Annotated in this window: 54 protein-coding genes (1 of these 54 only partly in view); 31 read left to right on the top strand and 23 right to left on the bottom strand. The window is 67.2% G+C overall.

What is annotated here, in order from left to right; genetic code table 11:
• Positions 1-145: 145 nt before the first annotated feature.
• The gene (locus ACWEFV_RS02555) at positions 146-1081 is read left to right on the top strand and encodes an alpha/beta hydrolase (protein WP_450068959.1); all 936 of its coding nucleotides are present in this window, start codon (positions 146-148) and stop codon (positions 1079-1081) included.
• Positions 1082-1138: 57 nt separating this feature from the next.
• Here ACWEFV_RS02555 and ACWEFV_RS02550 read toward each other — a convergent pair whose 3' ends face one another.
• Positions 1139-2785, bottom strand: coding sequence for a flavin-containing monooxygenase (locus ACWEFV_RS02550; RefSeq protein WP_450068958.1), 1647 nt, complete (start codon positions 2783-2785; stop codon positions 1139-1141).
• A gap of 442 nt (positions 2786-3227) precedes the next feature.
• On the opposite strand from ACWEFV_RS02550, the gene ACWEFV_RS02545 reads away from it, so the two are divergent.
• The gene (locus ACWEFV_RS02545) at positions 3228-4004 is read left to right on the top strand and encodes a glucose 1-dehydrogenase (RefSeq protein WP_450068957.1); all 777 of its coding nucleotides are present in this window, start codon (positions 3228-3230) and stop codon (positions 4002-4004) included.
• Positions 4005-4009: 5 nt separating this feature from the next.
• On the top strand, positions 4010-4801 hold the full coding sequence (locus ACWEFV_RS02540; protein WP_135453866.1) for an SDR family NAD(P)-dependent oxidoreductase: 792 nt from the start codon (positions 4010-4012) through the stop codon (positions 4799-4801).
• Positions 4802-4864: 63 nt separating this feature from the next.
• Here the strand turns inward: ACWEFV_RS02540 and ACWEFV_RS02535 are convergent, their stop codons facing one another.
• The gene (locus tag ACWEFV_RS02535) at positions 4865-5932 is read right to left on the bottom strand and encodes an acyl-CoA dehydrogenase family protein (RefSeq protein WP_167857817.1); all 1068 of its coding nucleotides are present in this window, start codon (positions 5930-5932) and stop codon (positions 4865-4867) included.
• A 210-nt stretch (positions 5933-6142) separates the two neighbouring features.
• On the opposite strand from ACWEFV_RS02535, the gene ACWEFV_RS02530 reads away from it, so the two are divergent.
• Positions 6143-6967 (top strand): IclR family transcriptional regulator, encoded by an 825-nt coding sequence (locus ACWEFV_RS02530; RefSeq protein WP_083671353.1) that lies wholly within the window; start codon positions 6143-6145, stop codon positions 6965-6967.
• Positions 6968-6977: 10 nt separating this feature from the next.
• Here the strand turns inward: ACWEFV_RS02530 and ACWEFV_RS02525 are convergent, their stop codons facing one another.
• The gene (locus ACWEFV_RS02525; RefSeq protein ID WP_450068956.1) at positions 6978-8075 is read right to left on the bottom strand and encodes an acyl-CoA dehydrogenase family protein; all 1098 of its coding nucleotides are present in this window, start codon (positions 8073-8075) and stop codon (positions 6978-6980) included.
• Positions 8076-8149: 74 nt separating this feature from the next.
• On the opposite strand from ACWEFV_RS02525, the gene ACWEFV_RS02520 reads away from it, so the two are divergent.
• Complete coding sequence (locus ACWEFV_RS02520) at positions 8150-9169, top strand: hypothetical protein (protein ID WP_450068955.1); 1020 nt, start codon at positions 8150-8152, stop codon at positions 9167-9169.
• Here the strand turns inward: ACWEFV_RS02520 and ACWEFV_RS02515 are convergent.
• Positions 9113-10561, bottom strand: coding sequence for a wax ester/triacylglycerol synthase family O-acyltransferase (locus tag ACWEFV_RS02515; protein ID WP_450068954.1), 1449 nt, complete (start codon positions 10559-10561; stop codon positions 9113-9115). The genes ACWEFV_RS02520 and ACWEFV_RS02515 overlap by 57 nt on opposite strands.
• A 147-nt stretch (positions 10562-10708) precedes the next feature.
• On the opposite strand from ACWEFV_RS02515, the gene ACWEFV_RS02510 reads away from it, so the two are divergent.
• From ACWEFV_RS02510 to ACWEFV_RS02495, 4 genes are read left to right on the top strand one after another with little or no spacing between them, the layout of a single operon-like run.
• Entirely contained in the window at positions 10709-12355 is a 1647-nt protein-coding gene (locus ACWEFV_RS02510) for an AMP-binding protein (protein WP_450068953.1), read from the top strand.
• Positions 12352-13341 (top strand): alpha/beta hydrolase, encoded by a 990-nt coding sequence (locus tag ACWEFV_RS02505; protein ID WP_450068952.1) that lies wholly within the window; start codon positions 12352-12354, stop codon positions 13339-13341. The genes ACWEFV_RS02510 and ACWEFV_RS02505 overlap by 4 nt, the downstream gene beginning before the upstream one ends.
• 10 nt (positions 13342-13351) lie before the next feature.
• The gene (locus ACWEFV_RS02500; protein ID WP_450068951.1) at positions 13352-14149 is read left to right on the top strand and encodes an SDR family NAD(P)-dependent oxidoreductase; all 798 of its coding nucleotides are present in this window, start codon (positions 13352-13354) and stop codon (positions 14147-14149) included.
• Positions 14150-14154: 5 nt separating this feature from the next.
• Positions 14155-14934 (top strand): glucose 1-dehydrogenase, encoded by a 780-nt coding sequence (locus ACWEFV_RS02495; RefSeq protein ID WP_450069255.1) that lies wholly within the window; start codon positions 14155-14157, stop codon positions 14932-14934.
• 53 nt (positions 14935-14987) lie between these two features.
• Here the strand turns inward: ACWEFV_RS02495 and ACWEFV_RS02490 are convergent, their stop codons facing one another.
• The 4 genes from ACWEFV_RS02490 to ACWEFV_RS02475 all read right to left on the bottom strand — a co-directional run bounded on the left by ACWEFV_RS02490 (position 14988) and on the right by ACWEFV_RS02475 (position 18379).
• Positions 14988-16040, bottom strand: coding sequence for an alcohol dehydrogenase catalytic domain-containing protein (locus ACWEFV_RS02490; protein ID WP_450068950.1), 1053 nt, complete (start codon positions 16038-16040; stop codon positions 14988-14990).
• A complete protein-coding gene (locus tag ACWEFV_RS02485) occupies positions 16040-17236 on the bottom strand; it encodes an LLM class flavin-dependent oxidoreductase (RefSeq protein ID WP_450068949.1) in 1197 nt (398 codons plus the stop codon). Before ACWEFV_RS02485 ends, ACWEFV_RS02490 begins: the two co-directional genes overlap by 1 nt.
• 87 nt (positions 17237-17323) lie before the next feature.
• Complete coding sequence (locus tag ACWEFV_RS02480) at positions 17324-17962, bottom strand: TetR/AcrR family transcriptional regulator (protein WP_135453857.1); 639 nt, start codon at positions 17960-17962, stop codon at positions 17324-17326.
• A gap of 42 nt (positions 17963-18004) precedes the next feature.
• Positions 18005-18379 carry a DUF952 domain-containing protein gene (locus ACWEFV_RS02475; protein ID WP_450068948.1) on the bottom strand — a complete coding sequence of 125 codons (375 nt, stop codon included), beginning with the start codon at positions 18377-18379 and terminating at the stop codon, positions 18005-18007.
• 159 nt (positions 18380-18538) lie between these two features.
• On the opposite strand from ACWEFV_RS02475, the gene ACWEFV_RS02470 reads away from it, so the two are divergent.
• A complete protein-coding gene (locus ACWEFV_RS02470) occupies positions 18539-18730 on the top strand; it encodes a DUF7455 domain-containing protein (protein WP_003880579.1) in 192 nt (63 codons plus the stop codon).
• 85 nt (positions 18731-18815) lie between these two features.
• Positions 18816-19820 (top strand): YihY/virulence factor BrkB family protein, encoded by a 1005-nt coding sequence (locus ACWEFV_RS02465; protein WP_135453855.1) that lies wholly within the window; start codon positions 18816-18818, stop codon positions 19818-19820.
• Here the strand turns inward: ACWEFV_RS02465 and ACWEFV_RS02460 are convergent.
• On the bottom strand, positions 19810-20046 hold the full coding sequence (locus tag ACWEFV_RS02460; RefSeq protein WP_044517849.1) for a DUF3039 domain-containing protein: 237 nt from the start codon (positions 20044-20046) through the stop codon (positions 19810-19812). The two genes, ACWEFV_RS02465 and ACWEFV_RS02460, sit on opposite strands and share 11 nt — an antisense overlap.
• Before the next feature lie 77 nt (positions 20047-20123).
• On the opposite strand from ACWEFV_RS02460, the gene ACWEFV_RS02455 reads away from it, so the two are divergent.
• The 3 genes from ACWEFV_RS02455 to ACWEFV_RS02445 all read left to right on the top strand — a co-directional run bounded on the left by ACWEFV_RS02455 (position 20124) and on the right by ACWEFV_RS02445 (position 22530).
• Positions 20124-20552 (top strand): DUF3099 domain-containing protein, encoded by a 429-nt coding sequence (locus ACWEFV_RS02455; protein ID WP_450068947.1) that lies wholly within the window; start codon positions 20124-20126, stop codon positions 20550-20552.
• Positions 20553-20669: 117 nt separating this feature from the next.
• Positions 20670-21659, top strand: coding sequence for a sigma-70 family RNA polymerase sigma factor (locus ACWEFV_RS02450; protein WP_286174847.1), 990 nt, complete (start codon positions 20670-20672; stop codon positions 21657-21659).
• Between the two features lie 181 nt (positions 21660-21840).
• Positions 21841-22530 carry a metal-dependent transcriptional regulator gene (locus ACWEFV_RS02445; RefSeq protein ID WP_036444961.1) on the top strand — a complete coding sequence of 230 codons (690 nt, stop codon included), beginning with the start codon at positions 21841-21843 and terminating at the stop codon, positions 22528-22530.
• A 4-nt stretch (positions 22531-22534) separates the two neighbouring features.
• On the opposite strand, the gene ACWEFV_RS02440 is transcribed toward ACWEFV_RS02445, so the two are convergent.
• Positions 22535-23602 (bottom strand): DUF4192 domain-containing protein, encoded by a 1068-nt coding sequence (locus ACWEFV_RS02440; protein WP_450068946.1) that lies wholly within the window; start codon positions 23600-23602, stop codon positions 22535-22537.
• A 174-nt stretch (positions 23603-23776) separates the two neighbouring features.
• Between ACWEFV_RS02440 and sthA the strand changes: the two genes are divergently transcribed.
• Positions 23777-25183: a Si-specific NAD(P)(+) transhydrogenase gene (sthA, locus tag ACWEFV_RS02435; RefSeq protein WP_450069254.1), complete on the top strand. Its 1407-nt coding sequence runs from the start codon at positions 23777-23779 to the stop codon at positions 25181-25183.
• Here the strand turns inward: sthA and ACWEFV_RS02430 are convergent.
• Complete coding sequence (locus ACWEFV_RS02430) at positions 25180-25995, bottom strand: trypsin-like peptidase domain-containing protein (protein ID WP_167857816.1); 816 nt, start codon at positions 25993-25995, stop codon at positions 25180-25182. The genes sthA and ACWEFV_RS02430 overlap by 4 nt on opposite strands.
• Positions 25996-26166: 171 nt before the next feature.
• Between ACWEFV_RS02430 and ACWEFV_RS02425 the strand changes: the two genes are divergently transcribed.
• The 3 genes from ACWEFV_RS02425 (at position 26167) to ACWEFV_RS02415 (ending at position 29006) form a co-directional block, all read left to right on the top strand.
• Positions 26167-27192 carry a proteasome assembly chaperone family protein gene (locus ACWEFV_RS02425; RefSeq protein WP_135453849.1) on the top strand — a complete coding sequence of 342 codons (1026 nt, stop codon included), beginning with the start codon at positions 26167-26169 and terminating at the stop codon, positions 27190-27192.
• Positions 27193-27228: 36 nt separating this feature from the next.
• Entirely contained in the window at positions 27229-28251 is a 1023-nt protein-coding gene (locus ACWEFV_RS02420; protein WP_135453848.1) for an alpha/beta fold hydrolase, read from the top strand.
• 68 nt (positions 28252-28319) lie between these two features.
• Positions 28320-29006: a PhzF family phenazine biosynthesis protein gene (locus tag ACWEFV_RS02415; protein ID WP_135453847.1), complete on the top strand. Its 687-nt coding sequence runs from the start codon at positions 28320-28322 to the stop codon at positions 29004-29006.
• A gap of 12 nt (positions 29007-29018) precedes the next feature.
• Here ACWEFV_RS02415 and nrdR read toward each other — a convergent pair whose 3' ends face one another.
• Together nrdR and ACWEFV_RS02405 are read right to left on the bottom strand one after the other, a co-directional pair.
• Complete coding sequence (gene nrdR, locus ACWEFV_RS02410) at positions 29019-29474, bottom strand: transcriptional regulator NrdR (RefSeq protein WP_450068945.1); 456 nt, start codon at positions 29472-29474, stop codon at positions 29019-29021.
• A gap of 164 nt (positions 29475-29638) precedes the next feature.
• The gene (locus tag ACWEFV_RS02405) at positions 29639-30130 is read right to left on the bottom strand and encodes a LysM peptidoglycan-binding domain-containing protein (RefSeq protein WP_450068944.1); all 492 of its coding nucleotides are present in this window, start codon (positions 30128-30130) and stop codon (positions 29639-29641) included.
• A gap of 243 nt (positions 30131-30373) precedes the next feature.
• Here ACWEFV_RS02405 and lexA point away from each other — a divergent pair, with 243 nt between their 5' ends.
• Positions 30374-31093: a transcriptional repressor LexA gene (gene lexA / locus ACWEFV_RS02400; protein ID WP_450068943.1), complete on the top strand. Its 720-nt coding sequence runs from the start codon at positions 30374-30376 to the stop codon at positions 31091-31093.
• A gap of 52 nt (positions 31094-31145) precedes the next feature.
• On the opposite strand, the gene ACWEFV_RS02395 is transcribed toward lexA, so the two are convergent.
• Both ACWEFV_RS02395 and ACWEFV_RS02390 read right to left on the bottom strand, forming a co-directional pair.
• Positions 31146-33464: an LGFP repeat-containing protein gene (locus ACWEFV_RS02395; RefSeq protein ID WP_450068942.1), complete on the bottom strand. Its 2319-nt coding sequence runs from the start codon at positions 33462-33464 to the stop codon at positions 31146-31148.
• A 179-nt stretch (positions 33465-33643) separates the two neighbouring features.
• Positions 33644-34804, bottom strand: coding sequence for an acyl-CoA dehydrogenase family protein (locus ACWEFV_RS02390; protein WP_450068941.1), 1161 nt, complete (start codon positions 34802-34804; stop codon positions 33644-33646).
• A 102-nt stretch (positions 34805-34906) separates the two neighbouring features.
• Here ACWEFV_RS02390 and ACWEFV_RS02385 point away from each other — a divergent pair, with 102 nt between their 5' ends.
• On the top strand, positions 34907-37195 hold the full coding sequence (locus ACWEFV_RS02385; protein ID WP_450068940.1) for a molybdopterin-dependent oxidoreductase: 2289 nt from the start codon (positions 34907-34909) through the stop codon (positions 37193-37195).
• Positions 37196-37303: 108 nt separating this feature from the next.
• Positions 37304-38833, top strand: a complete 1530-nt coding sequence (locus ACWEFV_RS02380) for a PE-PPE domain-containing protein (RefSeq protein WP_450068939.1) — start codon at positions 37304-37306, stop codon at positions 38831-38833.
• Between the two features lie 19 nt (positions 38834-38852).
• On the opposite strand, the gene hflX is transcribed toward ACWEFV_RS02380, so the two are convergent.
• Genes hflX through ACWEFV_RS02360 form a run of 4 tightly spaced genes read right to left on the bottom strand, consistent with a single transcriptional unit; the run spans position 38853 to position 42770 of the window.
• Positions 38853-40262 (bottom strand): GTPase HflX, encoded by a 1410-nt coding sequence (gene hflX, locus ACWEFV_RS02375; protein ID WP_450068938.1) that lies wholly within the window; start codon positions 40260-40262, stop codon positions 38853-38855.
• Positions 40263-40307: 45 nt separating this feature from the next.
• Positions 40308-41174, bottom strand: coding sequence for a diaminopimelate epimerase (gene dapF, locus ACWEFV_RS02370; protein ID WP_135453839.1), 867 nt, complete (start codon positions 41172-41174; stop codon positions 40308-40310).
• 4 nt (positions 41175-41178) lie between these two features.
• A complete protein-coding gene (gene miaA / locus ACWEFV_RS02365) occupies positions 41179-42087 on the bottom strand; it encodes a tRNA (adenosine(37)-N6)-dimethylallyltransferase MiaA (protein WP_450068937.1) in 909 nt (302 codons plus the stop codon).
• Positions 42084-42770 (bottom strand): hypothetical protein, encoded by a 687-nt coding sequence (locus ACWEFV_RS02360; protein WP_450068936.1) that lies wholly within the window; start codon positions 42768-42770, stop codon positions 42084-42086. The genes miaA and ACWEFV_RS02360 overlap by 4 nt, the downstream gene beginning before the upstream one ends.
• 237 nt (positions 42771-43007) lie before the next feature.
• Here ACWEFV_RS02360 and ACWEFV_RS02355 point away from each other — a divergent pair, with 237 nt between their 5' ends.
• A complete protein-coding gene (locus ACWEFV_RS02355) occupies positions 43008-44363 on the top strand; it encodes a DUF349 domain-containing protein (RefSeq protein WP_135453836.1) in 1356 nt (451 codons plus the stop codon).
• Here the strand turns inward: ACWEFV_RS02355 and ACWEFV_RS02350 are convergent.
• A complete protein-coding gene (locus ACWEFV_RS02350) occupies positions 44360-45037 on the bottom strand; it encodes an Rv2732c family membrane protein (RefSeq protein WP_450068935.1) in 678 nt (225 codons plus the stop codon). The genes ACWEFV_RS02355 and ACWEFV_RS02350 overlap by 4 nt on opposite strands.
• Positions 45025-46578 carry a tRNA (N6-isopentenyl adenosine(37)-C2)-methylthiotransferase MiaB gene (miaB, locus tag ACWEFV_RS02345; protein ID WP_450069253.1) on the bottom strand — a complete coding sequence of 518 codons (1554 nt, stop codon included), beginning with the start codon at positions 46576-46578 and terminating at the stop codon, positions 45025-45027. The genes ACWEFV_RS02350 and miaB overlap by 13 nt, the downstream gene beginning before the upstream one ends.
• 158 nt (positions 46579-46736) lie before the next feature.
• Here miaB and ACWEFV_RS02340 point away from each other — a divergent pair, with 158 nt between their 5' ends.
• From ACWEFV_RS02340 to ACWEFV_RS02325, 4 genes are read left to right on the top strand one after another with little or no spacing between them, the layout of a single operon-like run.
• Complete coding sequence (locus ACWEFV_RS02340; RefSeq protein ID WP_167858105.1) at positions 46737-47465, top strand: amino acid ABC transporter ATP-binding protein; 729 nt, start codon at positions 46737-46739, stop codon at positions 47463-47465.
• Between the two features lie 24 nt (positions 47466-47489).
• Positions 47490-48302: a glutamate ABC transporter substrate-binding protein gene (locus ACWEFV_RS02335; RefSeq protein ID WP_135453833.1), complete on the top strand. Its 813-nt coding sequence runs from the start codon at positions 47490-47492 to the stop codon at positions 48300-48302.
• 21 nt (positions 48303-48323) lie between these two features.
• The gene (locus tag ACWEFV_RS02330) at positions 48324-49004 is read left to right on the top strand and encodes an amino acid ABC transporter permease (protein ID WP_135453832.1); all 681 of its coding nucleotides are present in this window, start codon (positions 48324-48326) and stop codon (positions 49002-49004) included.
• Entirely contained in the window at positions 49004-49897 is an 894-nt protein-coding gene (locus ACWEFV_RS02325) for an amino acid ABC transporter permease (protein WP_135453831.1), read from the top strand. The genes ACWEFV_RS02330 and ACWEFV_RS02325 overlap by 1 nt, the downstream gene beginning before the upstream one ends.
• Before the next feature lie 27 nt (positions 49898-49924).
• On the opposite strand, the gene recX is transcribed toward ACWEFV_RS02325, so the two are convergent.
• Positions 49925-50488 (bottom strand): recombination regulator RecX, encoded by a 564-nt coding sequence (gene recX, locus ACWEFV_RS02320; protein ID WP_135453830.1) that lies wholly within the window; start codon positions 50486-50488, stop codon positions 49925-49927.
• Entirely contained in the window at positions 50457-51512 is a 1056-nt protein-coding gene (gene recA / locus ACWEFV_RS02315; protein WP_135453829.1) for a recombinase RecA, read from the bottom strand. Before recA ends, recX begins: the two co-directional genes overlap by 32 nt.
• Positions 51513-51721: 209 nt before the next feature.
• Here recA and ACWEFV_RS02310 point away from each other — a divergent pair, with 209 nt between their 5' ends.
• From ACWEFV_RS02310 to ACWEFV_RS02290, 5 genes are all read left to right on the top strand, one after another.
• Positions 51722-52051 (top strand): hydrogenase maturation nickel metallochaperone HypA/HybF, encoded by a 330-nt coding sequence (locus ACWEFV_RS02310; RefSeq protein WP_450068934.1) that lies wholly within the window; start codon positions 51722-51724, stop codon positions 52049-52051.
• 1 nt (position 52052) lies between these two features.
• The gene (gene hypB / locus ACWEFV_RS02305) at positions 52053-52853 is read left to right on the top strand and encodes a hydrogenase nickel incorporation protein HypB (RefSeq protein ID WP_450068933.1); all 801 of its coding nucleotides are present in this window, start codon (positions 52053-52055) and stop codon (positions 52851-52853) included.
• A gap of 86 nt (positions 52854-52939) precedes the next feature.
• On the top strand, positions 52940-53995 hold the full coding sequence (locus ACWEFV_RS02300) for an NADH-quinone oxidoreductase subunit B family protein (protein WP_450068932.1): 1056 nt from the start codon (positions 52940-52942) through the stop codon (positions 53993-53995).
• A gap of 103 nt (positions 53996-54098) precedes the next feature.
• A complete protein-coding gene (locus ACWEFV_RS02295) occupies positions 54099-55895 on the top strand; it encodes a nickel-dependent hydrogenase large subunit (RefSeq protein WP_450068931.1) in 1797 nt (598 codons plus the stop codon).
• Between the two features lie 3 nt (positions 55896-55898).
• Positions 55899-56032: the beginning of a NifU family protein gene (locus ACWEFV_RS02290; RefSeq protein ID WP_135453824.1), read on the top strand. It continues 781 nt past the right edge of the window; the window shows 134 of its 915 coding nt (coding positions 1-134); it begins with the start codon at positions 55899-55901; its stop codon lies beyond the right edge, outside the window.

Here is a 56032-nt window from a genome sequence, read left to right as displayed (position 1 = left end):
CCCGCTCGGGCCTCAATCGTGCTGGCCGAGAGCCGGACTCGTTGATCCCGCTGCGCGGAACACACACCCCGGGGCCGGCGCCGATGTGGTTTGGTGGGATGCAGGACCGGTTGCCGGGTACGGACAACCCGACGAAAAGGCGGAAATGAAAGTCGATCCGGAGATCGCGGAACTACTGCCCGTACTGAATGCCGGCTTTCCTGCTGTCGAGACGATGAGCGGGGCCGAAGCCAGGGCCGCCGTGCGGTCCCGGTATCGACCGACAGAACGACCACAGCCCATCGGGTCAGCCGAGGACCGGACGATACCGGGGCCTGGGGGCGATATTCCCGTCCGGATCTATTGGCCGGAAACGTCTTCCGATGCCCTGGCACCGCTGGTGGTGTTCGCGCACGGCGGCGGATTCGTGTTCTGCGACCTCGACACGCACGACGACCTGTGCCGGTCGCTGTCCAACGGCATCGGCGCGGCGGTGGTGTCCGTCGACTACCGGCTGGCGCCGGAGTCACGTTGGCCGGCAGCCGCCGACGACGTGTACGCCGCATTGTGTTGGGTTGCGCGCAACGCCGACGAGCTCGGCGGCGACGCCTCGAAGATCGTCGTCGCCGGCGACAGCGCCGGCGGCAACCTCGCCGCCGTCACCACGATCCTCGCCCGCGATCGCGGCGGTCCGGACATCGCGTGTCAGGCGCTGCTGTATCCGGTGACTGCCGCGGACTTCGACACCGAGTCCTACCGCCGGTTCGAGACGGGGTTCTACAACACCCGTGCCGCCATGGCGTGGTACTGGGACCAGTACGTTCCGGACGCGGACGACCGCGCCCACCCCCATGCGTCGCCACTACGCGCGGATCTGTCCGGACTGCCACCGGCAGTGGTGATCACCGCGGGTTTCGACCCGCTGCACTCCGAAGGCGAAGGCTATGCCGAAGCGCTTGCAGCCCAGGGTGTTCCGGTCGCGCACCGGAGTTTCTCCGGCGCCATCCACGGGTTCATGACCATGCCGGCACTCACCCTGGCCGGCACCGCCAGGCGGCAGGTGTGCGCCGACATCCGAGCGGTGCTGGACCGCAACGGCTGACCGATCCCTGTGCCGGAGGCCGGCGCCCGAAGCAGCCGGCCCCCGCAGGGACCGCCGCTAGACGGTCAGATCCTGGTGGATGTCGAAGCCCTTGTAGCCGGCCGCTGCGACGTCGGCGATGATCTCGCCGTACACGCCGAAGCCGCCGACGAACGGCATGAACACCCGCGGCCGGCCCGGGATGTTCGCCCCGAGGTACCACGAATTGGCCTGCGGCATAAGCGTTCCAGCGGCACGGCGGGTGCACTCGGCCACCCACTCGGCCGCAGCGTCCTCACGCGCCTCGATCGCCGGAGCGCCCTGGGCCTCGAGATAGGCGATCGCGTCGGCCACCCAGTTCAGGTGCAACTCCGAATGCAGCACCATGTTGGCCAGCACCGAAGGGGCGCCTGGACCGGCGATGTTGAACAGGTTCGGGAAGCCCGGGACACCGAGGCCGAGGTAGGTCGCCGGCCCCTCGGCCCACGCCTCATTGAGGGTCCGGCCGCCCCGGCCCACCACGTTGAGCTTCTGGACCGATCCGGTCATCGCGTCGAATCCGGTGGCAAGCACCAGTGCGTCGAGCTCGTAGTGCTCCTCGGTGGTGTCGAGACCGGAGGCGTCGATCCGCTCGATCGGCGTGGCCCGCAGATTCACCAACGAGACGTTGCCCCGGTTGAAGGTCTGGAAGTAGTTGTCGTCGGTACAGATTCGCTTGGCGCCGATCGGATGATCCTTCGGGATCAACACGTCGGCCACGGCGGGATCGTCGATCACGGCCCGCACCTTCTGCTCCCAGAACAGGCGCGCGGTGTCGTTGGCCTCGATGGTGAGCAGCTGATCCGGGAAGGCCTTGGAGAACAACACACCGCCCAGTTCCCAGCGCCGCTCGTAGGCCTGCTGCAGTTCCTCGGCGGAGACCTCCAGGGCGGACTTGGGATGAGGCTGGTGCGGTGAGCCGCCACCGCTGAGCATCGAGAGCCTGCGCCGCTCGGTGTAACCGGCCTTCTGCGCGGCCCGCGTCTCTTCGTCGAGCGGAATGTTGCCGGCCGGCACGCTGTAGTTCGGGGTGCGCTGGAAGACGTAGAGCTGTGCGGCTTCTTTGGCGATGTACGGGATCGCCTGGATGCCCGAGGATCCGGTGCCGATCACGCCGACCCGCTTGCCCGTGAAATCAACACCTTCGTGCGGCCAGTGCGCGGTGTGGTAGACCTCGCCGGCGAACGAATCGAGGCCCTCGATCGCCGGGATGTTCGCGTTCGACAGGGGCCCGACCGCCAGGATGCAGAACCGCGCGGACACCACGTCGCCGCGGTCGGTGCGGACCTGCCAGCGCAGCGTCTTCTCGTCGAGCACCATGTCGGTCACGCGGGTCCCGAAGGAGATGTCGCGCCGCAGGTCGAACCGGTCGGCCACGTGGTTGAGGTAGGCCAGGATCTCCGGCTGGGTGGCGTACTTCTCGGTCCAGTTCCACTCCTGCTCAAGGTCGGAATCGAACGAGTAGGAGTAGTCGACGCTCTCGACGTCGCAGCGGGCGCCCGGATAGCGGTTCCAGTACCAGACGCCGCCCACCCCGTCGGCGGCCTCGAACACTCGCACCGAAAGGCCCTGCTCGCGAAAGCGGTGCAGTGCGTACAGCCCGGCGAAACCGGCTCCCACGACAACGACATCCACCTCCGCGGAGGTGCGTTCGGCGGTACCTGACGGAGCTGGCTGGGCTGTCACTGTGTTGCCTTTCACTTCAAGATTCGGCTTGTCACGTTACGAACCAGGGTGTGCGGCGGACACCCGTTGTCTCACTCACCGGTACCAGGGGTCTCCGGGCTCCGCAGCAAACGGCGTGGGGTCGGGCCGCCGTTGCCGTCCGCAGGAAACCGAAGTCTCGCCGAACGTTAATTTCGCACCGGTCCATGCGCTGATTCCGAATAGGTCCGGGCCTCCGCATCTGGGGGCTGGCGAACGAGGGAAGCATGAAGCGGTTGCCGGGCATGGATGCCATGTTCGTGTCGATGGAGGGCACGGAGTGGCCCTCCACCCATTCCCGCTGAATGGGACTTTCCGGCACGCCAACACCGCGACGAATATCGTGGCTTTCATACCCGACGGTGCTGCGGCCAGGATCGACACTGAATCCAGCCGACATTCACCCTGAAAGGAAGTTGTTGGGATGCAAGCAGATTCGGATAGCTTGTCGGACGTCGTGGCGATCGTCACCGGCGGCGCACGCGGCCTCGGCGCGGCGTTCGCTCAGCACATCGTCGCGCGTGGCGGCAAGGTGGTGATCTCCGACGTCCTCGATGATGACGGCGCCGCGCTGGCCGCCGAGCTGGGGGCCAATGCCCGTTACGTCCACCTCGACGTGACCGATGCGGCACAGTGGAAATCCGCGGTCGAGCTGACCCTGGCCGAGTTCGGCAAACTGAACGGCCTGGTGAACAACGCAGGCATCTCGACCGGACAGTTCATCGAGCACGAGCCACTCGACCACTTCCGCACCGTGCTCGAGATCAACCTGGTCGGCGTCTTCAACGGCCTTCAGGCGGTCATCGCCCCGATGCGCGCGGCCGGCGGAGGTTCCATCGTCAACATCTCCTCGGCCGCCGGCCTGATGGGCCTGGCGCTGACCGCCGGGTACGGCGCGTCCAAATGGGGCGTGCGCGGGCTGAGCAAGATCGCCGCGGTCGAACTGGGTCCGGACCGCATCCGGGTGAATTCGGTGCATCCCGGCATGACCTACACGCCGATGACCGCACAGATCGGCATCGAACGGGGTGAGGGCAACTATCCCAACACCCCGATGGGCCGCGTCGGCGAGGCCGACGAGATCGCCGGCGCCGTCGGCTACCTGCTGTCCGGCGGCTCCACCTACGTCACCGGCGCCGAGATCGCCGTCGACGGCGGCTGGACCACCGGTCCGACCGTGAAATACGTGATGGGACAGTGATAGTGATGAATCGACTTGAGGGCCGCCGGATCCTGGTGACCGGCGCAGGATCCGGCATCGGACAGGCCACCGCGCTGCGACTGCTCGACGAGGGCGCCGCGGTGGTGGGCGCCGACATCTCGGCCGACGGGCTGGAGGCCACCCGGCAGAGCGCGCAGCAGGCCGGCACCTCTGACCGGTTCACGGTGCTGACGATGGACATCGGCGACGAGGCCTCGGTGATCGAGGGCGCGCGAACCGCGGTCGAGGCGCTCGGCGGCCTCGACTCGGTGGTCAACGCCGCGGGCATGCTGCGCGCGGTGCACACCCATGAGATGAGCCTGCAGGCCTGGAACCAGATCATCGCCGTCAATCTCACCGGGACATTCCTGGTGATCCGTGAAACCCTGCCGGCGCTGCTGGAGAATCCGCGGAGCGCGATCGTGAACTTCAGCTCGACCTCGGCGGCGTTCGCGCATCCGTACATGGCGGCCTACGCGGCCAGCAAGGGCGGAATCCAGGCGATGACGCACTCACTCGCGCTGGAGTACGGCAAGCAGGGGCTGCGAGCCGTCAGTGTGGCGCCGGGCAGCATCAAGTCCGGAATCACCGACGCCACACCGGGACTCGTTCCCGCCGACAGCGACTGGTCGTTGTTCGCCAAGCTGTCGCCCATCATGCCGACCACCTTGGCCTCCGGCGGCGCCGGGATGGGTGACCCGTCCGCGGTCGCCGGCGTGATCGCGATGCTGGTCTCCGACGACGGCGCGTTCATCAGCGGCACCGAGATCCGGATCGACGGCGGAACCCACGCCTGATCACCGGCAACGAAAACGGTGGGCGGCGCTGACAATCAGCGCCGCCCACCGCTTTTCCGTCAGTTACGGGGCTACCGCCCTTGACTCGCCGACCACGGTCGCAAGCCCGACGTGCGCATCCCGCCACCACCGCTGCACCGGGCTGGTTCGGCGCAGCGCGTCAACGCTTGAGTGACAGACGATCTCATCGATCGCACGCACCGCCCTGCGGGCTGCGGCGATCTGATCACGGCGCGCGCGTGCCCGCATACCGGGGTCGATGGGCCCGTCCAATACCCGGTTGAACGAGGCCGTCAGCGTGTCGAGCAACGCCAGCCGCGACGCCCGGATCTCGGCGGCCGCGTGTTCGGAGACCGGGCCGTCGGAGTCCACTGTCCCGACATGCTGGGCCAGGGCGCCCTCGGCCATGCCGATCACCGCGGCCGTGATGCCCAGCGGCGCAATGGTGCTCAGCGGAATGTGGTAGATCGGATTGCGCAGACCCGCGTGTCCCGCCGCGGTGCCGTCGACGATGCTGTTGTGATTCAACAGCCGATGCCCGGGAATGAACACGTCGGCGATCGTGATGCTCTTGCTTCCGGTGCCGATCAACCCGATCGCATCCCAGGATTCCTCGACGATGCACAGATCTGACCGCGGGACGAGCGAGTAGCCGAGCCCGTTGCTATCGCCCGTGCCGACCACACGGGCCCCGACGACAACCCACTCGCAGTGGTCGATCGCCGCGACCGACCGCCACTCGCCAGAGAGCCGATAGCCGCCGTCGACAGGCAGGAGCAGTCCGGCCGGCGTGTGCGCCGAGGCGATCCAGATATCGGAGTCCGCCTCCCACACCTCGTCGCGCAGACGCCGGTCGGCCGAGGCCAATGCCCATGGCGGCACGCCGACCGAACCGGCGACCCAACCCGCTGACCCGTCGAGCCGGGCGATCTCGAGAACGGCCTCGGCGAAGTCGCCGGGATGGGTCTCGATACCGCCGAACTCCGCGGGCTGCAGCATGTGCATCACCCCGGACTCGCGCAGCGCATCGACCGTCCGGTTGTCGAGCCGGCCGAGCGTCTCGTTGACGGGCCCGAGTGCCTGTATCCGATCGGCATTCTCATTGATGCCGTCCAGAACGTCCCTGGTCATTTCAACACCACGCATCCAAAACTCCCTTGTCGCGCGTACCGCGTGCTGACCACCATGGTCGGGTACCGCAATCAGGTGGTTGCGGCAGCATCCCGCTGAGTGAGATCGTGAGTGACTCACTGTTCGACGTCCTAGGGGGCGCAGGTGCCGGCATCCACCAGCAACGCGACATCACGACCACGCGCCGAACAACGGGAGACGGCCGTGTCGATGGTGGATCGCGTGGCCCTGATCCTCAACGTCTTCGACGAGCCCGGCAAGCACCTGCGGCTGGACCAGATCGCGGGCCGCACGGGCCTTCCCCGGTCCTCGGTGCACCGGATTCTCAAGCAGTTGCACAGCGCCGGCCTCCTGCAACACCGCCCCGACGGCTATGCGCTGGCCGCCTCCCCGCTGCCCGTGACCAGGATGGTCGACCACTCGCAGTTGCGCAGCGTGGCATCGCCGACCCTGTCGCGCCTGCATGCCGACACCGGACTGGTGGTTCACCTCGGCGTGCTGTTCGGCGGTGACGTGGTCTACCTCGACAAGGTGGCCGGCCGCAACAGTGCTGTGGTGCCGACCCGCGTCGCCGGGCACTCGCCCGCGCACGCCAGCGCATTGGGGAAGACCATGCTGGCCCAGCTTCCCGCCGAGGAGGTGGACGCCGTCCTGGGGCCACGGCTGACCCGGTCCACCCGATCTACCATCAGCGATCTGGAGACCCTGCACCGGGAACTGGCCCGGATCCGGTCCCGGCACGGGCTCGCCTACGACAACGAGGAGTTGGCGATCGGACTGACCAGCGTGGCGGCCCCACTTCGCTCGGCCGACGGCGAGGTGGCGGGCCTGTCGCTGACCGGCGCGGTGCCGTTGCACCGTCTGCAGCGAACCGCCCCGTTCGTGATCCGTGCGGCCCGGCACATCTCCCAGCAACTGGGCTCCCGAGAAACCGGCGCACGGGATTCCGCATCGATTGCCCCGTCGCACGCGCAGGCCACCGACAACCTGTTGTCCCGCGTGCTGCGGACGTTGACCTCTGACGCGTGGGTCTGAAGGCGGCTGGCTACCAGAGGATCTCGTCGACCTCCATGCCGAACGAGTGACGGCCGACGAGGGCCAACACCTGCTCCACGTTGCTGGCCACGTGGGTCTGCGCCGTCTGGACGTCGCGCCACACCCGTTCCACCAATGGGTCCTCGATATCACGACCGCCCGAGTGCGCGATGAACGTCCGGATCGCCGCGACGGCACGCTCGGAGGCCAGCACCTGGTCGCGCCGCGACCGCAGCACCAGGTCGCTGTCCGGGGTGAGGTCGGCACGGACACAGTCCATGAGATCGCCGAGGTTGCGTTCGATCTGCCGGACCGACAACTCGAGATCGCTGCACGCCATCGCCACCGGATCGACCGACGAGCCGGCCCGGGGCCGCAGCGCCGAAAGGATGTTCTCGGCGGCGCCCAGCAGAGGAGCCGTGCCGGTGTGGGTGTACATGGTCGGTTGCGGCAATCGGTACAGCGGAGCCAGCCTGCCGAGCTGCTCGCCGCTGACCCAGCCGAACGTGCGGTACCGCGGCACCACCGCACCCGAGACGACGACATCGTGCGCACCGATACCGCGCAATCCCACGCTGTTCCAACTCGATTCCACGACGTAGTCGGCTCGTGGCACCAGGGCCACCAGGAAATCCTGGGCCGCACCGTCGTCGCCGACCAGCACCGCTGCGGCCATGAGCCACGACGAGTGCAGGATTCCGGTGCACCGGCTCCACCGGCCGGATAACCGGAAGTCGTCACCGATTCGTTCGAGCCGGCCGGTCGGGGCGTACGACTCACAGAGCAGGGTCCGCGGATCCCGGCCCCAGACGTCGCGCTGGGCCTGCTCGTCGAACAGCGACAGATGCCAGGTGTTGACCCCCAACCACCCGGCCAGCCAGCCGGTGGAGGTACATGCCGCGGAAAGGTCGCGCGTGACCGCCAGGTACTCGGCCGGATCGGCCTCCATCCCGCCGAACGCCTTGGGTTGCAGCATCGCAAAGAAACCCGCGTCGTGCAGGCCGCCGATCACCGAGGGGTCGACGGCCCCCGTGTGGTCGACATCGGCGGCGGCCTGGGCGATCGCCGGCAGTGCCTGGCGCACTGCGGCGCGCACATTCTGCGTCATCAGTGCCGCCCTATCCTGCCCGTCGGGTATGTCACCATCGTGGATACCACTCGTCGCCCCTCCCAGGAGGTCATATGGCCGAGCCGCCCGCTGCGCGCGGCGTCGATCCCGGCGTCTCGGCTACTGAATCGATTGCCGTCCTGCGCGAGCCGTCGTCGCGGTTGCTGCAGCCGGCCCGTTACGGCGGGCGTGCGGTGTCCCGATCGGCTTCGGAGGCAGTCGATTTCGTCACCGCCGTGGCCGGCCTCGCCGAGCGCGACGGGTCGGGCGGGTGGTCGGCCGCGGCGGTCAATGCCGCCGCCTACACGGTGGCAGGCCTCGGCGACACTGCCGCCGAACGGGTGTGGGGCGCCGACGCCGGTGCGTTGGTCACCGCCGGCCGGGAACCGACGGGGCGGTTGACTCCTGACGGCACGAACTTCCGGCTGACCGGTCAGTGGGAATCGGTGACGGCGGCCCTGTTCGCGGACTGGGTGCTGCTCAGCGCCCGGGAAGGGGATTCGGTCCGGTGTGTCCTTCTCCCCCGCGATGTGGTGCAGGTAGCCCGACAGGCCGGCGTGCGCGGCTTGGATTCGGCCGGAATCGGTGACGTCGCGGCGTCCGATACGGTCATCGACGCACAAGCCGTGTTCCCGTATACAGACGACAGTTCTTGTGACACCGGCGATTTCGACGATGCCCCACCTTCCTGCCTGGTACTCGACTGGGCCGGGCAGGCCGCTGCCGTCGTCGGCGCCGCCGCCGGCGTGTGGCAGGCACATGTCGGCCAGGTCCGCCAGCGGCTGGCCACCTCGTACGGCAGCGAGGACACCACGGAACTGACATCGTCGGCGGTGCTGGTGGCCAAGGCGGAATCTGACATCGACGCCGCGCGGCTGCAACTCGTCGCGGCGCTGAGCGCCGATGCCCCCGCCGCCGCGACGGCGCTGCGTCAGGCCGTCACCCGCGCCCGCACCGCCGCCGATCAACTGCTGAGCAGCGGCAGCCGCCATGCACTCGATGCGACGGATCCGGTGGCCCGCCTCTGGTTCGATGTCCTAGCCGGATACCGCCTGACGATTCGAAGCATCGGCGGGGATCCCGGCGCCGGCTGAACCTGCCCGCGCCGCCAGCTCCGCCAGCGCGTGCGGCACCCGGTCAGCGATGCCGTACGGATCCGACACCTGATCGCCACAGGTCAGCACGCAGATCGCCATCTCGTCGCGGTAGCTCCACCCGGTGAAGTTCAACCCCATCGGGAACACGATGGGCCCCGAGGAGATGAGTTGTTCGATCGGTGCGCCGCCCCAGTACAGCGTGTTCTGCGGGCCGCGCATGTTGGACGCGATCAGGCTGAACATCGGGCGGCGCTTCATCTTGGCCCCGAGGATCGGCAGCACCCGCGAGTACAACCAGAACAGCGGCCAGTACTCCATCCAGTCGTGCTGCAGCCAGGCGTCACGCTCGGCCTGTACCTCACGCGCGGTGCGGGTCGCCGAGGCGATCGCGGCCAATCGCTCCACCGGATCGGCGATGTGGGTCGCGAGGTGGACGTTCCAGCGCGCCACCTTGTTACCCCACTCGGCCTCGGTTTCGGTTTCGTCCGGGCGCATCGAGACCGGCACCACCGCGGTCAAGCTTTCGTCGCTGAGCTGTCCGTTCTCGGCCAGGTAGTCGCGCAGGGCCCCACCGCAGATGCTGAGGAAGACGTCGTTGATCGTGACGCCGAAAGCCTTTGACACCCGCTTGATCTCTGTCACGTCACAGCGGCGGTAGGCGAATCGGCGGCTGGCCGAGAACGGTTCGTTGAACGGCATGGCCGGCGCGGCGAATGCCTCTGCGTAACCGGGCTTTCCGGCCTTCTGCCGGCGGCGGATCACGCCGGTGACGGCCACGGTACGGGCGATGATGCTCGGAAAACGTGCCAGTGCCGCGATCTGGTGACGCAGGACCAGCGGCCACCAGATCCACGGTGCCGGGCGCCGCTCGTTCGGCAACGGCGTCGATCGCGGCTGCGGCAACGGAGTCTGCGGATCGGTGCTGTACAGGGTTTCCAGCAGCCGCAGAGATGCGGCGCCGTCGGCCACGGCGTGGTGGATCTTGAGCACCAGGGCGATGCGACCGTCGGCCAGACCCTCGACGAACCACAGTTGCCAGGCAGGCCGGTCGCGATCCAGGGCCACCTCGAAGATCTCGCCGATCGTCGCGGCGAGCTCTTCGTCGCCACCGGGTGCGGGCGCAGTGGTCCGCTGCACGTGGTGGTTGATGTCGATCCGTGGCCGCGAAACCCACCACGGCCGGCCGAACCCCACCCGCGGGGACAGCAACTGCCACTGCATGGGCTCGATGTTGTCGACCCAGCCCTGCACCGCGGTCTTGAGCCGGTCGAACGTCAGTGGCTCGGACATCTGGCTCGGGTCGAGCACGACAGCCTTCATCGTGTGCTGCGGTTGGACGGAGCTCTCCCACGCCAGGAAGCTGTTGTCCTCACCCTTCAAACGCCGCATTCTCACCCTCGCTTGTCCGGCCGCCGATACGGCACTTTCTGTGGCTGTCATCACTCTTATCCAAACGTGTGTCCCAGTAGACAAGCTGTCCCGCCCAGCGAGACTCGGCAACCCGCAGCCGCCTCGCTGCGACCTACGGTTTGCGCCATGAAGCGAGCCATTCCGCGCCCTGCCAGCCTCGCCGCCAAGGTCAACCGGTTCCGGGTGATCGCCCGCAGCATCGCGGTGCTGCGCGAGTCAGGGCTGTCCGGTGGAGCTGCCGACGGCATCCGGCAGGCAAAGCTGGTCCGCCAGTTCGGCGGCTTCGCCGCCGTCATCGAAAGCGCCGCCACCCGCGACCCCAACGCCATCGCCATCACCGACGAATGGGGCGACGTGACGTTCGCCCAGCTCAACGATCGGGTCAACGCACTCGCCCGGGCCTGGAACTCCCGGGGAATCGGAGCGGGCTCGGTCATCGCGGCACTGTGCCGGGACCATCGGGGACTGGTCACCATCCTGGCCGCGGCCGGCAAGGTCGGGGCACAACTGCTGCTGATGAACACCGGCTTCGCCAAACCTCAGCTGGCCGATGTCGCGGCCCGCGAGAAGGTCACCGTGCTGATCTACGACGAGGAGTTCACCGGCCTCGTCAGCGCCATCGATCCGGGCGTACGTCGTTTCCTGGCGTGGACCGATGACCGATCGACCTCCGACGTCGAAGGCTCGCTGGAAGGCCTGATCGCCGCCACCTCGCCGGCACCGGTGGCCGCACCCGCCAAGCCCGGCGGCATGACCCTGCTGACCAGCGGCACCACCGGCACACCCAAGGGCGCCCCGCGCGGCAAGACCTCTCCCCTGTTCTCGGCGCAGCTGTTGGACCGGGTGCCGCGGCGCCGCGGTCAGACCTGCATGCTGGCCGCCCCGATGTTCCACGGCACCGGACTCGGTCAGGCGGTGCTGTCGCTGGCGCTGGGCAACCGCCTGGTGCTGCGACGCAAGTTCAACCCCGAGGAGACGCTGCGCGCAGTCCAGAACCACGCCTGCGACGTGCTCGTCGTGGTGCCCACGATGCTGCAGCGAATTCTCACCCTGCCCAAGGATATTCGCGACAAATACGACACCTCGTCGCTCAAGATCATCTTCGTCTCGGGGTCGGCCATGCCGCCCGACGTGGTCAAGCGCACCCTCGCCGAGTTCGGTCCGGTGCTCTACAACCTTTATGGCTCAACCGAACTCGCGGTAATGACGGTGGCGATGCCCGAGGACCTGCTGCACGATCCGCGCACCGCGGGTCGGGCGCCGGTGGGATGCGCGGTGCGCCTGTACGACGATGCGGGCAACGAGATCACCGAACCGGGCGTGATCGGCCGGGTTTTCGCCGGCAGCGATGTGAGCTTCGCGGGCTACACCGACGGCCGCACCAAGGAATCGATCGAAGGGCTGCAGAGCAGCGGCGACGTCGGGCACTTCGACGACACCGGCCGGCTCTACATCGACGGCCGTGACGACGACATGGTGATCTGTGGCGGTGAGAACGTCTATCCGCTGGAGGTCGAGAATCTGATCACCAGTCATCCCGAGGTGGACGAGGTGGCGGTCATCGGGGTCAGCGACGACGATTTCGGTCAACGGCTCAATGCCTATGTGGTGCTGGTCGACGGCGCCACCCTGGCCCCCGACGACATCAAGGACTACGTGCGGGCGAACCTGGCCCGGTACAAGATCCCCCGGGACGTCGAGTTCCTGGGCAGGCTGCCCCGCAACGCCACCGGCAAGGTGCTTCGCGGTGAGCTGACCGGGGGTTCCAAGTGAGCGACTCCGAAACCATGAAGCGTGAGGTCGCCGGTCGGATGGGCGACGCGTTCGCCCCGATCCTCTCCGGCGGCAGCGACCCCATCGCCGCCGCGGCCGAGGTACGGGCCCGGCTCAAGGCCAGCCGCCGACCGGCCAGACCCATGCAGGTGAGCCGCGTCGAGAACCGTGCCATTCCCGGTCCCGCCGGTGAGATTCCGGTACGGATCTACCATCCGCTGGACCCCACCGACTCCCGCATCGACACTGACGCGGGACTACCTGTCCTCGTCTATTTCCACGGCGGCGGGTTCGTGCTGTGCGACCTCGACTCCCATGACTCGTGCTGCCGCAGGCTCGCCAACGGCATCGGCGCGATCGTGGTTTCGGTCGACTACCGGCTGGCGCCGGAGCATCCGTATCCCGCCGCGGTCGAAGATGCCTGGGCCGCAACCGAATGGGTGGCCGCCCACGTTGGCGACCTCGGCGGCGACCCCGACCGGCTGGTGATCGCGGGCGACAGCGCGGGCGGCAACCTGGCTGCGGTGGTGGCGATGACGGCACGGGACCGCGGCGGGCCGCACATCGCATTCCAGGTGCTGATCTACCCGGTGGTCGATCAGCGCCGTAAGTCCTCGCTGTCCAGCCCGCACACCAAGAGCGGGGTGCTGACCGCCGAGCACATGCAGTGGTTCACCGCGCAGTACCTCGGCGACAGCGGCGCACAGGCAGAGGTGTCGGCATCGCCGATTCTCGGTGACATGACCGGACTTCCGGATGCGCACGTGTTGACCGGGGCCCTGGATCCGCTGTGCGAGGAGGGCGAGGAATATGCCCGCATGCTCGCGGCCGGCGGCGCCGAAGTAAGCGTCCGGCGCTACGAGCGCGGCTTCCACGGATTCTTCAACCTCGCCGACCACCTCCCCGCCGCCGCCGAGGCCACCGAAGACGTGTGCGCCGTCGTTCGCGACGCCCTGTGCTCCACGACCACACCTGAAAACCATTGAAAGGCAACCCATGAAGCTGAGGAACACCCGCGCTCTGGTCACCGGCGCGAGCCGCGGACTGGGCAAGAGCATCGCCGAGGTGCTGGCCGCACGCGGCGTCGACGTCGCCGTGGTGGCCCGCGATGCCGAGTCGCTCAACCTGCTCGCCAAGGAGATCGGCGGCAGGGCCTACCCGACCGACCTCACCGATCCCGCCGCCGTCGAGGCACTGCTGGACCAGGTCGAGGCCGACGGCCCCGTCGACATCCTGGTCAACAATGCCGGAATCGACCGGGTCGGCCTGTTCCCCGACGCCAGCGCCTCCGACGTGCAGAACCTCCTGCAGGTCAACCTCGCCGCACCCCTGGAGTTGTGCCGCCAGGCCATGCCGCGGATGGTGAGCCGGGGCCGCGGTCACATCGTCAACGTGTCGTCCTACGGTGCGATCGCGCAGGGTCCCGGCGTCACGTTGTACGGCACCTCCAAGGCCGGCCTGAGCCATTTCACCGCCGGTATCCGCGCGGAGCTGCGGGGTAAGCCTGTGGGCACCACGCTCGTCCAGCTCGGCGAGGTGAGGACCGACATGATCGACCACATCCGGGAATTCACGCCCGCGCGCAAGACGATCGAGCGGTTCGAACGCCTGCGGATGCTGCCTTCGTCCGCACTCGAGCCCGAGGTCGTGGCCACTGCCATCGCCGACGCCATCGAACGCAACAAGCGCCATGTCGTCATGCCGCGTCAGATCGTGGCCATGGCCAAGGTCACCGAGTTCCCCCGCCGGATGTCGGAGATCCTGCTGACCGGCATCGACCAGAACGAGAAGTAGCCATGGTGAACGCGAAGCTGATGGATCTGTCCGGCAAGGTCGCGATCGTCACCGGCGCCGCCCGCGGACAGGGTGAAGCCGAAGCGCGGTTGTTCGCCGCGCTCGGTGCCCGGGTGGTACTGACCGACGTCCTCGCCGAAGAGGGTGAGCGGGTCGCCGAATCGATCGGCCCCGCCGCCCGCTTCGTCCGCCACGATGTGGGCAGCGAAATCGATTGGCGCACAACCGTCGATACCGCGATGGCGGAGTTCGGACGGGTCGACGTGCTGGTCAACAATGCCGCCATCTGCAAGGTGGTGCCGCTGGCTGAGCAGGACACCGCCGGATTCGAGCAGATGCTGCGGGTCAATCTCATCGGCGCCTTCCTCGGCATGCAGGCCGTCACGGAACCGATGAAGGCCGCCGGCGGCGGCTCGATCGTCAACATCTCGTCACAGGCCGGTGTGCAGGGACTCGCCGGCTACACCGCATACGGCGCATCGAAGTGGGGCTTGCGCGGCATGTCGAAGGTCGCGGCAATCGAGCTGGGCCCGTTGGGCATTCGGGTCAACACCGTCTATCCCGGCATGATCGACACGCCGATGATCGCCCATCTCGAGGTGGAACGCGGTCTCGGAGGTCATCCCGGTGCGCCACTCACGCGCGTCGGTACCCCCGAAGAGGTTGCCGACGTCGTGGCATTCCTCGCCTCGGACGCATCGTCGTACATCACCGGCGCGGATCTGACCGTCGATGGTGGCGCCAGTGCCGGCCGTATTCCGGTGACGCCGGTTCACGCCGGCTGACCGCGATTCCGCGCTGCGCGCCCCCTCGACGCACAGCGCGGACTTCGCCGACCTCACGCCCCGGGCAGCACCAGGATCTTGACGTGCGCCTCGGGGTCACGCAGCGCCTCGAAAGCGTCGCCCAGCCCGTCCAGACCGACCCGGCCGGTGATGATCGCCTCGGCGTCGATCTCGCCGTCGGCCAGCCGCTTCAGCACGGTGTCATAGGCCTCATGGTAGGGGCCGTGGCCGAAGTTGATCGCGATCTGCCGGAACTGGGCGACCACCGGGATGATCGTCTCGTCACCGAAAGGTGAAGCCACGACCTGGATCCGGGATCCGAACGGCAAGGTGTGGGTCAGCGTGTTGAGGGTGCCGACGCGCCCGCTGCACTCGTAGGCGATGAGGATGCCATTACCTCCGCGGCCTTCCATGAGCATCGAATTCCACAGCTCGATGGGATCCTGCTCGTTCGTGTCGACCACGATGTCGGCACCCATCTTGAGTGCCAGCTCGCGGCGCTTGGGCGAGGGCTCGGCGGCGATCACCGTGTGCGCACCGTGGGCCTTGGCCGCCAGGATCGTGCCGAGACCGATAGAGCCGCAACCGATCACCAGTGCGGCGTCGGCCTCGGTGAGCCCCGACTGCTGCACGTGCATCTCGCCGACGTGCAGCGGCTCGGCCAGCGTTGCGTGCTCGAGGGACAACCCGTCCGGCACCCTGCGCACCCAGAACCCGTCGACGACGATGAACTCGCCGAAGGCACCGTGGTATTCGTTCGAATAGCCGATGATCGTCGGGATGCCGGTGCCGGCCTCGGTGGCGACGCCGATACCCGCGACCCGGTCACCCACCTCGAAATCGGTGACGCCCGGACCGCATTCGACGACCGTGCCGGCGTACTCGTGTCCGAGCACGATGGGCTTGCTGTGGTCGAACACCGCGAGCGGGAAGCCCCCGGCGGCTGCGACCGACACGAACCGGCACGGATCCTTCGACATGCTCAGATCGCTGCCGCAGATGCCGCAGGCCACAACCTTGATGCGCAGTTGCCCGGGCCCGGTGGCCGGTGGCTCGGTGACGTCGGTGACGGTGAACGTGCCTTCGAAGTACTGCGCCGCGCGCATCAGGCCCCCTGCCCGGCGAGCTGCTCGGCAGGCTGGCCGTAATAGTCGGTGTGCGCCTTGGTGATCGCGCCGATGAGGCCGCCGAGGAGGTATTGGCTGTTGTCCTCGGCGAATTGCATGCTGGCCTGCCGTCCGACGTTGCGGTTCTTGAAGTGCGGGACGACCTCGGAGGCGAACAGTTCGTAGCTGCGCTTCGTGTCGTCCCAGCCGGCCATGTCCACATGCATGATCAGCAGCGTGCCGAATCCGCCGGTCTTCTCGATGAGACGCTCGATCTGCGCGATCGCATCTTCAGGCGTTCCGATGATGACCTGGCCGAACTCGCCCAGGTTGTCGGTGCGCCACTGGTTGATGATGCCCTCGGGGGTCTGCGCCCAGTCGGGGTTGATGCCCTGCTGGCGGTTGACGTATTCGGCGATGGCATGGATCCGGCGGCTGACGGCCCGCTCCGCGTCGGCCCGGGTCTCGGCGATGAACATCGGATTGACCAGGCGCCAGGTGGAGCGGTCCGCCCGGTGTCCGTTCTCGGCCGAAACCTTCTCGTAGACACCCCAGTTGCGGTCGAGCACGTCGAATCCGGTCGGTGAGCTGGCCGCCAGCGACAGCAGAGACAGCCCGTGCGTGCCGGCTAGCACCGACCCGTTCGGAGAGATGGTCGACGCGGTCGCCACCTCGATGCCTGCCGGATCGTAGGTGGGCAACTGGGCCCGCGCATCGCGGAGGGTGAACCAGTCGGTCTCCATGTTGACGACCTCGCCGCGTAGCAGCCGGAGTACCGCCTCCAGCGCCTCGCCCTGCATGCGACGCTGGTCGCTCGGGTTGATCCCCATCATGTGCGCGTCCAGCGGGATCTTGCCCGGCCCGGTGCCGACGATCAGCCGGCCGCGGGTCTGCAGATCGAGTTGGGTGATGCGGTCCGCGGTGACCAGCGGGTGGTGGTAGGGCAGCGACATCACGCCGGTGCCGAAGCGGATGCGCTCGGTGCGCTCTGCTGCTGCGGCGATGAACATGTCTGGCGCAGGGACGATTTCAGACCCGGTCGAGTGGTGCTCACCCATCCACGCCTCGTCGAAGCCGAGATGGTCGAGGTGTTCCATCAGGTCGATGTCACGCCGCAGCTGCAGTGCCGGGTCGGCGTTGAGGGGGTGGTAGGGCGCCAGGAACGCCCCGAACTTGATCGAACTCGAATTCCACATGTCCCGGACGTTATCTGGATCGATTGATTGGATCAAATGATCCAGAAATTCAACCGCGAAAACTCCCGCTGGGTAGGACGGATCAGTTCAGGAACCGAGGAGGCGATCGACGCCGCCGACGACGAAACACACCAGGTCGTCGTAGAAATCGCGCAGTTCGTCCTCGTCGAGACGGCTGCCGTTACGGCGCCATTCGTCGGCCCGACTCAGCGCTTGGATGAAGTTCATGATCGAGATGGCCCAGCGCAGTTCCAGGCGCGCCGGGTCGGAATCCGGAAAGGCCCGCTGAACTTGGGTGAACAGTTCGTCGGGCAGGTGCTGCTCGGTAGCGAGAAGCACCGGATTGTTCTCCTGCGAGATCTGCGCGATGATCTTGATCCACCGCATCCCCCGGACCCGATGGCGCACCAGCAGTTTCAGATACGGCTCGGTGACCGCGCGGACCAGGGCGTCAGGACTCGGCGCGACCGGATCGGCGGCGAGTACCGCCACGTTGACCGCGATCTCGTCGCGCACCGGCGCACCGACGTCGGTGAGCACCGCGCGCAGCAGGTCATCCTTGGATCCGAAGTGGTAATGCACCGAGGCCGCACCGAGGCCCGCGGCGGCATTGACCGCGCGCACCGATACCGCATCGACCCCTTGAGCGGCGAACAATCGTTCGGCAGCCTTCACCAGGCGCAGCCGGGTGGCCGCGCCCTGCCGATTCTGGGCTGCGCCGGACACCTGACGAGCATGTCACGGGCCGCACCGGCCGCTGAGTGCGCTCTACCGCGACGGCGTGTCGCCGGTCAGCGGTGCGAACCGCCCCTGGTCGTCAGGCACATAGGCCGTGGTGCTCATCACAGCGCCCACCGGCAGCGGGCCGTACAGATGCGGGAAGAGCATCGATTCAGGGTCCGTCGGAACCCCCGGCTCCCAGCGCACCGGATCCGTCAACTTCTCCGGATCGATGTGCAGCAGCACCAGGTCGCCGCGTCCGGAGTAGAGCCGGTTGGCCGGCAGATGCACCTGCCCCGGAGCCGAAAGGTGGACGAAGCCCTGCACCCCGAGTGAGTCCGGACGGTGTTCGCCGCTACGCTGAGCCGTCAGCCAGTCCTCGACGCTGCACAGGTGAACCAGGACACGCGGCGATGGATGCATACCGTCAGCTTGCCCCGCCAGCAACACGGCGGCCAAGTGAGACACGACACACCGGTGAACCATTGGGGAACAAGGCCGGAATCCAAAACGTCTGACAGAGTAGACATACGCAATCAAGGCGCCTTTGCCGAGATGCGCAGAGCAGAAGACGGAGGAGCCATGAACGCAACTCTGACAAGCCCCGAGCTAACCAGAGCCGATCGCTGCGATCGTTGCGGTGCGGCCGCACGCGTGCGCGCGAAGCTGCCCTCGGGGGCGGAGCTGCTCTTCTGCCAGCACCATGCCAATGAGCACGAGGCCAAGCTGGTCGAGCTGGCCGCAGTGCTCGAGACCAGCGCGGCCGAGGCATAACGGCCGTCGGCGCGGCACCTTTCGTAACCTCCGACACCACCCCGCCTGGGCAGGAGCACGTTTCGTCAGTAATGCTTGACTGGTCATGACTGGCCAGCCACTTCCAGTACCACCATCACGCCACCACATCTGGCACATCACTCGACGCACGTTGTCGAAGAGCTGGGACGACTCCATCTTCTCGGAGTCTGCGCAGGCGGCGTTCTGGTGCGCGTTGTCACTGCCTCCCCTCCTGTTGGGGATGCTCGGCAGCCTGGCCTACATCGCACCGCTGTTCGGGCCGGACACCTTGCCGACGATCCAGGATCAGCTGATCAACGCGGCGAACAGCTTCTTCTCCCCCAACGTCGTCAACGAGATCATCGAACCGACGATCCGTGACATCGTGCGGGGCGCCCGGGGCGAGGTGGTGTCCGTGGGCTTCGTGATCTCGTTGTGGGCCGGGTCGTCGGCAGTCTCGGCGTTCGTGGACTCCATCGTGGAGGCCCACGACCAGACGCCGTTGCGGCATCCGGTGCGGCAGCGCTTCTATGCGCTGGGGCTCTACGTGATCATGCTGGTCTCCGCCATCGGGGCCGCGCCGCTTCTGGCGCTGGGCCCGCGTGCGATCTCCGAACACATCCCGGACAGCTGGGACAACGTGCTGCGCTACGGGTATTACCCGGCGCTTTTCCTGGCGGTTTTCATCGGGGTGACCATTCTGTACCGGGTCTCGTTGCCTGCGCCGATCCCGACGCACCGCCTGATGCTCGGCGCGATACTGGCCACCGTCGTGTTCCTGGTCGCCACATTCGGGCTGCGGATCTATCTGACCTGGATCACCAGCACCGGCTACACCTACGGCGCGCTGGCCACACCGATCGCGTTTCTACTGTTCGCGTTCTTCCTGGGTTTTGCCATCATGCTCGGCGCCGAACTCAATGCGGCCATTCAAGAGGAGTGGCCCGCGTCGGACACCCACGCCAGGAGACTGCGGGAATGGCTGGAGGACAAAGCCCTCAACGGCGGCCACAACAGCGGGGCCCAGGCACCGGCCGAAACCCGTGTGCCCGAGTCCGCCGAGCCGCCGCTACAGCCGCCTACTTCTTGAGCGATTCGTAGATCTTCTTGCAGTCGGGGCACACCGGAGAGCCCGGCTTGGCCGACTTCGTCACGGGGAACACCTCGCCGCACAGCGCGACCACATGCGTGCCCATGACGGCACTTTCGGCGATCTTGTTCTTCTTGACGTAATGAAAGAACTTGGGGGTGTCGTCGTCGGTCCCGTCGTCGACGCGTTCGTCGGTGTCCGGGCGCTCGATGGTCTGGGTCTGCATAGTTTTATTGTGCCTGGCTGCGGGGCATAGGGAAATCCGCCTGTCACCACCTGGTCCAGGTGTGGAACAGTAGAGGCATGAAACAAAGCCACGAGCTGAGTTTCGACGACGATTTCGGCGACGATTTCGGCAAGGAAGCCCGCCCGGTACTCATCACCAAAGCCGCACCCGCATACGAAGTGCAGCATCGCCAACGCGTCCGCAAGTACCTGACGCTGATGGCCTTCCGCATTCCCGCGCTCATCCTCGCGGCGGTCGCCTACAACATCTGGCAGAACGGGCTCATCTCGCTCGCGATCATCGTGGTGTCGATACCGCTGCCCTGGATGGCGGTGCTGATCGCAAACGATCGTCCCCCGCGCAGCGCCGAGGAGCCACGGCGCTACGCAGGTCGCGGCGAGCGGATTCCACTGTTCCCGACCGCGGAGCGGCCGGCGTTACAGAAGGAACCGTTCATGCCACCGCAACCGGACTCAGCGCGATCCGGCGACGATGCCCCAAGCTGAGCGGCTTCTTTAGCTATTCTCAGGACATTCTCAGGTCGCTTCGGAAAAACCGCAGCTCAACGGGCATGAATCCGGGGATCGGTGGGAACTCTCATGGCGTCTACGACGTTGTAGATCATGACAGTTCGAGCTGATCAGGAGGCCGTCATGGCAAATGCCACCACAAGCCGCGTCGACAGTGATCTGGACGCCCAGAGCCCTGCCGCCGACCTCGTGCGCGTGTATCTGAACGGCATCGGCAAAACGGCGTTGCTCAACGCCGCCGATGAGGTAGAGCTCGCAAAGCGCATCGAGGCAGGCTTGTACGCCCAGCACGTGCTGAACACCAAGAAGCGTCTGGGCGAGAACCGCAAGCGCGACCTGGCCACCGTCGTCCGCGACGGTGAGGCGGCCCGCCGGCACCTGCTGGAAGCCAACCTCCGCCTGGTGGTCTCGCTGGCCAAGCGGTACACGGGTCGCGGAATGCCGCTGCTGGACCTGATCCAGGAAGGCAACCTGGGTCTGATCCGCGCGATGGAGAAGTTCGACTACACCAAGGGCTTCAAGTTCTCCACGTACGCCACGTGGTGGATCCGCCAGGCGATCACCCGCGGGATGGCGGACCAGAGCCGCACCATCCGTCTCCCCGTCCACCTGGTCGAGCAGGTCAACAAGCTGGCCCGGATCAAGCGTGAGATGCACCAGAACCTTGGCCGCGAGGCCACCGACGAGGAACTGGCCGAGGAGTCCGGCATTCCGGTCGAGAAGATCAACGATCTGCTGGAGCACAGCCGCGACCCGGTGAGCCTGGACATGCCGGTCGGCACCGACGAAGAAGCCCCGCTGGGCGACTTCATCGAAGACGAGAACGCGATGTCGGCCGAGAACGCCGTCATCTCCGAGCTGCTGCACACCGACATCCGCCACGTGCTGGCCACGCTCGACGAGCGCGAGCAGCAGGTGATCCGGTTGCGGTTCGGCCTCGACGACGGTCAGCCCCGCACCCTGGACCAGATCGGCAAGTTGTTCGGTCTGTCCCGCGAGCGGGTCCGCCAGATCGAGCGTGAGGTGATGGCCAAGCTCCGCAACGGCGAGCGTGCCGATCGGCTCCGCTCCTACGCCAGCTAGTCCCTCCTGACGATGTGCCCCGCCGGTTTCCGGCGGGGCACTTCGCATATCCAGGCATTTTCCCCGCATGTCCTGGGGTTTTGCGCCACGATGTGACCTGCCCGACGCCGCTATGTTGCGCCGCAGTTCAAACGCCGGAAACGGTAGACTGTCCGGTGACGTTGGGGCTGGGAAGGCGCGCATGAACGATCTGGTCGATACCACCGAGATGTACCTGCGGACGATCTACGACCTCGAGGAAGAGGGCGTGGTGCCGCTGCGTGCCCGCATCGCCGAACGCCTCGACCAAAGTGGTCCGACGGTCAGCCAGACGGTGTCACGCATGGAGCGCGACGGCCTGCTGCACGTCGCCGGTGACCGCCACCTGGAGCTGACCGACAAGGGCCGTGCCCTCGCGGTCGCCGTGATGCGCAAGCACCGGCTGGCCGAACGGTTGCTCGTCGATGTGATCGGGTTGCCGTGGGAGGACGTCCACGCCGAGGCGTGCCGCTGGGAGCACGTGATGAGTGAGGACGTGGAGCGGCGCCTGGTCCAGGTGCTCGACAACCCCACCACCTCCCCGTTCGGCAACCCCATCCCGGGTCTGTCGGACCTGGGCGTCGGCGCCGCAGGCTTCGACGATGTCAGCCTGGTCCGGCTCACCGAACTCCCGGTCGGGTTGCCGGTGGCCGTGGTGGTGCGTCAGCTCACCGAGCACGTTCAGGGCGACACCGAGCTCATCGGCCGGCTCAAGGACGCCGGAGTGGTGCCGAACGCGCGGGTCACCGTCGAGGCCAACGACCACGGCGGCGTGATGATCGTGATCCCCGGGCACGAGCAGGTCGAGCTGCCCCATCACATGGCGCACGCGGTCCGCGTCGAGAAGGTCTAGCGACTCAACCGGCCCTGCGCCCCCACGCTCTTCGCCGCGGCAACTGGACGCCGAGCTGCTCAGCCAACCGATACCCGGTGGCCGCCAGCTCCCGGATCCGCTCGGGGCGCATCCCCGATTGCAGTGCGGTGTCGAGCATTCCGGCCATCCGGTGCGTCGGCCGCGCCTGCAAGGCGGCATCCAGCGATACCCCGGCCAGCGGACCGTCGCCGCGTGCATACGCCGAAAAAGCCAGCAGGACAAGCGCCTCCGCGCGCCACGGCTCGGGCAGATTGCGGGCCGACAGAGCCCACAGGGCTTCGGCCTGCTCCGCGCACTCCCCCACCGCCAGCGCATAGAGCGTGTCGCGGACCCGGGGGTCGGCCAACCCGACAGCCAGCCGCGCCAACTCGGCACCACCGGGCACATCACCCTCAGCCAGCGCCAGGGCCGCCGTCATCGCGGCCTCGATGTCGCTGCGCACCTCGGCGTCGGGCCGAGTGTCCGGACAGCCGGGCCGCTGCGCCACGAGCGCCAACGGCCGTTTCATCGAGTCGCGCGCGACCGGATCCGGCCGGATCACCTGCAGCAGTTCGTCGCGGCTGGCGTAGAGCCGCCTACCGTCCAGCACCGCCGCTGCCGCCAGCGGCGACGCACTCGGGTCATCCACCCGCCCCTGTTCGCCACAACCGTCGGCGCAGTGCCAGAATCCGCCGACCGCCACCTTGTCCACCACATGCGCGGCATAGAGCTCGATGCCGTCGGCGGCGAGCGCCTGTTCCAGCACCGACGCCAGGTCGCGGTAGCGGTCGTCGCACACCCGGCAGTCCCTACTGTGGTCATCCACCACCACGGCGATCACCGCGTCCACGCCGGCTGTGGCGGCGAGGCCGACCAGGTGCGCGATGCGCTCGGTCATGTCCTCGGTCAGATCGGCGCGCATGACGCAGCCCAACTCGCCCCGGTCGACGGTGACCAGAACGAGGCTGCGGTGCGGGACGAATCCGAGCACCGCGGGCAGTGCGGCGATCAGCGCACCAGGACGGGTGAGATGGAAGTCGAACTCTGACGAGGATGGCGATGGTGTTGTCATGGCCCGACCGTGCCAACCGGCGCCGTCACGGATCGGCACCCGAGCCGTCGGTTGCGGCCGGCTGGGGATGGACTCTGTGCTGGGGATAACCAAAGGCATTTGTTCATCCGGTATTCGGTCTCGCCGACATGCGAGGAGCAGGCAACCGGCGTAGACAGGTTGTCCATGGGTTCGATGCAGGAGTACGACCTCGTCGTCATCGGTTCCGGTCCGGGGGGTCAACGCGCCGCCATCGCCGCGGCGAAGCTCGGCAAATCCGTTGCGGTGGTCGAACGGGGCATGATGCTCGGCGGTGTGTGCGTCAACACCGGCACCATCCCGTCCAAGACACTGCGGGAAGCCGTCGTCTACCTGACCGGCATGAGCCAGCGCGAACTCTACGGCGCGAGTTACCGCGTCAAGGACAAGATCACGCCGGCCGATCTGCTGGCGCGTACCCAGCACGTCATCGGCAAGGAGATCGACGTCGTGCGGTCCCAGCTGATGCGCAACCGGATCGAGCTCTACACCGGGCACGGCCGGTTCGCCGACGACCACACCATCGTCGTCGAGGACCCCAGCCGCGCCGAATTGGTCACTGTCCGTGGCCGTTTCATCGTCATCGCCACCGGAACCAAACCGGCCCGGCCCGCCGGCGTGACGTTCGACGACGCCCGGGTGCTCGATTCCGACGGCATCCTCGATCTCAAGACCCTGCCCACCTCCATGGTGGTGGTCGGCGCCGGAGTCATCGGGATCGAATACGCCTCGATGTTCGCCGCGCTCGGCACCAAGGTCACCGTGGTGGAGAAGCGCGACAGCATGCTCGAGTTCTGTGACCCCGAGATCATCGAGTCGCTGCGCTTCCATCTGCGCGACCTCGCGGTGACGTTCCGGTTCGGTGAAGAGGTCACCGGCGTCGACGTCGGCCCGTCCGGCACCGTGACCACCCTGGCCAGCGGCAAGCAGATCCCCGCGGAGACCGTGATGTATTCGGCTGGGCGCCAAGGCCAGACCGATCACCTCGATCTGGCGAACGCCGGCCTGGAATCCGACGCCCGCGGCCGCATCTACGTCGACGACAACTTCACCACCAAGGTGGACCACATCTATGCGGTGGGCGATGTCATCGGATTCCCGGCACTGGCCGCCACGTCGATGGAGCAGGGCCGGCTGGCGGCCTACCATGCCTTCGGCGAGCCCACCAAAGGCATGATGAGCCTGCAGCCGATCGGCATCTACTCGATCCCGGAGGTGTCCTTCGTCGGCGCAACCGAGGTCGATCTGACCAAGGATTCGATCCCCTACGAAGTCGGTGTATCCCGCTACCGCGAACTGGCGCGCGGCCAGATCGCCGGGGACTCCTACGGGATGCTCAAACTACTGGTGTCCACCGAGGATCTGCGGGTGCTGGGCGTGCACATCTTCGGCACCAACGCCACCGAGATGGTGCACATCGGGCAGGCCGTGATGGGGTGCGGCGGCACCGTCGAATACCTCGTCGACGCGGTGTTCAACTATCCGACGTTCTCCGAGGCGTACAAGGTCGCGGCGCTGGACGTGATGAACAAGCTGCGCGCGCTCAACCAGTTCCGTTACTAGCAGTCGGATTCCAGCGCCGCGGGCGCCGCGTCGCCGGGTCCGCCCGCCTCGGCTCTGGCCAGCAATCGGTCGATCCGGCCATCGAAGTGTGGCGAGTAGGACACGTCGTCGTCGCATCCACCGCCGTCGAGCCCGCCGACCAACCCGGTCACCGTCGAGCCCGAAACCCACGGCGCGCCACTGAAACCGTCGGTCAGGCCCGCACAGGCCAGAGACGGGAACCCCTGCGGCGACCACGCGGTGGCGCCCCGGCAGGCCAGCGGGCTACCGCCCTCTCCCATCGGGTAGCCGGTCACCGTCACCGGAACACCCGGCGCAGGCGCTGACCCCAGGGCCAGCCCGCCGCCGGCCGCCCCGAGCAGGCTCGCGCCGGACCCGCCGGTGACCCGCACGATGGCGTAGTCGGCCTGCGGATCCTGCTCGGCGATCCAGCGCGGGTCCAGATACGCCGCCTCGACGTGCCAGGAATCGCCACCGCCCTCACCGAAGCCGGGAATGAACGTGGTGTCGACACCGTCGAGAAGGCAGTGCGCGGCCGTCAGGATGAGATCGCCGGACGTGCTGGCCAGCACCGATCCGCTGCAGGTGTGGGTCGTGGTGTCGCCGAGGAACAGTGCCCCCACCCGCCGGTCCGGCATCACCGACTCGGCCCCGGCCTGCGACAACGGGCTGGCCACGACCGACGGGCTGCTGGGCGGGACCGTTGTGGGGCCGGCGCCTGCGGTCCGGTTACCCGGCCCGGTGCAGGCCGCGACCAGAGCGGTCACCGCCGCCGCCGCGACTGTGAGCTTCACCATCGGGGTCACCTGCATCATCACGATTTTGCCTGATCGCGCCGATTACCGCCGGAATGCCGGGCCCGACCCGGCGCGTTCGCATGCACAAGCGGGGCGGAACGAACCCGCAGCCCGGGTATGCGAGACACTAGATGGCATGGTGGTGGGCCGTCACAGCGTCCTACCGCAGCGAGGAGACGAAGCGAGATGACCGACAGCAGCGACACCCCCGACCAGCACTACCAGCCCGATCAGAGCGGCATGTACGAGCTTGAGTTCCCGGCGCCGCAGCTGTCGTCGTCGGATGGCCGCGGCCCGGTGCTGATCCACGCCCTGGAGGGGTTCTCCGACGCCGGTCACGCGATCCGGCTGGCCGCCGAGCACCTCAAAGACACCCTCGACACCGAACTGGTCGCGTCCTTCGCCATCGACGAGCTGCTCGACTACCGGTCCCGCAGGCCGCTGATGACGTTCAAGACCGACCACTTCACCAGCTACGAGGAACCCGAGCTGAACCTGTACGCGTTGCATGACGGCGTGGGCACGCCGTTCCTGCTGCTGGCCGGCCTGGAGCCGGACCTGAGGTGGGAGCGTTTCATCACCGCGGTGCGGCTGCTCTCCGAGCAGCTCGGGGTACGGCGGGTGATCGGCCTCGGCACGATTCCGATGGCGGTGCCGCACACGCGGCCGGTGATGCTGACCGCCCACTCCAACGACAAGGAGCTGATCGCCGACCACACCCCCTGGGTCGGGGAGATCCAGGTTCCGGCGAGCGTGTCCAACCTGCTCGAGTTCCGCATGGCTCAGCACGGCCACGAGGTGGTCGGTTACACCGTGCACGTTCCGCACTACCTGGCCCAGACGGCCTATCCGCCCGCGGCCGAGGCACTGCTCGCCGAAGTGGCCCGGACCGGTTCGCTACAACTGCCGTTGGAGAAACTGTCCGAAGCCGGTGCCGAGGTGTACAGCAAGATCAACGAGCAGGTAGAGGCCAGCACCGAGGTCGCCCAAGTGGTGACCGGGTTGGAGCGCCAGTACGATGCTTTCGTTGCCGCACAGGAAAATCGGTCCCTGCTGGCGCGTGACGAGGAACTGCCCAGCGGTGACGAGTTGGGAGCCGAGTTCGAACGGTTCCTCGCCCAGCAGACCGGTGACAAGTACAAAGACGACAAGTACAAAGACGGACGGGATGGCTTCGGCGACGGATTCCCGAACGGCGACAACCACTCATAGCAGCCCGGTGGCGGGCCGAGAGCGAGGTTGACCAGCATGACTGAGCGCAAACCCCATCTGCGGTCCGTGCGCGAGCTCGCCCCGACGCTCGAGTACCGCACCATCCACGGATACCGGCGCGCCTTCCGGGTGGCCGGATCCGGACCGGCGATCCTGCTGATCCACGGCATCGGTGACAACTCCACGACGTGGCACACCGTGCAATCGGCGCTGGCGCAGCGGTTCACCGTGATCGCCCCGGATCTTCTCGGTCACGGCAGCTCCGACAAGCCGCGCGCGGACTATTCGGTGGCGGCGTACGCCAACGGCATGCGCGACCTGCTGAGCGTGCTCGACATCGACCGGGTGACCGTGGTCGGGCATTCTCTGGGCGGCGGCGTGGCGATGCAATTCGCCTATCAGTTCCCTCAATTGGTCGACCGTCTCATCCTGGTCGGCGCCGGTGGGGTCACCAAGGACGTCAACGTGGCGTTGCGGGTTGCCTCCCTGCCGATGGGCAGTGAGGCGCTGGCACTGCTGCGGCTGCCGCTGGTGCTGCCGGCATTGCAGCTGGCCGGCCGGGCCGCGGGCGCGGTGTTGGGCTCAACCGGCCTCGGGCATGACATCCCGGACATGGTGCGCATCCTGGCCGACCTGCCGGAGCCAACGGCATCGGCGGCGTTCGCCCGGACCCTGCGCGCCGTCGTGGACTGGCGTGGCCAGGTCGTCACCATGCTGGACCGCTGTTACTTGACCGAATCCGTTCCCGTGCAACTGATCTGGGGCGACTGCGACTCGGTGATCCCCGTCAGCCACGCCCGGATGGCCCACGCCGCAATGCCCGGTTCCCGGTTGGAGATTTTCTCCGGATCCGGGCATTTTCCGTTCCACGACGATCCCGACCGCTTCGTCGAGGTGGTCGAACGCTTCATCGACACGACCGAACCGTCGGTCTACGACCAGGACCGGCTCCGCAGCCTGCTGCGCAGCGGGCGGACCGAATCGGCGATGACCGGGCCGTTCGACACCCAGATCGCGGTGCTCGACGCGATGGACGCCGACGAGCGCAGCGCCACCTGACCCTTCTCACCCACATCGGCCCCGGGCGGTCCGCCCGGGGAGCGTGAGCTGCGACGTAGCATCGATCTATGGCCATCGACGTCACCGTGTTACGAGTGTTCACCGACTCCGAAGGCAAGTACGGCAATCCGCTCGGGGTGGTCGACAACAGCACCGTCGCCCCCGGGGACCGGCAGCGGATCGCCACCGAATTGGGTTACAGCGAAACCATATTCATCGATCTGCCACAGCCAGGCGGTAACTCGGCCAGCGCCCACATCTTCACCCCGGCCACCGAACTCCCGTTCGCCGGGCACCCGACGGTCGGCGCGTCGTGGTGGCTGCGTGAGACCGGGTTGCCGGTCCACACCCTGCGAGTGCCCGCGGGGATCCTCCAGGTCGAGTACGACGGAGATCGCGCCGTCGTCAATGCGCGCTCGGAATGGGCTCCGGAGTTCGCCATCTATGACTTGGCCTCTGTCGATGAGTTGCTCTCCGCCGACCCCGACGACTTCGACGATGCCGAGGAGAACTATCTGTGGGCCTGGATCGACGAGGCGAACGGAACCTTGCGCTCCAGGTCGTTCGCGCCGCACCTGGGCATTCCGGAGGATGAGGCCACCGGGGCGGCGGCGGTACGCATGACCGACTATCTCAGCCGGGATCTGACGATCATCCAGGGCAAGGGCTCGGTGATCGAGACCCGCTGGAGTCCGGAGGGCTGGGTTCGCCTGGCCGGCCGCGTCGTCAGCGATGGCACCACCCGACTGGACTGAACCTGGATCGAACTACGCCTCGGCGCGGTGGGCCCGCAGCGCCTCGATCTCGCGCTCGAAGTCCTCGGCTGACGAAAACGACCGATACACCGAGGCGAACCTCAAGTAGGCGACCTCGTCCAGTTCGCGCAACGGTCCCAGGATCGCCAAACCGACCTCGTGGCTGGGGATCTCCGGCGTGCCGAGTCCGCGGACGGCGTCCTCGACCTTCTGCGCCAATACGTTGAGGGCGTCGTCATCGACCTGCCTGCCCTGGCAGGACCGGCGTACCCCGCGGACGACCTTCTCGCGGCTGAACGGCTCGGTCACCCCGCTGCGCTTCACCACGGCCAGCACAGCTGTCTCCACTGTGGTGAATCGACGTCCACACTCGGGGCAGGACCGACGGCGCCGGATGGCCTGCCCTTCATCGGTCTCGCGCGAATCGACCACACGCGAATCAGGGTGACGGCAGAACGGACAATGCATTACCGCTCCTTCGTCATGCCGCCGGACAACTAGCTCGAGCGCCCTTGAGCGTACCCGCGATGCCAACGGGAGACTCACCGCCGGGTCCAGTGGGGTGTAGCGGCTCACGCCGACGCCGGCCAGTGTGGCTGGCAGCCACGACGATTCAACGGTCATCGCACTGCTCAGCCAACCGGGGCGAGCAGCGTCTGCCCTGCGTCGACTGCCACGGAGTCGAGCTGGTTGAGGTCACGGATCTGCTCGACGACCCGGGACACCGGGGCATCCGGGGCGACCCGCCGGGCCACCTGCTGCAGCGTCTCCCCCGACTTCACCTGGACCACCGCCAGTTCGGTCGGCGTCGGCGTCTCGGACCCCATGACCCCGCCGAGTTGGGCCACCAACCCCAGCCACACCGTGATGCCGGCGGCGACCAGCGCCAACAGGACCGTGGTCAGCGGCGTGATGGGCCGGCTGCGATGAGATGCCCGCGACATCAGCACTCCGGTTCCGCGGTACCGGACCGCACCGCCGGCGGGACGGGACGGCGCCGGCCGCTGGACCCGGCGCACCGGCCGGGGTGCGCCCGCGCCGAACTGGGCGCGGGGCGACTGCGACTGCGGAGTGGCCCGAACAGCGCGGGAACGGCTATCGGCGGGGATATCGATGATCGCCATCTGACTGCCTTTCGGTGGGACGTATTCGCTCTTGTGTTCGAACATAGTCGCTCAAGTGTTCGATGGATAGAACATGTGATCGAACTGTTGCCAAACGATAGAACGGGGTACCGACAAGTTCGGGCCACAAATCCCGCACACCGCCCACGCGACGGCCCTCGCGCATCCCACCTGCGGACACGCCCGCGACACACGTCGAACACATGTTTGATTAATGCTCGACCAGCGACTACATTCGGCCCCATGAGCGACGACCGCAGCAGGGATGGCAGCACCGACCGCCCGGCCGGATCGGACGGCGCGGGCCCACGCCGGGCCGAGGGCGGCCTCACCGACCGGCAACGGACAATTCTCGACGTGATCCGGGCGTCGGTCACCAGTCGCGGCTACCCGCCCAGCATCCGTGAGATCGGCGACGCGGTCGGCCTGACCTCGACGTCGTCGGTCGCCCATCAGTTGCGCACCCTGGAACGCAAGGGTTACCTACGACGCGACCCCAACCGGCCGCGCGCGGTCGACGTGCGTGGCGCCGACGATCCGGCAGCCGCGGTGGTGTCCACCGACGTGGCCGGCTCCGACGCGCTTCCCGAGCCGACGTTCGTCCCGGTGCTTGGGCGTATTGCCGCAGGCGGTCCCATCCTGGCCGAGCAGGCCGTCGAGGATGTCTTCCCGCTACCCCGCGAACTGGTCGGCGAGGGCTCGCTGTTCCTGCTCAAGGTCGTCGGGGACTCGATGGTCGACGCCGCCATCTGCGACGGCGACTGGGTGGTGGTGCGCCAACAGAGCGTGGCCGACAACGGGGAGATCGTGGCGGCCATGATCGACGGCGAGGCCACCGTCAAGACGTTCAAGCGGACCCGCGGTCAGGTCTGGCTGATGCCCCACAATCCGGCGTACGACCCGATCCCGGGTAACGACGCAGCGGTGCTCGGCAAGGTCGTCACCGTGATCCGCAAGATCTGACCGACCGAGATCGGACCCGGCCGAATCCGAAGGATGGCCGGGTCCGTTCGATTCAGTCCGTCCGCACGAATCCGTTGGTGCGAGCGAATTCCTCACTGGCGAACCAGATTTCGGCCACCGCGTCGTCATATTCACTGCTGTCGGGCGCCCAGTAACGGCCGGACTTCGTGTCGGCCTTGATGGGGTAGCCCTCCGGCGCGCGGCGCGCGTCCTCCAGCGGTAGGTGGATGGCCGTGGCACTGGGGATCTCGTCGAGTTCGATGGCCGCATGTCGCCCGCTGTGGGCCTCGCTGCTGTATGCCTCGGACTCGGTGATGACACGGGTCGGCGCCGTGTCGACATTGTCCTGATCGCTCGGCACGGCCAGGCCGCTCAACGCCGCGAAACCTTGCGCCTCGCGTGCGCCGCCGGCCGGACCTGCGAATGCCCCTGTATCCACCATGTCGTCGTCTGCGAGTTCGGCTTCGATCTCGTCGTCGGCGTCACCCTCGGCGACTTCCTCGAAGTCCGCATCGATGGGGGTGTCGAGGTCCTCGTCCTCTTCGAAATCGTCGTCGAAGTCATCCTCTTCGAAGTCGTCATCGTCCTGGTAGCCGTCGTCGTAGTCGTCGAAGCCCTGTCCCGCCTCCGGGCCGGCCAGCCGTGAGGAATCCTCCGGCGGCTCGTCGTCCTCGCCCGGTGATCCGTAGCCACTGGCCGATCCGTGGGGAGCGGCCCACTGGCTGACCGGGATCGCGATATCGGTCGGGCCGTCGAACGGGGACGCCACACCGCTCGCCGAATCCTCACCCGGCCCGGCGAAACGCGCCGTCGAGGCTTCACCGGCACCGTAGGCAGTGCTCGGCCGGTACCCGCTCGCCGCATCGGCGCCCCGGTCGTCGGCGAACTCGTCGTGGTCGTATCCCCGCGATTCGTAGTGCGCTTCGTCGTAGCGGCCGTCGTCATACTGCGGTTCGCCGGCACCGTCGTAGTCATCGTCGAACGGATCGTGGTCGAAGTCGTCATCGCCACCGGCACGGCGACGGTGCCACAGTGCCGCCCCCACGATCAGACCCGCGAGCAGCAGCACCGGAACCACCGCGATCAGCCACCACCAGCTCCAATGCCAGCTGAACGGCTTCTTCGCATCCGCGCCCGACGGCTGCGGACCACCGGCATGAGGCTGCCCGACACCCGGAACCTGCAGGCCACTCAACTCGGAGGCGAGTTTCGAGGGCTCGGTGGTGAACTTGTTGGCATCGCGGTCCCAGGAGATCGCTCCCCCGCTGAACCGCTGGCTGACGACGGTGCCGTCTTCGGTCTGGTCGGCCATCGGGGCGCCCAGTGCGCCCTTCGCCCCGCCCAGCTTGTCCCAGGCCGCCTTCATCGCGCCCCGGACGATCACCGCGCCGTAGTCGGGGGTCCAGAAGATGACGGGGTTGTCGGCCGCGGCGAAGGTGCTGATCCGGCTGTTCGGGCCCAGCCCGCCCTCGGACTCGCTGGCGGTCGGGAAGCCCAGATCGCCTTCGGGGCCGCCGACGCTCTCGTACTTCTCCAGCAGTTGACCCGTGATGGCATTGGCCCCGGTGGCCGGGGTGTAGAAGATCTTGCCGCCCGCGTAGTTCTGGCCGACGCCGCCGTCACCGATCGGGTACTGATCGCCGTCCTTGGCTCCCAGCGGGCCCATCGGCCCGCCTGCCGCCCGACGGGCCGCGGCGATCGCGGCGGCGGGATCCGACGGTACGTCCAGACCGGCGAGCTGATCGGCCAGTTCCGGCGGCACGGTGGTGAACGTCTTCGTCTTGCGGTTCCAGGAGATCTCACCGCCGGTGAACTTCTGGGAGCTCACATCGCCGTCGAACGTCTCGTCGTCGGCGGGAACGCCCAGCACTCCGGCCGAGCCGCCGAGCTTGTCCCACGCGGCGTTGATGGCGCCCCGGACCACCCGGGCACCCGTGGCCGGAGTCCAGAAGATGACGGGGTTGTCCGGCGCGCTCAACGTCGAGTTGCGGCTGTCCGGGGCACGCCCGGTGCCCTCGTCGATGGTGGGGAATCCCAGATCGCCGTCGGCTGCGCCGCCCAGCGACTCGTACTTCTCCAGAATCGCGCCCTGCATGAAATGCGCGCCGGTCGCCGGGGTGAAGAACATCTTGCCCCCGGCGAAGTTCTGCGCGAAGCCCGAACCCACCGCGTAGACGCCGCCTTGGCGCGGTCCCAGCGGCCCGCCGTCGCCGCCGTTCGCCTCCCAGGCGGCGGAGACCGCCGCGTCGGCATCCGACTCCGGGGTGGCCGACGCCACCGCCGGCCCCATCAAAGCAGCGACCACGAGTGCGAGCAGGCCGACCGCCAACCGCCACACGGCCGCGTTCAGCCTCGCTCCAGGCCTAGTCATGCGCTCTCCCCGCTCGTTCGGCAAAGTTTCCTCAGAAATGTCCCGCCCCGACAACTTTGCTTCAGCAGGTGAGGATAACCAAGGAACGTGGCCGATCATGCCCAAAAAAGCCGCAATATCTGGGTCTGACGACCCAGATATGGGCTTCTCGGGTCGTCAGGCGGGGTAGTTCGGACTCATCAGACGCCCAAACTGCGTCCGATGATCTCCTTCATGATCTCGGTGGTGCCGCCGTAAATGGTCTGCACCCGCGCGTCCAGGTAGGCCCGTGCGACCGGGTACTCCCGCATGTAGCCGTAGCCGCCGTGCAGCTGCAGGCAGCGGTCGATGAGGTCGACCTGCTTCTCGGTGGAGTACCACTTGGCCATCGCGGCCTGCTCCACGGTGAGCTTCTCGTCGAGGTGCAACCGGATGAACTCGTCGACCATCATCCGCACCACGGTGGCCTCGGTCGCCAGTTCGGCCAGCAGGAACCGGCTGTTCTGGAAGCTGCCGATGGGCTTGCCGAACGCCTTGCGCTCCTTGGTGTACTGCACCGTCTGCTCCAACACCGCTTCCATCGCCGCCGCGGCCATGATGGCGATCGAGATGCGTTCCTGCGGCAGGTTCTGCATCAGATAGACGAAACCCTGCCCTTCCTCGCCGAGGAGATTCTCGACCGGCACCTTGACATCGGTGAACGACAACTCGGCGGTGTCCTGGGCCTCCAGACCGATCTTGTCCAGGTGCCGCCCCCGCTCGAAGCCCTCCATTCCGCGCTCCACCACCAGCAGGGAGAAGCCCAGGGCCCCCTTCTCGGGGTCGGTCTGGGCGACGACGATCACGAGGTCGGAGTTGATGCCGTTGGTGATGAAGGTCTTCGACCCGTTGAGTACGTAGTGGTCGCCGTCGCGGACCGCGCGGGTCTTGATGCCCTGCAGGTCGCTGCCGGTACCGGGTTCGGTCATTGCGATCGCCGTGATCAATTCACCCGTGCAGAACTTGGGCAGCCAGCGCTGCTTCTGCTCCTCGGTGGCCAGCCGGAGCAGATATGGCGCGACGACGTCGTTGTGCAGGCTGAAGCCGATGCCGCTGTAGCGGCCGGCGACGGTCTCCTCGCAGACGATCGTGTTGTACCGGAAATCGTCGTTGCCGCCGCCGCCGTACTCCTCGGGCACCGCCGTGCCGAGAAAGCCCTGCTTACCCGCCTCGAGCCAGACGCCGCGGTCGACGATCTTGTCTTTTTCCCACTGGTCGTGAAACGGCGCGACGTGCTTGTCCAGAAACGCCCGGTACGACTCGCGGAACAGCTCGTGCTCCCGCTCGAACAACGTGCGGTCGTACTTCACAACACTGCCCATGGTGTGACCTCCGGTACTGGTTACGGATTTGGGGGCCAACCTATACCAACCGGGTGGTTGGTCAGCTCCGGGGAGGGCCGATACCGCCCGTAAACTCGGGCCATGCCCCAGTCCCCCGCGAGCCTCGCGCACTGGGGCGCCTTCACCGCCGACCTCGCCGACGGCGATATCACCGCCGTCACACCGCAGGCCGGCGACGCCGACCCTTCGCCGTTGCTCGGCAACCTCCCGGGCTCGATCCGGCACCGCTCCCGCATCGTCGGGCCCGCGGTCCGGCGCGGCTGGCTGAGGGACGGCCCCGGCCCCAGCAGCGAGCGGGGTGCCGACGAGTACGTCGCGGTGTCCTGGGACGACCTCACCGAATTGCTGGCCGACGAGCTGCGGCGGGTCGTCGACACCTACGGCAACGAGGCGATCTACGGCGGCTCGTACGGCTGGGCCAGCGCCGGACGCTTCCACCACGCCCAGAGTCAGGTGCACCGCTTTCTGAAAATGCTTGGCGGCTATACCTTTTCCCGCCATTCCTACAGCCTGGGCGCGACCGCGGTGATCATGCCCCGGGTGGTCGGAACCCACGACGACCTGTTCAAACGCTCCACCGACTGGGATGTCATCGCCGAACACACCGACCTGCTGGTCTGCTTCGGCGGTGTCGCGCTGAAGAACACCGGCATCAATCACGGTGGCACCACGGCACATCCGGCCCGCGATGCGCTGCGCCGGTTGCGTGACCGGGGCGCACAGATCGTGTCGTTGAGCCCGCTGCGCGACGATATCGACGGCGACTGTCATTGGCTGGCCCCGGTCCCCGGCACCGACGTGGCGGTGATGCTCGCGCTGGCCTACGTCCTGGCCACCGAGGGACTGGCCGATCTCGACTTCCTGGACACGCACTGCACCGGGTATCCGCGGTTCGAGCGGTACCTACTGGGCCGCGACGACGGCGTCGCGAAGAGCCCGCAGTGGGCCTCACGGCTCAGCGGCCTGCCGGCCGAGGAACTGACCGCACTGGCCCGGCGGATGGCCGCCTCGCGCACCCTGGTCACCGTCAGTTGGTCGCTGCAGCGGGTCCGGCATGGCGAGCAGGCTCCGTGGATGGGCCTGACCCTGGCCGCGATGCTCGGCCAGATCGGGATCCCCGGCGGAGGTTTCGGACACGGCTACGGGTCGATGAACGAGCCGGGGCTGCCGCCGCTGCGCTGCGGCCTACCCGCCCTGCCGCAGGGGCCCAACCCGGTGCAGACGTTCATCCCGGTCGCCGCGGTCACCGACATGCTGCTGCACCCGGGTCAGCCGTTCGATTACAACGGCCTGGCGCTGACCTACCCCGACATCAAGTGTGTGTACTGGGCCGGCGGCAATCCGTTCCACCACCACCAGAACATTCCGAGATTGCGCCGCGCCCTGTCCCGCGTGGACACCATCGTGGTGCACGATCCGTACTGGACGGCGATGGCCAAGCATGCCGACATCGTGGTGCCCTCGACCACCGCCTATGAACGTGAGGACTACTCGGGATCACGTAATGACCCGCTGCTCGTAGCCATGCCCGCACTGGCGCAGCCGTATGCCGACTCCCGCGATGACTACACCACGTTCTCGGCGCTGTCGGATCGGCTCGGCTTCGGCGAGCGGTTCACCGAGGGTCGAACGGCGCGGCAGTGGCTGGTCCACATGTATGAAAAGTGGTCTGCCGGGCTGGATTTCGAGGTTCCCGGATTCGACGAGTTCTGGGCCGCGGGCAGCTTGCGGTTGCCCACCGAGCCAGGGCTGACACTGCTCGCCGATTTCCGGGCCGACCCGGTCGGGCGGCGGCTGGCCACCCCGAGCGGCCGCATCGAGATCTTCTCCGCCGACATCGACGGGTTCGGCTACGACGACTGCGCCGGCCACCCCCGCTGGTACGAGCCGACGGAGTGGCTCGGCGGGCAGCGAGCCCGGGCGTATCCGTTGCACCTGCTGGCCAATCAGCCCGCGACCCGTCTGCACAGCCAACTCGACGGTGGTGCCGCCAGCCAGGCATCGAAAGTCCAAGGGCGCGAACCGATCCGGATCCACCCAGCTGACGCGGCGGTACGCGGTCTCGTCGATGGCGACGTGGTACGGGTGTTCAACGACCGTGGGGCGTGCCTGGCCGGCGTGGTGATCGATGACCGACTGCGCCCGGCGGTGGTGCAACTGTCGACCGGGGCCTGGTTCGATCCGGCCGATCCGGCCGACCCCGGTTCGATGTGCGTGCACGGCAATCCCAACGTGCTCACCGAAGACGTGGGCACCTCGTCGCTGGCGCGGGGATGCACCGGCGCTCACGTCCTGGTGCAGGTCGAGAAGTTCGCTCGCCCGCTGCCCCCGGTGCGGGCTCACGAGCCTCCGGTGATCCGGGAACGCTGAAACCGTTGGGCGGCCACCACTTCGGCCGTTTTCCCGGTAGCAGTTGCGTGCCGGTGCAAGGATCCCTTCAGCGCTGACCGCGGCGTCAGCAGAAGGAGATCCGGGCCGATGCGATTCTCACCCCGTTCTGCTGCCAGGTCGCTGCTGGTCGGCGCCGTGGCCCTGTCCGGTTCCGCCGCGATAGCGGTCACCACGACCTTCACCGCCGACGTCGTGCTCAGCGCCACGGTGCTGGTGGTTCCGGGTACCGGCACACCGAATCCGGCGTTGTCGCAGAACTACGAGGATCACGCGGTCCAGTACTACGTGGCGCCGGGCAGCACCTGCACCGACGTGACGTGCGTCGGTGTTCCCTACATCGCCCAGTTCTGGCCGTTCCCGTTCGCCGGGTGGGGCGGACTGGAGGGCGCCAAGTGGAACGTCTCGGTGCAGAGCGGTCTCTCAAGTCTGGCCACCGCCTACGGTGCACAGCTGACCCCACCGGCTCCCGGCCAAGAGCAGAACTACAACCCGGACCACGAGGTCGTGATCTTCGGCTATTCGCAGGGCGCCACCGTCGCCGGCATCTACAAGCGCAATCTCGCATATCTCAACAACGCAGGCGACCCGACGTTGCCCACCAACGTCTCATTCGTGCTGATCGGCAACCCGAACCGGCCCAACGGCGGCTTGTTCGAGCGGCTTGCAGCACTCGGCACCGTGCCCATCCTGGACGCGACGTTCGGCAATCCGACGCCCACCGACACCGCGCCCGACGGGGTGATCAACACCGATGACATCGCGCTGCAGTACGACGGCGTCGCCGACGCACCGTCCTGGGTGCTCAACCCGTTGTCCCTGGCCAACGCGCTCGCCGGGTTCGAATACGTGCACGGCACCTACCTGGCCCCCAAGGGCAGTGACGAGGCCGGCGCGACGCCTTACGGATACACGCCCGAGCAAGTGCAGGCCGCGGTCGCGAATGCCCAAGCGAATTGCTCGGAGGCCACTCACTGCCAGGTACACGGCGACACCCGCTACATCACCCTGCCGGCGAAGTACCTGCCGATCATGCAGCCGCTGATCGACCTCGGCGCGGCGACCGGAACATCCGCCGTGGTGATACCACTCGTCGATCTGGTCTCACCGATGATGCAGACGTTGATCGAAACCGGCTATGACCGTGGCGATTACGGCAGCCCGACGCCGTTCCAACTGGTGCCGAGGGTCAACCCGGTGAAGCTCGTCACCGACCTCATCAACGACATCCCAGAGGGAATCCAGGCAGCACGCAACCCTGGCCTCGACCCGTTGCCGGGCTGGTCCGACCCGACCGAATCCGCGGATACCGCCAACGCGCAAGACAACGTGAAGGTTTCGCACACCACCGCCATCGCACCCGAGTCGCCCAAGCTTCCCGACTTGCCTGAACTCAATGTGCTCAAGGCGAACCCGTTGACCAAGGCGACCACCGACTCCGAAGGCACGCCGACCACCGAGACCAAACGGCCGAAGCTGCGCGCCGGCGACGTCCGGCCGGCGCGTGATCTGGCGAAGTCGATCCGCAGCACCGTACGTAAGGCACTGGGCGGCCAGGACACAGGCAAAGACAAGGCCAAGCCGGCCGGCGCCACCGAGAAGAAGCCTGCGGCGGCCTGACGCCCGCTCTGAGAAGCGCTCAGAAAGTGGCGAACTCGCTCAGGCTCGCCGCCAGCGCCATCGGTACCCGCGCCTTGATGCGGGTGCCGTCGGCGGTGTGTTCGGTGGCATCCACCCGACCGTCGGCATGCACCCGCGCCACCAGGTCCCCACGGTCGTAGGGGATCGTCACGTCCACCGTCGCGTCGGTCGGGGGGATCATCTCCGCCATCCGGGCCCGCAGCCGGTCCAACCCCTCACCGGTGTGCGCCGAGACGAATACCGCGTCGGGCAGTGCGCGCCGCAGCGTCGCCAGCCCGAGGTCGGTGGCCGCATCGATCTTGTTGACCACCAACAACTCCGGCGGTGGAGCGATGTCGTATTCGGCGACCACATCGTTGACCACCTGGCGGACTGCGTTGATCTGCGCCAGCGGATGGTCGTCTGCGCCGTCCACCACGTGCACCAGCAGGTCGGCGTCGACCACCTCTTCGAGGGTGGACCGGAATGCCTCGACCAGCTGGGTGGGCAGGTGCCGGACGAAGCCGACGGTGTCGGTCAGCACGAATGGCCGCCCGTCGTCGAATTCTCCACGGCGCGTGGTGGGTTCGAGCGTCGCGAACAGGGCGTTCTCCACCAGCACGCCGGCCCCGGTCAGGGCGTTGAGCAGGCTGGACTTACCGGCGTTGGTGTAGCCCACGATCGCCACCGACGCGGCCTCCGAGGACAGCCGCCGGCTGCGCTGGGTGTCGCGGATCTTCTTCATGTCGCGAATCTCGCGGCGCAGCTTGGCCATCCGCTCACGGATGCGGCGGCGGTCGGTTTCGATCTTGGTCTCGCCGGGCCCGCGGGTTCCCACGCCACCGCCGGCCCCGCCGGCGCGGCCGCCGGCCTGGCGCGACATCGATTCACCCCAGCCGCGCAGCCTGGGCAGCATGTACTCCATCTGGGCCAGCGACACCTGCGCCTTGCCCTCCCGGCTGGTCGCGTGCTGGGCGAAGATGTCGAGGATCAACGCGGTGCGGTCGATGACCTTGACCTTGACCACTTTCTCCAGCGAGTTGAGCTGCGCGGGTGAGAGTTCACCGTCGCAGATGACGGTGTCTGCTCCGGTTGCGAGTACCACCTCGCGCAGTTCCATGGCCTTGCCCGAGCCGATGTAGGTCGATGGATCGGGCTTGTCCCGGCGCTGGATCAGCCCCTCGAGCACTTCCGAGCCCGCGGTCTCGGCCAGCGCCGCCAACTCGGTCAGGCTGGCATCGGCGTCGGCGGCGCTGCCCTCGGTCCACACGCCGACCAGGACCACGCGCTCCAGCCTCAGCTGCCGGTATTCGACCTCGGTGACGTCGGCGAGTTCGGTGGACAGCCCGGCGACGCGGCGCAGCGATGCGCGGTCTTCGAGGGCCAGCTCGCCTGTGCTGGGGGTGACGGGATGTTCTGGATGAGTCATATGTACTTACAGGTTGTCACGTGGATCGGGCCGCCCGCACTCCAATTACTTGTGCTCAGCGTTCCACCACTGCTCGGACAGGTCACCTCGGGCCACCAACACAGACGGTCCACGCAGGTAGCTGGTGGACTCGGTGATCGTCACGGTGACCTCCCCTCCCGGGATGCGCACCCGCAACGCCCCCGTGTCGGCACCCTGATGGGCCAGTGCCGCCAGGGTGGCCGCGACGGTGCCGGTGCCGCAGGAACGGGTCTCGCCGACACCACGCTCGTGCACGCGCATCGACACCGCACCATCGACCGGGACGGTGAGGACCTCGACGTTGACCCCCTCGGGGAACAGCTGCTCGTCGAAGGACACCGGCGCCGCGACGTCGAGCGCCGCCAACTCCCCCTCGGTCAGCCCGACACACGCCAGATGCGGATTGCCCACGTCGACGGCCACACCGCTGACGCGGCGGCCACCGACCACCGCGGTTCCCGTGCCGAACCGGTTGGCCTTGCCCATCTCGACGGTCACGTCCGCAGTGGTGGCGTCGACGCTGTGCAGCACCACGGGGCGTGGGCCGGCCAGCGAGCCCACCACGAACTCGTCGGCGGATTCCAGGCCGGAGGCGCGCAGGTAGTGCGCGAACACCCTCACCCCGTTGCCGCACATCTGCGCGATCGAGCCGTCGGCGTTGCGGTAGTCCATGTACCAGTCGGAGGCCGCAACCCCGTCGGGCAGTCGCTCGAAGACGCCGGCGGCCTGCGCGGCCCCGGCAGTCGTCACCCGCAGCACGCCGTCGGCGCCCAGGCCGCGGCGGCGGTCGCACAGCGCGGCCACGGCGGCCGGGGTCAGCGACAGCGCGGCGTCGAGGTCGGGCAGCACCACGAAATCGTTCTGGGTGCCGTGCCCTTTGGCGAAGATCACCTGATCAGGATACGTGCCGCCACGCCCGCAGCGCGTCGTGCACCAGTCCGTCGGCGGCCCCGTCCAGCCACACCACCCGATGGTCGCGCCGGAACCAGGAGCGCTGCCGGCGCACGTAGCGGCGGGTGCCGATGAAAGTGGGCTCCAGGGCGGCGGCGCCGTCTCCCCCGGCGTCGAGGTCGGCCAGCACCTGCGCGTAACCGAGCGCCCGCGCAGCGGTGACCCCGTCACGCAGTCCCCGGCCGATCAGTGTCCGCACCTCGTCCACCAGGCCGTCGGCGAACATCAGGTCGGTGCGTTGTTCCAGGCGCGCATCGAGAACAGATGTCTCCCAATCCAATCCGATGATCGCGGTGTCCCAGCGCGGCGTGCCGATGCTCGGCGCCGAGGCGGCGAACGGTTGGCCGGTGAGCTCCACGACCTCCAGGGCCCGCACGATCCGCCGGCCGTCGGTGGGCAGGATCGACGCTCCTGCGGCGGGGTCCACCCGGGTCAGCTCGGCATGCAGGGCGGCCACTCCCACCTCGGCCAGCCGGCCTTCCCACCGGGCCCGCACCGCTGGATCGGTCGCCGGAAACGTCCATTCGTCGAGCAGCGACTGGATGTAGAGCATCGAGCCGCCGACGATCACCGGGACGGCGCCGCGGGCCGCGATGGCCTCGACATCGGCCGCGGCGTCGCGCTGGTAGCGCGCCACCGTGGCGGTCTCGGTGACCTCGAGCACATCGAGCTGGTGGTGCGGGATGCCGTGGCGCCCGGCCACGGGCAGCTTGGCCGTGCCGATGTCCATGCCGCGGTAGAACTGCATCGCGTCGGCATTCACGATTTCGCCGCCCAGTCCCTCGGCAACCGCCAATGCCAGCGCCGATTTCCCGGTGCCGGTGGGCCCGATGATCGCGATCGGTCGCGTCATGGCAGCCATTCGCCGACGAAGTAGCCGACCCCGTAGGGCGCACCGCGGTACAGCTCACGTGCCGAGCCGGGAGCGGATCCGGTCAGGCCGGCCAACACCTGGTAGGCGACCCTGCCGAGTACCGGTTCGGGCAGCTCGGCCAGCGCCGCGAGGTCACCGGTGGCCAGGGCGTCGTCGAGGTCCTGCTGGGTGGCAGGAGAATCCGGCAGGTAACCACCGGGAGCCGCCGGAGTGAGGGTGTGCAGCCCGTCGGCGACGATGAGGACGCCGATGGGATCCGTGGATTCGTCGATCTGGCCGCGCAGCGCACGGCCGTGCGCCAGCGCTTCACCTACCGGGTGGGACGCAGCGTAGGCGTGCACCTCGATGTCGGTATCGGGTGCGGCCTGGCCACGGATCCACCCGGCCACCAGCACACACAGCGGTAGTTCGGCCGGCGCGCCCACCGGGCCCGGGCCGAGCGCCACCGGGACGTCGACGCCGTAGCCGGCGAAGGTCCCGGCACAGTCGGGTCCGTACACCTCGTCGCGGGGGCCGACGCCGACGGCCAGCCAACGCGCTGGTAGCGAACCCGCCGCGGCGATCACCGCATCGCGCAACCCGGCCACCTCGGCCGCCGCCACACCCACGAGTTCGGGTACGAGAACCGGCGTGGCGGGGACGATCGCGATGGCGCTGAGCACGTCACCAAACTAATGCGCGGCCCGTGCTGCGCTGCGAGGAGTGCTGGTGATCGGCGCCTTCGACACCGCCGGATGCGGTCGATCCGTCACCGCCCGACGGAGTTTGTCAGGGCATTGCGCCGAAAGCCGTGGGCACGGCACAGCACGACCTGCTTGAATAGCGGACAAGCAACAGCATCAGGCGCCGCGTCGCGCGGCAGATGCGCGGGTGAACCGCGCGGAGTACGAGGAGCGGATATGACAACCAGTGAGCCAGGCGGAGCCACCCCCCCGACCACCTCCGGGCCCACGCCGAAGCCCACGCCCTCGCCTATCCCAAGGCCAGGCCCACCCCGCCCCGTTCCTGGGCCCAGCCGGGTTGCTCCCGTGGTCGCGGTGGCACCGACCGGCGACCCACACCGGTTCGGCCGGGTGGACGACGACGGCACGGTGTGGTTGATCAGCGGATCCGGTGAGCGCGTCATCGGCTCGTGGCAGGCCGGCGACACCGAGTCGGCGTTCGCCCACTTCGGCCGGCGCTTCGATGATCTGCACACCGAGGTGGCCCTGCTGGAACATCGGCTCTCCTCAGGCACCGGCGATGCCCGCAAGATCAAATCGGCGGCCGCCGCCCTGGCCGAAGGTCTGCCCACCGCAGCAGTTCTCGGCGACATCGACGCGTTGGGCGCTCGTCTGACGGCAATCCTGGAACACGCCGATGAGGCCGCCAAGACCGAGCGGGCCCAGCGCGACGAGCACCGTGCCGCCCAGACCGCACGCAAGGAAGCACTGGCCGTCGAAGCCGAGGAGCTGGCTGCGAACTCCACGCAGTGGAAGTCCGCCGGTGACCGCCTGCGCGAGATTCTCGACGAGTGGCGCACCATCACAGGGCTGGATCGCAAGCTCGACGACGCCCTGTGGAAGCGCTACTCCACCGCCCGGGAGACCTTCAACCGCCGTCGCGGCTCGCACTTCGCCGAACTCGACCGCGGCCGCGTCGGCGCCCGACAGCTCAAAGAGGGGCTCTGCGACCAGGCCGAGCAACTGTCCGGGTCGACCGATTGGGGTGCCACCGCGGCCGCCTTCCGGGACCTGCTGACGCAGTGGAAGACCGCGGGACGCGCCGCCAAGGACGTTGACGACGCACTGTGGCACCGGTTCAAGGCCGCCCAGGACACCTTCTTCGGGGCCCGCAACGCCGCGAACGCCGAACGTGACGCCGAGTTCAAGGCCAATGCCACCGCCAAAGAAGCGCTGCTGGCCGAGGCCGAGAAGATCGACACGACCGATCTGGACGCGGCCCGCGCGGCATTGCGGACGATCGGCGACAAGTGGGACGCGATCGGCAAGGTCCCCCGCGAACGCGCCGCCGATCTGGAACGACGACTGCGCGCCGTGGAGAAGAAGGTCCGCGACGCCCCGGCCGGTGGCGTCGATCCCGAGGCCCAGGCTCGTGCCGATCAGTTCCGCTCACGTGCCGAGCAGTTCGAGCGCCAGGCCGAGAAGGCCGAAGCAGCAGGACGGGCCAAAGACGCCGCCGAGGCCAGGGCGAGCGCTGAGCAGTGGCGCCAGTGGGCCGACGCTGCAGCCGAGGCGCTGGGCAAGCGCAGCTAGGTCTGGTCCGGCTTCTCGCCGGCGGTGTCGGGCTTGGCACCGTCGGTGCCGGGCTTGGCGCCGTCGGCCTTCGTGACGTCAGGTTTCGTGACGTCGGGCTTGGGCGTGCCCGCACCGGGGATGCCGAGCACGCCGTGCTGCTGTTGCTCGGCGGCTTGACGGCGACGATCCTCCTCGGCCGCCAACTGCAGTGCGGTGCGCGACCACACCACCCGCGCCCAGTGGAACGTGAGCACGATTACCGCGAGCCAGCCGATGATCAGCCCGATGCCGGGGCCGGGATGACCCGCCGCGGTCTGGCGTGACCACACCGCGAGCATCCCGAGTGCACTGGCTACCGCCGAACCGGCCAGGGCCACCCAGGCCAGCGCCCAGCGGCGGGTGATCAGCGCCAAGGTCGAGAACCCAACCGAGAACACCAGTGCCAGCCAGGTGAACACCCGCGACGGTAGTGAGATGCCGTCTGCCAGGGCCGTGGCGTCACCGACCAGAACGTCGAAGCCCTTGCTGGAACCGGTGTGCGGCAGCACGAACGACAGCAGCACCACGAACACCAGGATCGCCACCACCATCGCACGCGGACCCGAGTCGAACTCCCGGGTGACCTTGCGTTCGACGGCGGCCAGGTCGCCCTTGAACCGCTCGAAGTCGCTCTCGTTGCTCAACAGCCACATCCTTCTGATGACGGTGGGGTCTGCGGCGCACCGATCCGCGGCAACCCCAGGCCGACGCCGGTACGGGGGCGCTGGCCGGCCGCGTGGGCGTCGCCGGCGCGGGTGCGCCGATGGGTGGCCAACGGGGCATCGGCGATCAGATGATGCGGCGCGGCGCCGGTCACCGTGGTGGTCACGATGTCGCCGGGCCGAATGTCGTTGTCACCGGGGGCGAAATGCACGAGCCTGCCGTCGCGGGCCCGGCCCGACATGCGGGCGGTGGCGGCGTCCTTACGTCCCTCGCCGGTCGCGACCAACAGTTCCACCGCCCGGCCGATCTGAGCCTGGTTCTCCTGCAGGGAGATTCGCTCCTGCAGCTCGATCAGCCGCTGATAGCGTTCGGTGACAACCGCTTTCGGCAACTGGTCGGGCATCTCGGCCGCCGGGGTACCGGGCCGGATCGAGTACTGGAACGTGAACGCGGTCGCGAATCGCGACTGTTCGACGACGTCGAGGGTGGCCTGGAAATCTGCCTCGGTCTCACCGGGGAAGCCGACGATGAGGTCGGTGGTGATCGCGGCGTCGGGAATCGCGGCCCGGACCTTGTCGATGATGCCCAGGTAGCGCTCGGCCCGGTACGAGCGGCGCATCGCCTTGAGAATGCGGTCTGAACCGGACTGCAGCGGCATGTGCAGCGTCGGGCACACGTTGGGGGTCTGCGCCATCGCCTCGATCACGTCGTCGGTGAACTCGGCCGGGTGCGGTGAGGTGAACCGAACCCGCTCCAGCCCCTCCACGTCGCCGCAGGCACGCAGCAGTTTGGCGAACGCGCTGCGGTCGCGCGGCAGTTCCGGGTCGGCGAACGACACACCGTAGGCGTTGACGTTCTGACCCAACAGGGTGACTTCGAGCACGCCCTGGTCGGCCAGGGTCTGCACCTCGGCGAGGATGTCGCCGGGCCGCCGGTCGACCTCTTTGCCGCGCAGCGAGGGCACGATGCAGAACGTGCAGGTGTTGTTGCAGCCCACCGAGATCGACACCCATGCCGCGTAGGCGGATTCGCGCGTCGCGGGCAGGGTGGACGGAAACTCCTGCAGGGCCTCGACGATCTCGACCTGGGCGGTGCGGTTGTGCCGGGCCCGGTCCAGGAGCACGGGCAGGGACCCGATGTTGTGGGTGCCGAAGACCACGTCGACCCACGGGGCGCGGCGCAGCACCGAGTCGCGGTCCTTCTGCGCCAGGCAGCCGCCGACGGCGATCTGCATGTTCGGATCGGCCTGCTTGCGCGGGGCCAGGTGGCTGAGGTTGCCGTACAGCTTGTTGTCGGCGTTCTCCCGCACCGCACAGGTGTTGAACACCACGATGTCGGCGTCGGAGCCGTCCTCGGCCCGTCGGTATCCAGCGTCCTCGAGCAGGCCCGACAACCGCTCGGAGTCGTGCACGTTCATCTGACAGCCGTAGGTGCGGACCTGATAGGTGCGCACGGCACGCTGCGAGGCCGGTGCCGTGGACTCCTCGCGCGAGCGCTCGTCGGCGTCGCCCGTCGCGTCCCGGTTCACCATCGTCGTCACGGCCTCAATGGTACGGAGGCTCCCGAAACGCTAACGCGGCGGATTGACGAGATCCGGGCAGGCTGGACGTTCCCTGGGTAAGGTCACCTGCCATGGGAAGCCCCGGCGAGCAGCCGCAGGTCGACAATGCAGCACTTATAGATGTGCCGATGATCTCACTGTCGGGAGTCAACAAACACTTCGGATCTCTGCACGTACTGAACGACATCAACCTCGAAGTGGGCCGCGGCCAGGTCGTGGTGGTGCTCGGCCCGTCGGGTTCAGGTAAGTCCACGTTGTGCCGCACGATCAATCGACTGGAGACCATCGATTCCGGCAGCATCGCGATCGACGGCCAGGTGCTGCCGGCGGAGGGGCGCAAGTTGGCCCAGCTGCGCTCCGATGTCGGCATGGTGTTCCAGTCCTTCAACCTGTTCGCACACAAGACGATCCTGCAGAACGTCACGCTGGCGCCGATGAAGGTGCGCCGGAAGTCCAAGACCGAAGCCCGCGAGAAGGCGATGGCCCTGCTCGATCGCGTCGGGGTGGCCAACCAGGCCGACAAGTACCCGGCCCAGCTGTCCGGTGGTCAGCAGCAACGCGTCGCCATCGCGCGCTCACTTGCCATGAACCCGAAGGTCATGCTGTTCGACGAGCCCACCAGCGCCCTGGACCCCGAGATGATCAATGAGGTTCTGGCGGTGATGACCTCATTGGCCGGCGAGGGCATGACGATGGTGGTGGTCACCCACGAGATGGGTTTCGCCCGCCGGGCATCTGACCGGGTGGTGTTCATGGCTGACGGCGCCATCGTCGAGGACGCACCACCGGCCGAGTTCTTCGACAATCCGAAATCCGATCGCGCCAGAGATTTTCTCGGCAAGATCCTCCATCACTGACGCAGTCCCGAAAGGAACCCGAACATGCCATTCGTGCCGTTCAAGTTGGTCGGTACCCTCGCGCTCGCGATCGCCCTCCCCTTCGCCGCGACCGCGTGTGGCGGCGGCGGTGACTCCGGAAAGATCGTCATCGGCACCAAGTACGACCAGCCGGGGCTCGGTCAGAAGAAGCCCGACGGCACCATGTCCGGTTTCGACGTCGATGTGGCCAAGTACGTGGCCAAGGAACTCGGCTACCCCGAGGACAAGATCGAGTGGAAGGAAGCGCCCTCGCCGCAGCGCGAGACGCTGATCCAGAACGGTCAGGTCGAATACATCGTGGGGACCTACTCGATCACCGATGCACGCAAGGAGAAGGTCGACTTCGCCGGCCCCTACCTGCTCACCGGGCAGAGCCTGTTGGTCCGGGCCGACGAGAACGACATCACCGGGGCAGCCTCGCTGGAGAACAACAAGAAGCTGTGTTCGGTATCGGGTTCGACCCCGGCGCAGAACATCAAGACGAAGTACCCGAAGGTGCAGCTGCAACAGTTCGACACCTATTCGGCCTGCGTCGACGCGCTCAAGAACGGCATCATCGACGCGGTGACCACCGACGAGGTGATCCTGGCCGGCTTCGCCGCGCAGAGCCCGGGCACCTTCAAGATCGTCGGTGACACGTTCTCCGAGGAGCGTTACGGCATCGGCCTGAAGAAGGGCGACACCGAACTACGCAAGAAGATCAACGACGCGATCGAGAAGATGGAATCCAGCGGGGCCTGGAAGGAAGCGTTCGAGCGCAACCTCGGCCCGGCCGGCATCAGTACCCCGGCGCCGCCCGCCGTCGACCGAAGCTGAGTCGGAGACAGCGCACCGACCGTGGAGATTTTCGACGCACACCGCGATCAGATATTCGCGGCGTTCTGGACCACGATCCAGCTGACGGTGTACTCCGCGATCGGTGCGCTGATCCTGGGCACGGTACTGGCCGCGATGCGGCTGGCACCGACGCCGGTAATGAACTGGCTCGGCACCGCCTACGTGAACATCGTGCGCAACACACCGTTGACGCTGATCATCTTGTTCTGCTCATTCGGTGTGGGCCAGACGCTGGGCATCACCCTGGTGGACCCACATTCGCCGACGTCGATCGCGGACAGCAACTTCCGTCTGGCTGTGCTCGGGTTGACCGTCTACACCGCGTCTTTCGTGTGTGAGACGGTGCGCTCGGGGGTCAACACAGTTCCGCTGGGCCAGGCCGAGGCGGCCCGCTCACTGGGTCTGAGTTTCGGACAGAATCTGCGAATCATCCTGCTGCCCCAGGCATTTCGAGCGGTCATCATCCCGCTGGGATCAGTCCTGATCGCATTGGCGAAGAACACCACAATCGCCTCGGCGATCGGGGTGGCGGAGGCCGCGCTGTTGATGAAGGAAATGATCGAGAGCACTGCCGCGCTGCTGATCGTGGGCGCCATCTTCGCGACCGGGTTCGTGATCCTGACCCTGCCGCTGGGGCTGTTGTTCGGGTGGTTGGGCAAGCGACTGGCGGTGGCACGGTAATGAGCGCATCGGTCCTCTTCGACGCACCCGGTCCGCGGGCCCGAATCCGCAATGGCGTCCTGACGGCGCTGACCGTGGTCGTCGCCGCGGTGGTGCTCGGCATCGTGATCTCACGCATGTCGGCCAAGGGACAGCTCACCAGCGAAAAGTGGGAACCGTTCCTGACCGCCGACCTGTGGCGGACGTACGTCCTGCCCGGCGTGCAGGGCACGCTGACCGCCGCGGCGATCTCCATCGTGTTGGCTCTGATCCTGGGCGTATTGCTCGGTGTGGGCAGGTTGACACCGATTCCGCCGATCCGCTGGGTCTGCGCCGTGATCGTGGAGTTCTTCCGCGCGGTCCCGGTGCTGATCATGATGATCTTCGCGTATTTCCTCTACGCGATGTACGACGTGTTCCCGTCCAAGCAACTGGCACTGGCCGGCGTGATCACCGGCCTGACCCTCTACAACGGTGCCGTGATCGCCGAAATCGTGCGGGCCGGCATCAACACGCTGCCTCGCGGGCAGCGTGAGGCAGCGGCCTCGCTCGGCATGTCGTGGGGACAGACGATGCGACTGATCCTGCTGCCGCAGGCGATCACCGCGATGCTTCCGGTGCTGGTGTCTCAGCTGGTGGTGGTGCTCAAGGACACCGCGATCGGCTACCAGATCACCTTTGTGGAGATGGTGCGCCAGGGCACCGTCATCGGGTCGGCATACGGCAACTACCTGCCGGCGCTGATTGTGATCGCCGTCTTGATGATCACGGTGAACTTCACGCTGTCCTCGTTCGCCACCTGGCTGGAACGGCGACTGCGCCGATCTGATCGAGGTCCCGCACCGATGGAGGCCGAGGCTGTCGAGCAGGAAGGCGCACCGGGCGCGCAGGTGCTGCACGCCCAGCGGGACTGACCCGGGTATAGCGACACAATGCGGCCGCTATACCCGGCGGCGCTCCCGCTCGCCGGCCAGCTCGACGCTGACGACGTCGAAGGCCATCGACTGGTTATAGCCGCGACGGGCCAGCATGCCGACGAGCCGACGGGTCACCTTCACATCGCCGTCATCGTCGTCGAGCCGTTCGCGACGCAACTTGTCACGGACCAACTGCTCGGCCCGTTGCCGTTCGGCAGCCGGATCCAAGTCGGCCAGCGCGGCGTCGATGACCTCGTTGTCCACGCCCTTCTTTCGAAGTTCGACGGCCAAGGCGCGCTTGCCTTTTCCCGCGTTGGCGTGCCGGGACCGCACCCACTGCTCGGCGAAGTCCTCATCGTCGATGAGACCGACCTCGGTGAGCCGGTTGAGCACCTTGGCACTGAGGTCCTCTTCGTAACCCCGTTTGGTGAGCTGCTCGGTCAACTCGGCGCGGGTACGGGCCCGCACGGTGAGCAGGCGCAGGCAGACGTTCTTGGCCTGCTCCTCACGTTTGCGAGGATCCTGCGCCTGCTCCCCCTCGGGCTTACCCGACGGCTCAGAAGTCAACCGGGGCGGGAAGGACGTCATCAGCCTTCGCCTCGGCGGTCACGACAGCACCGATACCGAGCTTTTCCTTGATCTTCTTCTCGATCTCGTTGGCGGCGTCGACGTTCTCCAGCAGGAACTTGCGGGCGTTCTCCTTGCCCTGGCCCAGCTGCTCACCCTCATAGGTGAACCAGGAACCGGACTTGCGGATGAAGCCGTGCTCGACACCCATGTCGATGAGCGAGCCTTCACGGCTGATGCCGTGGCCGTACAAGATGTCGAACTCAGCCTGCTTGAACGGCGGTGAGACCTTGTTCTTGACGACCTTGACCCGGGTCCGGTTACCGACCGCGTCGGTGCCGTCCTTGAGCGTCTCGATCCGCCGGACGTCCAGACGGACCGAGGCGTAGAACTTCAAAGCCTTACCGCCCGTGGTGGTTTCGGGCGAGCCGAACATCACGCCGATCTTCTCGCGGAGCTGGTTGATGAAGATCGCGGTGGTGCCCGAGTTGTTCAGCGCGCCGGTCATCTTGCGCAGCGCCTGGCTCATCAGGCGGGCCTGCAGACCGACGTGGCTGTCCCCCATCTCGCCCTCGATCTCGGCACGGGGCACCAGGGCCGCCACCGAGTCGATCACCAGGATGTCGAGCGCACCCGAGCGCACCAGCATGTCGGCGATCTCCAGCGCCTGCTCACCGGTGTCGGGCTGGCTCACCAGCAGTGAATCGGTGTCAACACCGAGCTTCTTGGCGTAATCGGGATCCAGGGCGTGCTCGGCATCGATGAACGCCGCGATGCCGCCGGCGGCCTGAGCGTTGGCCACCGCGTGCAGCGCCACGGTCGTTTTACCCGAGGATTCCGGGCCGTAGATCTCGACCACGCGGCCGCGCGGCAGACCGCCGATGCCGAGGGCCACGTCCAGGGAGATCGAGCCGGTGGGGATCACCGAGATCGGCTGGCGCACCTCCTCGCCGAGGCGCATCACCGAGCCTTTACCGAAGTTCTTGTCGATCTGGGCCATCGCCAGTTCGAGCGCTTTTTCGCGATCCGGGGCCTGGGGCGCCATGGGGGTCTCCGTCCTAGTGATGTTCGGTGATCGGTTTCGATCAGTTGGCCGTGACGCTAGAGGCAGCCACTGACAAGTCGGCTTGACCAGCATCTCGCCATCGCATGCCGACAACAGTAGACGAACACCTGTTCGATTCAAGTAGACACGCCGTACGTGCACTCAAACCGGCCTATCGTGGGAGCATCCGGCCCGGAGACGGGGCAGCGATGCACGAGATGGCGATCACCCAGAGTGTTGTCGACGCGGTGTGTGAGCACGCCGCAGGCCGGCGCGTGCACAGCGTGAAGCTCGAGGTGGGCGCGTTGTGCGCGGTCGTCCCGGACTCCATGCTCTTCTGCTTCGACCTGGTCACCGAGGGCACGGTGGCCGACGGCGCCCGCCTCGACCTCGACATCCACCCGGGAGCGGCACACTGCCGCAGCTGTGGAGCGCAGTTCGACCTGCCCGACCTGATCCTTTTGTGCCCGTGCGGAAGCGCCGACGTCGAGGTGACCGCCGGCCGGGAACTGCGGATTCTCTCGATGGAAGTGAGCTGACATGTGTGCAACCTGCGGCTGCGGCCAGGACGGGGCAGTCATCACCCTCGCCGGTCACGACCACCCGCACGAACATCCGCACCAGCATCCCCACGACCACGACCACGACCACCAGCCACCCCTGGAGTCCATCTCCCTGGAACAGAAAGTGCTGGCCAAGAACGATCTCATCGCCGAGCAGAACCGGCAGTGGCTGGCTGAACGCGGCATCGCCGCGTTCAACGTCACCAGCTCGCCCGGCGCGGGTAAGACCACCCTGCTCGAGCGCACGATCCGCGATCTGTGCCCCACCCGGCCGATAGCGGTGATCGAAGGCGATCAGGAGACCCTGCTCGACGCCGAACGGATCCGGACCGCGGGTGCGCGAGCGGTTCAGGTCAACACCGGGGCGGGCTGCCACCTGGACGCGGCCATGGTCAGGCGTGCCCTGGAGACGCTCGATCCCGCACCCGGGACCCTGCTGTTCATCGAAAACGTCGGCAATCTGGTCTGCCCCGCCCTGTTCGACCTGGGTGAGCACAGCAAGATCGTGGTCGTCTCGGTGACCGAGGGCGCCGACAAGCCCCTGAAGTACCCACATATGTTCGCTGCCGCCGGACTGGTGCTCCTCAACAAGGTCGACCTGCTGCCCTACGTCGACTTCGATATTGAAACCTGTTGCGGCCATGCCCGATCCGTCAATCCCGGGGTGACCATCCTGCCGACGTCGGCCACCCGGGGAGACGGCCTGGACGTCTGGTACGACTGGCTTGACGCAGCCGTCAAATCCCACCCCGTTGACAACGCTTTCCACCCGGAGTAAACCCAAATTTCAGCGCCGGAAAAAATGGCGTGCGTCTGGATCGAGACGTTGGGGCTCACAGCCCGGGCCCCGGAAAGCTGTGACCTATGCCAACCGAGGCAGCAGTCAAAGCAGAAGAGGCGCTGATCCATGTGCTGTGGATCAACGCCGGTCTGAGTTGTGATGGTGATTCGGTGGCGTTGACTGCCGCCACCCAGCCGAGCATCGAGGAAATTGCCCTTGGGGCACTCCCCGGCTTGCCCAGGATCGCCGTTCATTGGCCCCTGATCGACTTCGAGTGTGGGCCTAGTGGAGGTGCCGACGACTTTCTCGCCTGGTTCTTCAAAGCCGATCGCGGCGAACTTGATCCGTTCGTCCTGGTCGTCGAGGGATCGATTCCGAACGAGCAGCTCAAGAGCGAGGGCTACTGGTGCGGATTCGGTAACAACCCCGCCACCAATCAGCCGATGACCACCAGTGAATGGCTGGATCGGCTGACACCCAAGGCGACTGCCGTGGTAGCGGTGGGCACCTGTGCCACCTACGGCGGTATTCACGCCATGGCCGGCAATCCGACCGGAGCCATGGGGGTTCCCGACTATCTCGGCTGGGACTGGAAGAGCAAGGCGGGCATTCCGATCGTCTGTGTGCCAGGTTGCCCCATCCAGCCCGACAACCTCGCCGAGACGCTGACCTACCTGCTCTACATGGCCACCGATCAGGCGCCGATGATCCCCCTCGACGAGGCGTTGCGGCCCAGATGGCTGTTCGGCAACACCGTTCACGAGGGGTGTGACCGGGCCGGCTACTACGAGCAAGGCGACTTCGCGACCGAGTACGGATCGCCGAAATGCATTGTGAAACTGGGCTGTTGGGGCCCGGTAGTGAAATGCAACGTGCCCAAGCGGGGCTGGATCAACGGTATCGGCGGTTGCCCGAATGTCGGCGGCATCTGCATCGGATGCACAATGCCCGGGTTCCCGGACAAGTTCATGCCTTTCATGGACGAACCGCCGGGCGGCAAGGTGTCCACCACGGCATCGTCGATGTACGGATCGGTGATCCGCAACCTGCGCCAAGTCACCGGGCGCACCGTCGACAAAGAGCCCAGGTGGCGCCACCGCGGGACCAAGCTGGAGACCGGGGCGACCCGCACCTGGTAGTGCCCGGGTGCGGGCATTCCCACTGCTGCCCAACGCCTTCCACCGCTGCCGGTACACGGAGCCCTCGGCGCCCTCTGTATCGATTCCACGAAAGAGAAGTTCGATGACGACCACAATTCCCGGACCCTCACAGGCGAAGCGCGAACCAGGTCAGCTGGTGGAGATGTCGTGGGATCCCATCACCCGCATCGTCGGCAGCCTCGGCATCTACACCAAGATCGACTTCGACAACCGCGAGGTGGTCGAATGCCACAGCACGTCCTCGATCTTCCGTGGCTATTCGATCTTCATGAAGGGCAAGGATCCTCGCGACGCGCACTTCATCACCAGCCGCATCTGCGGGATCTGCGGCGACAACCACGCCACCTGTTCGTGCTACTGCCAGAACATGGCCTACGGGGTCAAGCCTCCGCACCTCGGCGAGTGGTTGATCAATCTCGGTGAGGCCGCCGAGTACATGTTCGACCACAACATCTTCCAGGAGAACCTGGTCAGCGTGGACTACTGCGAGAAGATGGTGTCCGAGACCAATCCGAGCGTGCTGGCCAAGGCGGAGGCCACCGCCTCACCTCACGCCGACGCCCACGGTTACCGCACGATCGCCGACATCATGCGCGCGCTCAACCCGTTCACCGGCGACTTCTACCGGGAGGCGCTGCAGGTCAGCCGCTGGACCCGGGAGATGTTCTGCCTGATGGAAGGCCGCCACGTCCATCCGTCCACGTTGTACCCCGGCGGCATCGGTACCAGCGCCACCGTGCAGTTGATGACGGACTACGTGACGCGGCTGATGCGCTACGTCGAGTTCATGAAGAAGGTCGTCCCGATGCACGACGACCTGTTCGACTTCTTCTACGAAGCCCTTCCCGGGTACGACAAGGTCGGTCTGCGCCGGACCCTGCTCGGCTGCTGGGGTTCGTTCCAGGATCCCGAGGTGTGCAACTTCGCCTACAAGGACATGGAGAGCTGGGGCAACGCCATGTTCGTCACCCCCGGCGTGGTGGTGGACGGCAAGCTTGTCACGCACTCCTTGCTGGACATCAATCTCGGTATCCGAATTCTGTTGGGCCACAGCTACTACGACGACTGGTCCGATCAGGAGATGTTCGTCAAGACCGATCCGCTGGGCAATCCGGTCGACCGGCGTCACCCGTGGAACCAGCACACCAACCCCAAGCCGCAGAAACGCGACTTCGACGAGAGCTACAGCTGGGTGATGTCGCCACGGTGGTACGACGGCAAGGACCATCTGGCCTTGGACACCGGTGGCGGCGCACTGGCCCGCATGTGGTCCACCGCGCTGGCCGGGCTGGTCGACATCGGCTACGTCAAGTCCACCGGACGCAGTGTGCAGATCAATCTGCCGAAGACCGCCCTGAAGGGACCCGTCGAGCTCGAGTGGAAGATCCCCGACAAGGGCAGCAACACCATCGAACGCAACCGGGCGCGTACCTACTTCCAGGCCTACGCGGCGGCCTGTGCGCTGCATTTCGCCGAACAGGCCCTGGGCGAGATCCGCGCCGGGCGCACCAAGACCTGGGAGCGTTTCGAGGTCCCCGACGAGGGCATCGGATGCGGGTTCACCGAGGCGGTGCGCGGCGTGCTCAGCCATCACATGGTGATCCGGGACGGCAAGATCGCCAACTACCACCCGTATCCGCCGACACCGTGGAACGCCAGCCCGCGCGACACCTATGGCACGCCGGGACCGTACGAGGATGCGGTACAGGGCCAGCCAATCTTCGAGGAGAACGACCGGGAGCACTTCAAGGGCATCGACGTGATGCGCACGGTGCGCAGTTTCGACCCGTGCCTGCCATGTGGCGTCCACATGTACCTGGGCGAGGGTAAATCACTGGACCTGTTGCACTCCCCCACGCAAGCAGCTACCGGGGAATGACACATGCCGCCCGCCACGACGCCGTTCCCGGACAACTCTGACGACGACACACGATGGCGCACGGCGGGTGATCGGATACAGGCCCTGCTGGATGCCGGCGCGGCCCGGGGTCCCGGCGCGCTGGAGAATGCCGAACA

The organism is Mycobacterium sp. NPDC004974, assembly GCF_053600815.1.
The sequence above is the reverse complement of the archived record's forward strand: the minus strand, read 5'-3'. Positions and strand labels throughout refer to the sequence as shown.

Bases quoted from the DNA above. Each gene is read 5' to 3' on its own strand.
- ACWEFV_RS02475 (WP_450068948.1), bottom strand. From the start codon at position 18,379: ATGCATCCATCGCCGCGTGTCCTGGTTCACCTGTGCAGCGTCGAGGAC.
- miaB (WP_450069253.1), bottom strand. From the start codon at position 46,578: ATGGTGAACCGGGACGCGACGGGCGACGCCGACGAGCGCTCGCGCGAG.
- ACWEFV_RS02340 (WP_167858105.1), top strand. From the start codon at position 46,737: ATGATCTCACTGTCGGGAGTCAACAAACACTTCGGATCTCTGCACGTA.
- ACWEFV_RS02335 (WP_135453833.1), top strand. From the start codon at position 47,490: ATGCCATTCGTGCCGTTCAAGTTGGTCGGTACCCTCGCGCTCGCGATC.
- ACWEFV_RS02405 (WP_450068944.1), bottom strand. From the start codon at position 30,130: ATGGCGATCATCGATATCCCCGCCGATAGCCGTTCCCGCGCTGTTCGG.
- ACWEFV_RS02415 (WP_135453847.1), top strand. From the start codon at position 28,320: ATGGCCATCGACGTCACCGTGTTACGAGTGTTCACCGACTCCGAAGGC.
- ACWEFV_RS02490 (WP_450068950.1), bottom strand. From the start codon at position 16,040: ATGCGCGCGGCGCAGTACTTCGAAGGCACGTTCACCGTCACCGACGTC.
- ACWEFV_RS02500 (WP_450068951.1), top strand. From the start codon at position 13,352: ATGAAGCTGAGGAACACCCGCGCTCTGGTCACCGGCGCGAGCCGCGGA.
- ACWEFV_RS02420 (WP_135453848.1), top strand. From the start codon at position 27,229: ATGACTGAGCGCAAACCCCATCTGCGGTCCGTGCGCGAGCTCGCCCCG.
- ACWEFV_RS02430 (WP_167857816.1), bottom strand. From the start codon at position 25,995: ATGCAGGTGACCCCGATGGTGAAGCTCACAGTCGCGGCGGCGGCGGTG.
- ACWEFV_RS02470 (WP_003880579.1), top strand. From the start codon at position 18,539: ATGAACGCAACTCTGACAAGCCCCGAGCTAACCAGAGCCGATCGCTGC.
- hypB (WP_450068933.1), top strand. From the start codon at position 52,053: ATGTGTGCAACCTGCGGCTGCGGCCAGGACGGGGCAGTCATCACCCTC.
- ACWEFV_RS02445 (WP_036444961.1), top strand. From the start codon at position 21,841: ATGAACGATCTGGTCGATACCACCGAGATGTACCTGCGGACGATCTAC.
- ACWEFV_RS02460 (WP_044517849.1), bottom strand. From the start codon at position 20,046: ATGCAGACCCAGACCATCGAGCGCCCGGACACCGACGAACGCGTCGAC.
- ACWEFV_RS02300 (WP_450068932.1), top strand. From the start codon at position 52,940: ATGCCAACCGAGGCAGCAGTCAAAGCAGAAGAGGCGCTGATCCATGTG.
- ACWEFV_RS02555 (WP_450068959.1), top strand. From the start codon at position 146: ATGAAAGTCGATCCGGAGATCGCGGAACTACTGCCCGTACTGAATGCC.
- ACWEFV_RS02385 (WP_450068940.1), top strand. From the start codon at position 34,907: ATGCCCCAGTCCCCCGCGAGCCTCGCGCACTGGGGCGCCTTCACCGCC.
- ACWEFV_RS02465 (WP_135453855.1), top strand. From the start codon at position 18,816: ATGACTGGCCAGCCACTTCCAGTACCACCATCACGCCACCACATCTGG.
- ACWEFV_RS02510 (WP_450068953.1), top strand. From the start codon at position 10,709: ATGAAGCGAGCCATTCCGCGCCCTGCCAGCCTCGCCGCCAAGGTCAAC.
- nrdR (WP_450068945.1), bottom strand. From the start codon at position 29,474: ATGCATTGTCCGTTCTGCCGTCACCCTGATTCGCGTGTGGTCGATTCG.
- ACWEFV_RS02425 (WP_135453849.1), top strand. From the start codon at position 26,167: ATGACCGACAGCAGCGACACCCCCGACCAGCACTACCAGCCCGATCAG.
- ACWEFV_RS02525 (WP_450068956.1), bottom strand. From the start codon at position 8,075: ATGACGCAGAATGTGCGCGCCGCAGTGCGCCAGGCACTGCCGGCGATC.
- ACWEFV_RS02350 (WP_450068935.1), bottom strand. From the start codon at position 45,037: ATGTGGCTGTTGAGCAACGAGAGCGACTTCGAGCGGTTCAAGGGCGAC.
- ACWEFV_RS02455 (WP_450068947.1), top strand. From the start codon at position 20,124: ATGAAACAAAGCCACGAGCTGAGTTTCGACGACGATTTCGGCGACGAT.
- ACWEFV_RS02440 (WP_450068946.1), bottom strand. From the start codon at position 23,602: ATGACAACACCATCGCCATCCTCGTCAGAGTTCGACTTCCATCTCACC.
- ACWEFV_RS02450 (WP_286174847.1), top strand. From the start codon at position 20,670: ATGACAGTTCGAGCTGATCAGGAGGCCGTCATGGCAAATGCCACCACA.
- ACWEFV_RS02390 (WP_450068941.1), bottom strand. From the start codon at position 34,804: ATGGGCAGTGTTGTGAAGTACGACCGCACGTTGTTCGAGCGGGAGCAC.
- ACWEFV_RS02545 (WP_450068957.1), top strand. From the start codon at position 3,228: ATGCAAGCAGATTCGGATAGCTTGTCGGACGTCGTGGCGATCGTCACC.
- ACWEFV_RS02515 (WP_450068954.1), bottom strand. From the start codon at position 10,561: ATGCGGCGTTTGAAGGGTGAGGACAACAGCTTCCTGGCGTGGGAGAGC.
- ACWEFV_RS02380 (WP_450068939.1), top strand. From the start codon at position 37,304: ATGCGATTCTCACCCCGTTCTGCTGCCAGGTCGCTGCTGGTCGGCGCC.
- recX (WP_135453830.1), bottom strand. From the start codon at position 50,488: ATGACGTCCTTCCCGCCCCGGTTGACTTCTGAGCCGTCGGGTAAGCCC.
- ACWEFV_RS02540 (WP_135453866.1), top strand. From the start codon at position 4,010: ATGAATCGACTTGAGGGCCGCCGGATCCTGGTGACCGGCGCAGGATCC.
- ACWEFV_RS02530 (WP_083671353.1), top strand. From the start codon at position 6,143: ATGGTGGATCGCGTGGCCCTGATCCTCAACGTCTTCGACGAGCCCGGC.
- sthA (WP_450069254.1), top strand. From the start codon at position 23,777: ATGCAGGAGTACGACCTCGTCGTCATCGGTTCCGGTCCGGGGGGTCAA.
- ACWEFV_RS02520 (WP_450068955.1), top strand. From the start codon at position 8,150: ATGGCCGAGCCGCCCGCTGCGCGCGGCGTCGATCCCGGCGTCTCGGCT.
- ACWEFV_RS02295 (WP_450068931.1), top strand. From the start codon at position 54,099: ATGACGACCACAATTCCCGGACCCTCACAGGCGAAGCGCGAACCAGGT.
- ACWEFV_RS02355 (WP_135453836.1), top strand. From the start codon at position 43,008: ATGACAACCAGTGAGCCAGGCGGAGCCACCCCCCCGACCACCTCCGGG.
- ACWEFV_RS02535 (WP_167857817.1), bottom strand. From the start codon at position 5,932: ATGACCAGGGACGTTCTGGACGGCATCAATGAGAATGCCGATCGGATA.
- hflX (WP_450068938.1), bottom strand. From the start codon at position 40,262: ATGACTCATCCAGAACATCCCGTCACCCCCAGCACAGGCGAGCTGGCC.
- recA (WP_135453829.1), bottom strand. From the start codon at position 51,512: ATGGCGCCCCAGGCCCCGGATCGCGAAAAAGCGCTCGAACTGGCGATG.
- ACWEFV_RS02310 (WP_450068934.1), top strand. From the start codon at position 51,722: ATGCACGAGATGGCGATCACCCAGAGTGTTGTCGACGCGGTGTGTGAG.
- miaA (WP_450068937.1), bottom strand. From the start codon at position 42,087: ATGACGCGACCGATCGCGATCATCGGGCCCACCGGCACCGGGAAATCG.
- ACWEFV_RS02325 (WP_135453831.1), top strand. From the start codon at position 49,004: ATGAGCGCATCGGTCCTCTTCGACGCACCCGGTCCGCGGGCCCGAATC.
- lexA (WP_450068943.1), top strand. From the start codon at position 30,374: ATGAGCGACGACCGCAGCAGGGATGGCAGCACCGACCGCCCGGCCGGA.
- ACWEFV_RS02395 (WP_450068942.1), bottom strand. From the start codon at position 33,464: ATGACTAGGCCTGGAGCGAGGCTGAACGCGGCCGTGTGGCGGTTGGCG.
- ACWEFV_RS02485 (WP_450068949.1), bottom strand. From the start codon at position 17,236: ATGTGGAATTCGAGTTCGATCAAGTTCGGGGCGTTCCTGGCGCCCTAC.